Origin of the sequence: Pseudomonas sp. NPDC099000 (assembly GCF_044759925.1) — a bacterium.
Taxonomy (GTDB): domain Bacteria; phylum Pseudomonadota; class Gammaproteobacteria; order Pseudomonadales; family Pseudomonadaceae; genus Aquipseudomonas.
The window spans coordinates 1-57,288 of sequence record NZ_JBIWAF010000013.1; the positions used below are offsets into that span (position 1 = coordinate 1).

Annotated in this window: 41 protein-coding genes, 1 tRNA gene and 2 pseudogenes; 25 read left to right on the forward strand and 19 right to left on the reverse strand. The window is 60.2% G+C overall.

Going from position 1 to position 57,288, the window contains the following annotated elements:
- Positions 1-135: 135 nt before the first annotated feature.
- Positions 136-1,290, reverse strand: a complete 1,155-nt coding sequence (locus tag ACIQV9_RS16545; RefSeq protein ID WP_403103386.1) for a MalY/PatB family protein — start codon at positions 1,288-1,290, stop codon at positions 136-138.
- 309 nt (positions 1,291-1,599) lie between these two features.
- On the opposite strand from ACIQV9_RS16545, the gene fdnG reads away from it, so the two are divergent.
- The 7 genes from fdnG (at position 1,600) to ACIQV9_RS16580 (ending at position 10,660) form a co-directional block, all read left to right on the forward strand.
- On the forward strand, positions 1,600-4,665 hold the full coding sequence (gene fdnG, locus ACIQV9_RS16550; protein ID WP_403103388.1) for a formate dehydrogenase-N subunit alpha: 3,066 nt from the start codon (positions 1,600-1,602) through the stop codon (positions 4,663-4,665).
- Positions 4,666-5,601, forward strand: a complete 936-nt coding sequence (fdxH, locus tag ACIQV9_RS16555) for a formate dehydrogenase subunit beta (RefSeq protein ID WP_403103391.1) — start codon at positions 4,666-4,668, stop codon at positions 5,599-5,601.
- Positions 5,598-6,251, forward strand: coding sequence for a formate dehydrogenase subunit gamma (locus ACIQV9_RS16560; RefSeq protein ID WP_403103394.1), 654 nt, complete (start codon positions 5,598-5,600; stop codon positions 6,249-6,251). Before fdxH ends, ACIQV9_RS16560 begins: the two co-directional genes overlap by 4 nt.
- Before the next feature lie 4 nt (positions 6,252-6,255).
- Positions 6,256-7,182, forward strand: a complete 927-nt coding sequence (gene fdhE / locus ACIQV9_RS16565) for a formate dehydrogenase accessory protein FdhE (RefSeq protein WP_403103397.1) — start codon at positions 6,256-6,258, stop codon at positions 7,180-7,182.
- 50 nt (positions 7,183-7,232) lie between these two features.
- On the forward strand, positions 7,233-8,654 hold the full coding sequence (gene selA / locus ACIQV9_RS16570; RefSeq protein ID WP_403103400.1) for an L-seryl-tRNA(Sec) selenium transferase: 1,422 nt from the start codon (positions 7,233-7,235) through the stop codon (positions 8,652-8,654).
- Positions 8,651-10,558: a selenocysteine-specific translation elongation factor gene (selB, locus tag ACIQV9_RS16575; protein WP_403103402.1), complete on the forward strand. Its 1,908-nt coding sequence runs from the start codon at positions 8,651-8,653 to the stop codon at positions 10,556-10,558. The genes selA and selB overlap by 4 nt, the downstream gene beginning before the upstream one ends.
- A 6-nt stretch (positions 10,559-10,564) precedes the next feature.
- Positions 10,565-10,660 (forward strand) — tRNA-Sec (locus ACIQV9_RS16580).
- Between the two features lie 7 nt (positions 10,661-10,667).
- Here ACIQV9_RS16580 and ACIQV9_RS16585 read toward each other — a convergent pair.
- The 5 genes from ACIQV9_RS16585 to phbB all read right to left on the reverse strand — a co-directional run bounded on the left by ACIQV9_RS16585 (position 10,668) and on the right by phbB (position 16,638).
- Positions 10,668-11,990, reverse strand: coding sequence for an OprD family porin (locus tag ACIQV9_RS16585; protein WP_403103405.1), 1,323 nt, complete (start codon positions 11,988-11,990; stop codon positions 10,668-10,670).
- Between the two features lie 65 nt (positions 11,991-12,055).
- Entirely contained in the window at positions 12,056-12,709 is a 654-nt protein-coding gene (locus tag ACIQV9_RS16590) for a hydrolase (RefSeq protein WP_403103408.1), read from the reverse strand.
- Between the two features lie 145 nt (positions 12,710-12,854).
- Positions 12,855-14,558 carry a class I poly(R)-hydroxyalkanoic acid synthase gene (phaC, locus tag ACIQV9_RS16595; protein WP_403103410.1) on the reverse strand — a complete coding sequence of 568 codons (1,704 nt, stop codon included), beginning with the start codon at positions 14,556-14,558 and terminating at the stop codon, positions 12,855-12,857.
- A 97-nt stretch (positions 14,559-14,655) separates the two neighbouring features.
- The gene (locus tag ACIQV9_RS16600) at positions 14,656-15,834 is read right to left on the reverse strand and encodes an acetyl-CoA C-acetyltransferase (RefSeq protein WP_403103413.1); all 1,179 of its coding nucleotides are present in this window, start codon (positions 15,832-15,834) and stop codon (positions 14,656-14,658) included.
- A 57-nt stretch (positions 15,835-15,891) separates the two neighbouring features.
- Positions 15,892-16,638, reverse strand: coding sequence for an acetoacetyl-CoA reductase (gene phbB, locus ACIQV9_RS16605; RefSeq protein WP_403103416.1), 747 nt, complete (start codon positions 16,636-16,638; stop codon positions 15,892-15,894).
- 282 nt (positions 16,639-16,920) lie between these two features.
- On the opposite strand from phbB, the gene ACIQV9_RS16610 reads away from it, so the two are divergent.
- Positions 16,921-17,958, forward strand: coding sequence for an AraC family transcriptional regulator (locus ACIQV9_RS16610; protein ID WP_403103418.1), 1,038 nt, complete (start codon positions 16,921-16,923; stop codon positions 17,956-17,958).
- 244 nt (positions 17,959-18,202) lie between these two features.
- Here ACIQV9_RS16610 and ACIQV9_RS16615 read toward each other — a convergent pair whose 3' ends face one another.
- Positions 18,203-20,707: a DUF3141 domain-containing protein gene (locus ACIQV9_RS16615; protein WP_403103421.1), complete on the reverse strand. Its 2,505-nt coding sequence runs from the start codon at positions 20,705-20,707 to the stop codon at positions 18,203-18,205.
- A gap of 242 nt (positions 20,708-20,949) precedes the next feature.
- Between ACIQV9_RS16615 and phaP the strand changes: the two genes are divergently transcribed.
- Positions 20,950-21,519 carry a TIGR01841 family phasin gene (phaP, locus tag ACIQV9_RS16620; protein ID WP_403103423.1) on the forward strand — a complete coding sequence of 190 codons (570 nt, stop codon included), beginning with the start codon at positions 20,950-20,952 and terminating at the stop codon, positions 21,517-21,519.
- Between the two features lie 38 nt (positions 21,520-21,557).
- Here the strand turns inward: phaP and phaR are convergent, their stop codons facing one another.
- The gene (gene phaR, locus ACIQV9_RS16625) at positions 21,558-22,079 is read right to left on the reverse strand and encodes a polyhydroxyalkanoate synthesis repressor PhaR (RefSeq protein WP_403103426.1); all 522 of its coding nucleotides are present in this window, start codon (positions 22,077-22,079) and stop codon (positions 21,558-21,560) included.
- A 142-nt stretch (positions 22,080-22,221) separates the two neighbouring features.
- On the opposite strand from phaR, the pseudogene ACIQV9_RS16630 reads away from it, so the two are divergent.
- The 10 genes and pseudogenes from ACIQV9_RS16630 to nirD form a co-directional block, all read left to right on the forward strand.
- Positions 22,222-22,410, forward strand: a pseudogene (locus ACIQV9_RS16630) (LuxR C-terminal-related transcriptional regulator); the annotation flags it as partial.
- Between the two features lie 78 nt (positions 22,411-22,488).
- Positions 22,489-23,580 carry an AI-2E family transporter gene (locus ACIQV9_RS16635; RefSeq protein WP_403103429.1) on the forward strand — a complete coding sequence of 364 codons (1,092 nt, stop codon included), beginning with the start codon at positions 22,489-22,491 and terminating at the stop codon, positions 23,578-23,580.
- Positions 23,581-23,696: 116 nt separating this feature from the next.
- On the forward strand, positions 23,697-23,834 hold the full coding sequence (locus ACIQV9_RS16640; protein ID WP_403103431.1) for a hypothetical protein: 138 nt from the start codon (positions 23,697-23,699) through the stop codon (positions 23,832-23,834).
- A 21-nt stretch (positions 23,835-23,855) separates the two neighbouring features.
- Complete coding sequence (locus ACIQV9_RS16645) at positions 23,856-24,320, forward strand: MaoC family dehydratase (protein WP_403103434.1); 465 nt, start codon at positions 23,856-23,858, stop codon at positions 24,318-24,320.
- 102 nt (positions 24,321-24,422) lie between these two features.
- Positions 24,423-25,607: a patatin-like phospholipase family protein gene (locus ACIQV9_RS16650; protein ID WP_403103437.1), complete on the forward strand. Its 1,185-nt coding sequence runs from the start codon at positions 24,423-24,425 to the stop codon at positions 25,605-25,607.
- Positions 25,608-25,675: 68 nt separating this feature from the next.
- Positions 25,676-26,965 carry an NAD(P)/FAD-dependent oxidoreductase gene (locus ACIQV9_RS16655; RefSeq protein WP_403103439.1) on the forward strand — a complete coding sequence of 430 codons (1,290 nt, stop codon included), beginning with the start codon at positions 25,676-25,678 and terminating at the stop codon, positions 26,963-26,965.
- 25 nt (positions 26,966-26,990) lie between these two features.
- Positions 26,991-27,545 carry a helix-turn-helix domain-containing protein gene (locus ACIQV9_RS16660; protein WP_403103442.1) on the forward strand — a complete coding sequence of 185 codons (555 nt, stop codon included), beginning with the start codon at positions 26,991-26,993 and terminating at the stop codon, positions 27,543-27,545.
- A 20-nt stretch (positions 27,546-27,565) separates the two neighbouring features.
- Positions 27,566-28,906, forward strand: a complete 1,341-nt coding sequence (locus tag ACIQV9_RS16665; protein WP_403103445.1) for a glutamine synthetase family protein — start codon at positions 27,566-27,568, stop codon at positions 28,904-28,906.
- Positions 28,907-29,239: 333 nt separating this feature from the next.
- A complete protein-coding gene (gene nirB, locus ACIQV9_RS16670; RefSeq protein ID WP_403103448.1) occupies positions 29,240-31,801 on the forward strand; it encodes a nitrite reductase large subunit NirB in 2,562 nt (853 codons plus the stop codon).
- Complete coding sequence (gene nirD / locus ACIQV9_RS16675) at positions 31,801-32,178, forward strand: nitrite reductase small subunit NirD (RefSeq protein WP_403103451.1); 378 nt, start codon at positions 31,801-31,803, stop codon at positions 32,176-32,178. Before nirB ends, nirD begins: the two co-directional genes overlap by 1 nt.
- An 11-nt stretch (positions 32,179-32,189) precedes the next feature.
- On the opposite strand, the gene ACIQV9_RS16680 is transcribed toward nirD, so the two are convergent.
- The 4 genes from ACIQV9_RS16680 to ACIQV9_RS16695 all read right to left on the reverse strand — a co-directional run bounded on the left by ACIQV9_RS16680 (position 32,190) and on the right by ACIQV9_RS16695 (position 36,262).
- On the reverse strand, positions 32,190-32,834 hold the full coding sequence (locus tag ACIQV9_RS16680) for an MliC family protein (protein ID WP_403103454.1): 645 nt from the start codon (positions 32,832-32,834) through the stop codon (positions 32,190-32,192).
- Between the two features lie 142 nt (positions 32,835-32,976).
- On the reverse strand, positions 32,977-34,254 hold the full coding sequence (locus ACIQV9_RS16685) for an NAD(P)/FAD-dependent oxidoreductase (protein ID WP_403103457.1): 1,278 nt from the start codon (positions 34,252-34,254) through the stop codon (positions 32,977-32,979).
- 74 nt (positions 34,255-34,328) lie between these two features.
- Entirely contained in the window at positions 34,329-35,276 is a 948-nt protein-coding gene (locus ACIQV9_RS16690) for a dihydrodipicolinate synthase family protein (protein ID WP_403103460.1), read from the reverse strand.
- 59 nt (positions 35,277-35,335) lie between these two features.
- On the reverse strand, positions 35,336-36,262 hold the full coding sequence (locus ACIQV9_RS16695; protein ID WP_403103463.1) for a 4-hydroxyproline epimerase: 927 nt from the start codon (positions 36,260-36,262) through the stop codon (positions 35,336-35,338).
- A gap of 282 nt (positions 36,263-36,544) precedes the next feature.
- Here ACIQV9_RS16695 and ACIQV9_RS16700 point away from each other — a divergent pair, with 282 nt between their 5' ends.
- From ACIQV9_RS16700 to ACIQV9_RS16715, 4 genes and pseudogenes are all read left to right on the forward strand, one after another.
- Complete coding sequence (locus ACIQV9_RS16700; RefSeq protein WP_403103465.1) at positions 36,545-37,318, forward strand: helix-turn-helix domain-containing protein; 774 nt, start codon at positions 36,545-36,547, stop codon at positions 37,316-37,318.
- A gap of 227 nt (positions 37,319-37,545) precedes the next feature.
- On the forward strand, positions 37,546-39,267 hold the full coding sequence (locus ACIQV9_RS16705) for a type I secretion system permease/ATPase (RefSeq protein WP_403103468.1): 1,722 nt from the start codon (positions 37,546-37,548) through the stop codon (positions 39,265-39,267).
- On the forward strand, positions 39,260-40,630 hold the full coding sequence (locus ACIQV9_RS16710; protein WP_403103471.1) for an HlyD family type I secretion periplasmic adaptor subunit: 1,371 nt from the start codon (positions 39,260-39,262) through the stop codon (positions 40,628-40,630). The genes ACIQV9_RS16705 and ACIQV9_RS16710 overlap by 8 nt, the downstream gene beginning before the upstream one ends.
- 2 nt (positions 40,631-40,632) lie before the next feature.
- Positions 40,633-41,042, forward strand: a pseudogene (locus ACIQV9_RS16715) (TolC family protein); the annotation flags it as partial.
- 159 nt (positions 41,043-41,201) lie between these two features.
- Here ACIQV9_RS16715 and ACIQV9_RS16720 read toward each other — a convergent pair.
- Complete coding sequence (locus tag ACIQV9_RS16720; protein ID WP_403103474.1) at positions 41,202-46,820, reverse strand: putative Ig domain-containing protein; 5,619 nt, start codon at positions 46,818-46,820, stop codon at positions 41,202-41,204.
- 466 nt (positions 46,821-47,286) lie between these two features.
- Between ACIQV9_RS16720 and ACIQV9_RS16725 the strand changes: the two genes are divergently transcribed.
- Positions 47,287-47,895, forward strand: a complete 609-nt coding sequence (locus ACIQV9_RS16725) for a dTMP kinase (protein ID WP_403103477.1) — start codon at positions 47,287-47,289, stop codon at positions 47,893-47,895.
- A gap of 17 nt (positions 47,896-47,912) precedes the next feature.
- Here ACIQV9_RS16725 and ACIQV9_RS16730 read toward each other — a convergent pair whose 3' ends face one another.
- The 6 genes from ACIQV9_RS16730 to ACIQV9_RS16755 all read right to left on the reverse strand — a co-directional run bounded on the left by ACIQV9_RS16730 (position 47,913) and on the right by ACIQV9_RS16755 (position 54,750).
- Positions 47,913-48,905 carry a LacI family DNA-binding transcriptional regulator gene (locus ACIQV9_RS16730; RefSeq protein WP_403103480.1) on the reverse strand — a complete coding sequence of 331 codons (993 nt, stop codon included), beginning with the start codon at positions 48,903-48,905 and terminating at the stop codon, positions 47,913-47,915.
- Between the two features lie 75 nt (positions 48,906-48,980).
- On the reverse strand, positions 48,981-50,483 hold the full coding sequence (locus tag ACIQV9_RS16735; protein WP_403103482.1) for a glycoside hydrolase family 32 protein: 1,503 nt from the start codon (positions 50,481-50,483) through the stop codon (positions 48,981-48,983).
- Positions 50,480-51,625, reverse strand: a complete 1,146-nt coding sequence (locus ACIQV9_RS16740) for an ABC transporter ATP-binding protein (protein WP_403103485.1) — start codon at positions 51,623-51,625, stop codon at positions 50,480-50,482. Before ACIQV9_RS16740 ends, ACIQV9_RS16735 begins: the two co-directional genes overlap by 4 nt.
- Before the next feature lie 27 nt (positions 51,626-51,652).
- A complete protein-coding gene (locus ACIQV9_RS16745) occupies positions 51,653-52,495 on the reverse strand; it encodes a carbohydrate ABC transporter permease (RefSeq protein ID WP_403103488.1) in 843 nt (280 codons plus the stop codon).
- Positions 52,492-53,454: a carbohydrate ABC transporter permease gene (locus ACIQV9_RS16750; protein WP_403103490.1), complete on the reverse strand. Its 963-nt coding sequence runs from the start codon at positions 53,452-53,454 to the stop codon at positions 52,492-52,494. Before ACIQV9_RS16750 ends, ACIQV9_RS16745 begins: the two co-directional genes overlap by 4 nt.
- 21 nt (positions 53,455-53,475) lie before the next feature.
- Positions 53,476-54,750 carry an ABC transporter substrate-binding protein gene (locus ACIQV9_RS16755; protein WP_403103683.1) on the reverse strand — a complete coding sequence of 425 codons (1,275 nt, stop codon included), beginning with the start codon at positions 54,748-54,750 and terminating at the stop codon, positions 53,476-53,478.
- Positions 54,751-54,918: 168 nt separating this feature from the next.
- On the opposite strand from ACIQV9_RS16755, the gene ACIQV9_RS16760 reads away from it, so the two are divergent.
- Positions 54,919-56,484, forward strand: coding sequence for a carbohydrate porin (locus ACIQV9_RS16760; RefSeq protein ID WP_403103493.1), 1,566 nt, complete (start codon positions 54,919-54,921; stop codon positions 56,482-56,484).
- Positions 56,485-57,288: the final 804 nt, after the last annotated feature.

Consider the following 57,288-nt stretch of genomic DNA (forward strand, 5'->3'; position numbering starts at 1 on the left):
CAAGCTGAGGCTGAACGGAATGAGCCCTGTGGAATACAGGACTCAATCCGTTCAGGCCTAGAACCACAATCGTCCAACTTTTGGGGTGCACACCACTGCGTGGGAACGATCAGCCACAGGGGATTGGTTGTGTTGTCAGGTCTTGAGGGCGCGCAAGCTGCGCTCCATGCGCGCCAGGCCTTCTTCGAGCAATGCCCGTGGGCAGCCGAAGTTCAGGCGCACGAACTGGCGGGCGTTGTCGCCGAAATCGAGGCCGGGGCTGAGGCCAACCTTGGCCTTGTCGAGGAAGAACTGTTGCGGATTGTCCAGTCCCAGCGCCGAGCAATCGAGCCACGCCAGATACGTACCTTGCGGGATGTTCATCGTCACACCCGGCAAACGCGTGCGAACCGCTTCCACCAGATAATCACGATTGCCTTGCAGGTACGCCTTCAACCCGGCCAGCCACGGGCCGCCTTCGCTGTAGGCCACGCGCGTCGCTTCCATGCCCAGCGGGTTGACGCTGTCGACCATGCCGCAACGGGCATGATTGACCCGCGCTCGCACCGCCGAGTCCTGAATGATCATGAAGGAGGTTTTCAGCCCCGCGATGTTGTAAGCCTTGCTCGCCGACATCAGGGTGATGGTGCGCTTGGCGATCTGCGGGCTGAGCGATGCCGTGGGAATGTGCACACGGCCGTCGAAGCACAGCTCGGCATGAATCTCGTCAGAGATGATCCAGGCGTTGTGTTCCAGGCAAATGTCGGCCAGCGCTTGCAGTTCTTCCCGTGGGAAAACCTTGCCCAGCGGGTTATGCGGGTTGCTCAGCAGCAGTGCGCCGCCGCCTTTCAGTGCCTGACTCAAGGCCTCGATCTGCGTGCCATAGGTGCCGTCAGCCAACGCGTCGAATTCCAGTTCAACCTTGTTCAAGCCCCAATGACCCGGCGCATGACGCAACGGCGGGTAGTTCGGCACCTGAACCACTACGTTCTGTTGCGCCTCGACCAGCGCCTTCAGGGCCATGTTGAAACCCGATTCCACACCCGGCAGGAAGATCAGCTCCTCCGGCAATACGCGCCAGGCGTATTTGTTCCAGAGGTCGGCCACGATGGCGGCGCGCAGATCTTCCTGAGGCACGCTGTAGCCGACCATCGGGTGTTCCAGGCGTTTACGCAGGGCTTCCAGGATGACCGGCGGCGCGGCGAAGTCCATGTCGGCGACCCACATCGGCAACACGTCGGCCGGGTAGCGGCTCCACTTGGTACTGCCGGTGTGGTGGCGGTCGAACACCTGATCAAAATCGAAGGTCATGCTCAGTCTCATAAAGGCCGGTTGGATATGGCGCCCATGATAATCGCCAAGCCCTGTGGGAGCGAGACGGTAATAGTCCGAACGTCACAAAACCTGTGGAGCGGGCTTGCCCGCGATAGCGGAGGGTCAGCCCGCTCCCACAGGTTGGGTGTGATGACTGAAACCGGGTGGTGCCCGATGGTCGGTTTTCAGGCAGTCAGTTCTCCCATTGGCTAGAGTTTCAGGTGTCGGTAGCCACGCTGCCGCCACCGTGATCGTCCAGAAAAACCCGGCAAAAGTACCGGGTCTCCACCTGATCAGGAGTGCACGATGGACCTCAACCGTCGTCAGTTCTTCAAGGTCGCTGGTATCGGCCTTGCGGGCTCGAGCCTCGGCGCGCTGGGCATGCTCCCGGCGCCTGCCTTCGCCGAGCAGGTACGCCATTTCAAACTCGCCCACACCCATGAAACCCGCAACACCTGCCCGTATTGCTCGGTCGGCTGCGGATTGATCATGTACAGCCAGGGCGACACCGCCAAGAACGTTGCGCAAAGCATCATCCACATCGAAGGCGATGCCGACCACCCGGTCAACCGCGGCACCCTGTGCCCTAAAGGCGCGGGCCTGCTGGACTTCATTCACAGCCCCGGGCGCCTGCAATATCCGCAAGTGCGCAAGCCCGGCCGCACCGAGTGGACGCGCATCTCCTGGGATGAGGCGCTGGATCGCGTCGCCGACCTGATGAAGGCCGACCGCGACGCCAACTTCATCGAGCAGAATGACAAGGGCCAAACGGTGAACCGCTGGCTGACCACCGGTTTCCTCGCAGCCTCGGCGGCGTCCAACGAAGCGGGCTACATCACCCACAAGGTCATTCGCAGTCTCGGCATGCTGGGGTTTGATAACCAGGCGCGTGTCTGACACGGCCCGACGGTGGCAAGTCTTGCCCCGACGTACGGCCGTGGTGCCATGACCAATACCTGGACCGATATCGCCAACGCGAATCTGATCCTGGTGATGGGCGGCAACGCAGCAGAAGCGCACCCGTGCGGTTTCAAATGGGTGACCGAAGCCAAGGCGCACAACAAGGCGCGCTTGATCGTGGTCGATCCGCGTTTTACCCGGACTGCCTCGGTGGCCGACTATTACGCGCCGATTCGCACCGGCACCGACATCGCCTTCATGGGCGGGTTGATCAATTACCTGCTGACCGAGGACAAGATCCAGCACGAATACGTGCGCAACTACACCGACGTGTCGTTTATCGTCAAAGCGGGGTATGGCTTCGAGGACGGCATCTTCAGCGGTTACGACGCCGCCAAGCGCAGCTACACCGACAAATCCGGCTGGGGGTACGAGCTGGGCGAAGACGGCTTCGTCAAAACCGACCCGAGCCTGCAAGACCCGCATTGCGTGTACCAGCTGATGAAGCAGCATTACAGCCGCTACAACATTGAACTGGCGAGCCAGATTTGCGGCATGCCGGTCGACGCCATGCAGAAGATCTGGGAAGAAATCGCCACTTGCTCGCAACCGGGCAAGACCATGACGATTCTCTATGCACTGGGCTGGACCCAGCACTCGATCGGCTCGCAAATCATCCGCAGCGCGGCGATGGTGCAACTGCTGTTGGGCAACGTCGGCATGCCGGGCGGGGGCGTCAATGCCTTGCGCGGGCACTCCAACATTCAGGGCCTGACCGACCTCGGTTTGCTGTCCAACTCGCTGCCGGGCTACCTGACCCTGCCGGGCGACGCCGAGCAGGATTACACCGCCTACATCACCAAGCGCACGCAAATGCCGTTGCGTCCGGGGCAGCTGTCCTATTGGCAGAACTACAGCAAATTCCACGTCAGCCTGATGAAAGCCTGGTACCGCGACAACGCCACGCTGGAGAACAATTGGGCTTACGACTATTTGCCGAAACTGGACATTCCCAACTACGACATCCTCAAAGTGTTCGACCTGATGGGCCAGGGCAAGGTCAACGGTTACCTGTGCCAGGGCTTCAACCCCATCGCGGCGCTGCCCGACAAAAACCGCGTGATGGCGGCGCTGGCCAAGTTGAAATGGCTGGTGGTGATGGACCCGCTGTCCACTGAAACCTCGGAGTTCTGGCGCAATGTCGGGCCGTACAACGATGTGGAAATGGCGGGTATCCAGACCGAAGTCATTCGCCTGCCCACCACCTGTTTCGCCGAGGAGGATGGCTCGCTGGTCAACAGCAGCCGCTGGCTGCAGTGGCACTGGAAAGGCGCCGACGGCCCGGGCGAAGCGCGCACCGACGTGCGGATCATGAGCGAGCTGTTCCTGCGCCTGCGTCAGCGCTATCAAGCCAATGGCGGCGCTTATCCCGACCCGATCCTCAAACTGTCCTGGCCGTACAAGATCGCCGACGAACCCTCGCCGGAAGAACTGGCGCGAGAAATCAACGGCTATGCCACCACTGACTTCACCGACGCCACCGGCGCGACCATCAAGGGCAATGCGCAACTGGCCGGTTTCGGCCAGCTCAAGGATGACGGCAGCACCGCGGCCGGTTGCTGGATTTTCTGCGGCAGCTGGACCGAGACCGGCAACCAGATGGCCCGGCGCGACAACAACGACCCTTACGGCATGCACCAACATCAAGGCTGGGCCTGGGCCTGGCCGGCCAACCGGCGGATTCTCTACAACCGCGCTTCGGCCGACCCGCAAGGCAAACCGTGGGACGAGAAAAAGCGCCTGGTGTGGTGGAACGGCAAAGCCTGGGGCGGCACCGACGTGCCGGACTTCAAGTCCGACACGCCACCGGAAGCCGGGATGAACCCGTTCATCATGAACCCCGAAGGTGTGGCGCGGTTCTTCGCCGTCGACAAGATGAACGAGGGGCCATTTCCCGAGCATTACGAGCCGTTCGAGACCCCGATCGGCATCAACCCGCTGCACCCGCAAAACAAGAAAGCCACCAGCAACCCGGCGGCGCGAATCTTCGATTCGGTGTGGGATTCCCTCGGCGTAGCCAAGGACTATCCCTATGCGGCGACAAGCTACCGCTTGACCGAGCATTTCCACTTCTGGAGCAAGCATTGCAAGCTCAATGCGATTTCCCAACCCGAGCAATTCGTCGAGATCGGTGAAGTGCTGGCCAAGGAGAAAGGCATTGTGGCCGGCGACCGGGTTCGCGTCAGCTCCAAGCGCGGGCATATCGAAGCGGTGGCGGTGGTGACCAAGCGGATCCGTCCGCTGCAGGTCAACAATCAGGTGGTGCATCAGATCGGTATCCCGCTGCACTGGGGATTTACCGGCCTCACGCGCCACGGCTACCTGACCAACACGCTGGTGCCGTTCCTCGGCGATGGCAACACCCAGACCCCGGAATCCAAGTCATTCCTGGTCAATGTGGAGAAAGTCTAAATGGCCAGCCAAGACATCATCGCCCGTTCGGCCACCACCACGGTCTCGCCATCGGTGCGCAATCAGGAGGAAGTGGCCAAGCTGATCGACACCACCAAGTGCATCGGTTGCAAGGCCTGCCAGGTCGCTTGCTCGGAATGGAACGAGCTGCGCGACGAGGTCGGCCACAACCTCGGCACCTACGACAACCCGCAGGACCTCAGCGCAGAAACCTGGACCCTGATGCGCTTCACCGAGCATGAAACCGACGCCGGTAACCTGGAGTGGCTGATCCGCAAGGACGGCTGCATGCACTGCGCCGAGCCGGGTTGCCTGGCGGCGTGCCCGAGCCCGGGGGCGATCATCAAGCACGCCAATGGCATCGTCGATTTCGATCAGGACCATTGCATTGGCTGCGGCTATTGCATCACCGGTTGCCCGTTCAATATTCCGCGTATCTCGCAAAAGGATCACAAGGCCTACAAATGCACCTTGTGTTCGGACCGGGTGGAAGTGGGGCTGGAACCGGCCTGCGTGAAAACCTGCCCAACCGGGGCCATCGTGTTCGGCAGCAAGGAAGACATGAAAGAACACGCCGCCGAACGCATCGTCGATCTGAAAAGCCGCGGCTTCGATCACGCCGGGCTGTACGACCCCGAAGGCGTGGGCGGTACGCACGTCATGTACGTGCTGCATCACGCGGACACGCCGACGCTCTACGCCGGTTTGCCGAGCAGCCCGACAATCAGTCCTTTGGTGGAATTGTGGAAAGGTGTCAGCAAGCCCTTGGGGTTGTTGGCCATGGGCCTGGCGGTGCTGGCCGGGTTCTTCCATTACGTGCGCGTCGGGCCGCAAGTGGTTGAAGAGGATGAGTTGCCGCCACTCAACGACCCAGCGGTGCATGAAGTCGATCCGTCGGTGCACACCTTTGATCCGCGTGGGGAGAACAGACCATGATCCGCAGACAGATCCTGCGCTACACCGCGAACCAGCGCACCAATCACTGGCTGGTGGCGATCCTGTTTTTCATGGCCGCGCTGTCAGGCCTGGCGCTGTTTCATCCGGCGCTGTTCTGGCTCAGCAACCTGTTCGGCGGCGGGCCGTGGACGCGCATCCTGCACCCGTTCATGGGCGTGGTGATGTTTGTGCTGTTCCTCGGCCTGGTGATCCAGTTCTTTCGGGCGAATTTCTTTATCAGCAATGACCGGTTGTGGCTCCGGCGCGTCGGGCGGGTGATCCGCAACGAGGAGGAGGGCGTGCCACCGATTGGCAAGTACAACCCGGGGCAGAAGCTGCTGTTCTGGACCTTGCTGCTTTGCATGCTGGTGTTGCTGTTCAGCGGGCTGGTGATCTGGCGTGCGTATTTCAGCGAGTATTTCGGCATCACCTCGATTCGCTGGGCGATGCTGCTGCATGCCTTGGCCGGTTTTGTGCTGGTGTTGAGCATCATCATCCACATCTATGCCGGCCTCTGGATCAAGGGCTCGGTCAGCGCCATGGTGCATGGCTGGGTCAGCCGCGCCTGGGCGAAGAAACACCATGAACTCTGGTATCGGGAAGTGACCCGCGACGAGCATCCAGAGCGGCCGATCAGCAAAAAAGGATAACCCCTTGGCAACGATTCTTGAGCCTGGAGAGATCGAAGCGGCGGCGGGTTCACCGCCGTTCCTGCACCTGCCACCGAACAACCTGTTCGCGTTGCGCGCGTTGCGCCTGGAAAAACTGGCGGACGGGCACCCACTGGCCGATTACCTGCGACTGGTGGTCGAGCTCTGCCGCGTTCAGCAGAACCTGTTCGACGATCCGCCTGGAACGGCGCCGCTAGACCCCGAACGCCTGCGAATGTGCAAGCAACACGGTTTACCCCCGTTCGCCGCCGACAGCCTGGTGCGCGAGGACACCTGGTTGCCGTATCTCGATGCGTTCTTGCAGCGATACTCGCCACCGCCAAACTCAGCCGTCGAGAAAGCCGTCGTGTCCTTGCGCAACGCCAATAGCGGGCAACGCAAAGCCTGGGCAATCGCCTTGGTCAGCGGCCAGTATTCGCTGCTGCCGGCGGCGCTGGTGCCGTTTCTCGGCGCGGCGTTGCAGGCCGCCTTCAGTCATTGGCTGCTGAACACGCCAGACCTTGCACTGAAACCCGGCGACAGCCTCAGCCAATGCCCGGCCTGTGGTTCACCGGCCATGGCCGGCGTCATCCGCCATCGCGGCAAACACAACGGATTGCGTTATCTGGTGTGCTCGTTGTGCGCCTGCGAATGGCATGTGGTGCGGGTCAAGTGCGTGTATTGCGAACAAAGCAAAGGCTTGGAATATGTGAGCCTCGATGACGACCGCCACGCCGCCAATCAGGCGCCATTGCGCGCCGAAACCTGCCCCGGCTGCCGCAGCTACCTGAAACTGCTGTACCTGGAAAACGACGCCGAGGCCGAAGCGCTTTCAACTGACCTGACCAGCCTGATACTGGACATTCGTCTGGAACAGGAAGGTTACGTGCGCCCGGCACCGAATCTTCTGCTCGCTCCGGGAGGCGATTAAGCACAGCGGCTACACTCAGGCGCGACAGTCAACGTTTGCGGGAGCGCTTGATGCCTGCCAGATCCGCCAGCCCAGCCTTGCGGCTGCCTTCCATCGACAGTTTGCTGCGCCATCCGGCGTGCCAGCCATTGGCCGAACGCTATGGGCGTGAAGCGCTGCTGGCCAGCCTGCGGCAACTGCTGGATGACCTGCGCGAGCCGGTGCTTTCCAGCCAGCTCGACGCCCTTGAAATCACCCCCGAGGTCTTGGCCGGTAGAGCGGGCGAGCGCTTGGCCCTCCAGCATCGCAGCCAGGTACGCCGGGTGTTCAACCTGACCGGCACGGTGCTGCACACCAACCTCGGCCGCGCCTTATTGCCCGAGGAGGCCATCGAAGCGGTGCAAATGGCCGCTCGCTACCCGCTCAATCTGGAATTCGACCTGCAAAGCGGCAAGCGCGGCGACCGTGACGACCTGATCGAAGGCCTGATCCGCGAACTGACCGGCGCCGAAGCGGTAACCGTGGTCAACAACAATGCCGCCGCCGTGCTGCTGACGCTAAACAGCCTGGGTGCGCGCAAGGAAGGGATCATTTCCCGGGGTGAGCTGATCGAGATCGGCGGCGCCTTCCGCATTCCCGACATCATGGCCCGGGCCGGAGTCAGGCTGCATGAAGTCGGCACCACCAACCGCACCCATGCCCGGGATTACGACGCGGCGATCGGCCCGCGCAGTGGGCTGGTGATGCGGGTGCATGCGAGCAATTACGCCATTGAAGGCTTCACCGCCCGAGTGCCGACCGCCGAGTTGGCTGAACTGGCGCATAAACACGGGCTGCCGCTGCTCGAGGACCTCGGCAGCGGCAGTTTGCTGGACTTGACCCGCTGGGGTTTGCCTGCCGAACCCACGGTGCGCCAGGCGCTGATCGACGGCGCGGACATCGTTACCTTCAGCGGTGACAAGTTGCTCGGCGGTCCCCAGGCAGGGTTGATCGTCGGCCGCAAAGACCTGATCGCGAAGATCAAAAAGAACCCGCTCAAGCGTGCGTTGCGGGTCGACAAGTTGACCCTGGCGGCCCTCGAAGCAGTGTTGGGTCTGTACCGCGATCCTGATCGGCTGGCCGAACGGCTGCCGAGTCTGCGCCTGTTGACCCGACCGCAGGCCGACATCCTCGCCCAAGCGGAGCGCCTGCAACCGTCATTGGCGCAGGCCGTGGGCGATGACTGGAACGTCTGCGCGGTGCCAACGCTGGGCATGATCGGCAGTGGCAGCCAACCGGTGGCTCGTCTGCCGAGCGCGGCTTTATGCCTGCGGCCACTGGTCAGCAAGCGTCTGCGTGGCCGGCAATTGCTGGGGCTGGAGGCCGCGTTTCGTCAGCTGGCCATTCCGGTGCTGGGTCGAATTGACGACGACGCGTTGTGGCTGGATCTGCGCCAACTGGATGACGAAGCTGCGTGGCTGGCGCAACTCGATCAGTTGCAGGTGCCAGGGTGATTGTCGGTACTGCCGGGCACATCGACCACGGCAAGACGTTGTTGCTCCAGGCCTTGACCGGCCAGGCCGGCGACCGTCGGCGGGAAGAACGTGAACGTGGCATGACCATCGATCTCGGTTATCTCTACGCGGCGCTGGAACCGGGTGCCGCACTGATCGGGTTTATCGACGTGCCCGGCCATGAACGCTTCACCCACAATATGCTGGCCGGGGCCCAGGGTATCGATATGGTGTTGCTGGTGGTCGCCGCCGATGACGGCGTCATGCCTCAGACCCGCGAACATTTGACGATTGTCGAACTGCTGGGCATCCCTCGGGCCTTGGTGGCGATCAGCAAATGCGACCGGGTCGATCCGGGCCGGGTGCAGGTAGTGCGCGAACAAATCGAAAGCTTGCTCGCGCCCGGACCGTATGCCGGCGCGCCGCAGATTGCCCTGTCGAGCGTGACCGGGGAGGGTATCGAGACATTGCGTCAGGCCTTGCTGGATGCGCAGCGTGATGTGCTCCAACGCAGCACCCGTGGCGGTTTTCGTCTGGCGATTGATCGTGCGTTCAGCGTGGCTGGCGCCGGTATCGTGGTGACGGGCACGGCGCTGTCTGGGCAGGTTGCCGTGGGCGATACGCTGATGCTCGGTCCACTGGGCAAAACCGTGCGGGTGCGTGGCTTGCATGCGCAAAACCAGGCCGCAGAGATCGGAGTTGCGGGGCAGCGAGTCGCGCTGAACCTGAGTGCCGAGCGCTTGTCACTGGAGCAGATCCACCGTGGCCATTGGCTGGTGGCCGAGTGGCTGTATGCACCGACCCAGCGCCTGGATATCGACATGCAGCTGCTGGCCAGCGAACCCAAGGCGTTCGAGCATTTTCAACCGGTGCATGTTCACGTGGGGACTCAGGACGTCACGGGGCGAGTGGCGCTGCTGGAAGGTTCCAGCGTTGCGCCGGGTCAACGGATGTTCGCGCAGATCCTGCTGAACGCGCCAGTGCAGGCGGTGAAGGGCGACCCTTTGATTCTGCGTGACCAGAGCGCCCAACGGACCCTCGGCGGTGGTCGGGTGCTTGATCCGTTCGCGCCGACCCGACACCGTCGCAGTCCCGAGCGATTGGCACAGCTACAGGCACTCGCCCCCCGCAATGATCTGGAAGACGTGCTGCCTGCGTTATTGCTCAACAGCGAAACCGGGCTTGACCCGCAGCGCCTTGAGCGTCAGTTCAACCGCCCGCGTGACACCTGGGTTCTGCCCGTCGATGTACGCCTGATCGATACGCGCCAAGGTCCGTTGCTGTTCAGCGCTGACCGTTGGGAGTCCCTGAAAGCGCCGTTGCTCGAGCATCTGGCACGCTTTCATCTACTCGAGCAGGACCAGATGGGGCCAGACAGGGATCGCCTGCGTCGCTTCGCCGGTACAGCACTGGATCGGCCGACATTCATCAGCCTGGTCGACGAGTTACTCGCCAGCGGCGCCATGCTTGCCAGCGGGCCGTGGCTGCATTTGCCCGAGCATCAGGTGCGCTTGAGTGAAGAGGACGAAGCGTTGTGGCAACAGCTGCAGCCGTTGTTCGAACAGGCCGGATTCAATGCCCCGTGGGTGCGCGAGCTTGGCCATGACGAAGTGGCCGTGCGCCTGCTGCTGCGCAAGATGGCGAGGCTGGGGTTGGTGCATCAAGTCGTCCGCGACCTGTTCTACCCCGACGCAACCATCGGTCGATTGGCGGCTATGCTTGTGCAACTGGCCGCGCAAGACCCGGTGATTCAGGTCACGGCGTTTCGCGATGCCGTGGGATTGGGGCGCAAGCGCAGCATCCAGATTCTCGAATACTTCGACCGGCTGGGCCTGACCCGACGCTTTGGCGACAAGCGCCATCTGCGTCTCGACAATGCCCTGGCCCAATCATCAGAAAACTGACTTCAAGGAAGGCAATCGCGCCCGGTGGCGCGGCCGGGCTTCAAACCCGGTTGGGGACGGCATCCGTTCCCGGGCAGGTTCGACTCCGGCTGCCTTCCGCCATTTCCCTTCACAGATGCCCGAAGCTCAGCGGGTACTGGATGACCACGTAAACCCGATCAATATCATCGCCCGCCTGCGCCGCATTGGCCCGATGCGACACATGGGACAGTTGCAAGGACAATCCCTTGGTCGCGCCTGACTGCACGGTGTAGCGCAAGTCGATGTCGCGTTCCCAATGCCGGCCGCCATCGCCTTGTTGCGGCACGTAATCACCGACCGACTCATCAAAAGGGTTGTAGGCGCCGCCCTTGGGCGCATGGGTGCCGTCGATCTGGCTGCCCATGACGTAACGCGTCATGAAATTCAGGCCGGGAATCCCGAAGGTGCTCAAGTCGAGGTCGTAGCGTGCCTGCCATGAGCGTTCGTGGGCACCGTTGAAGTCGGCGTACTTGATCGAGTTGGCGAGGTAGATCGAGTCTCCGCCAACAAAATCGAACGGCGTATCGCCATTGATTTTTTGAAAGGCCACGGTGAAGGCATGGGCATCGAAGGTGTACTTGCCTGACAGGCTGAACGCGGTGTTGTCGATGGCGCCGGCCAGGGCTTTTCCGGTGTCCTGCGTGTGGTAGAGGTTAGCGTCGAGGAACACGCCAGGCTGTTTCAGGTGCAGGTTGGCGTAGTACTGATGCCAGGTGTTGCTGAGTTCTGAGGCATAAAGCGCGCCGCCGACGGGGCGTTGGGTGAACAGATCGGTGCCCAGAAACGTAATGCCGCCGGCCTCGGTATTGGCGCCGTAGCCGTAGAAGTTGCCCTTGCTCGAAGAACTGTCCTGGTTCTTGAACGCTGTGAAATGACCAGCCACCAGATTTACGTCATCGATTTCGCGGCTATTCAACAGAAAGCCTGTGGCGTACTCCGGTTGCAGGCGTTTGTCCGCGGTGTCGAACACCGGGGTTTCCACCATCATTTCACCGAACGCCAAGGTGGTTCGGGAGGCTCTGATTTTCAGCGCGCCGCCGCCACTGGAATAGTTGTCTTCGCTACGTCCGTCATCATTCACGGGCAGCAATCCGGTCCCGGAATGTCCCTTGCCGCCATCCAGTTTCAATCCCAGAAAAGCATGGGCATCCAGGCCAAAGCCGAGCGTGCCGGGTGTGAAACCGGATTCAAAATCGCTGATAAACCCTTGAGCCCACTCCGCTTTATAGCTCTTTCCTGTCGACGAAGGGGACCGGTAGTCGCTGTTGAGGTAGAAGTTGCGGCTGAGCACGTCAAGCGTCGCGCCGTCCATAAACCCTTGTGCGGGTTCATCCGCCAAGGCTGTCCCGGCGAATAGCAGCGTTAAGCAGAAGGGCAACCCTGCGCGAAGGTCTTGCTTGCGAAGCTTCATCGACAATCACCACGCAGCAGCGACTGCGCAAAGTGCGCAGTCGCTCGCTTTTAGAGGAAAGCTTCTTAATGGCCTTCCGACGCGCCGAACATGGTTTTGGCGTAGATCAGGCCAAGACCGTAGGAGCCGCCGTTGGCAATCGAGGTTTTCACGGTTTCTTCGTAGGTCTCGGTACGCGCCCAGTCGCGCTGCAGTTCGAGCAGGTATTGCAGCGAGGTCATTGGGCGGGCGCCGATCTGGATCATGCGCTGCATGGCCATTTCATGGGCTTCGGTGCTGACGTCGCCACACGCATCGGCAATCACGTACACCTCGAAACCCTGATCGATGGCCGACAGCGCCGGGCCGACGATGCACACCGAGGTCCACAGGCCGGCGAGGACGATTTTCTGTTTGCCGAATTTGTTGACTTCGACCGCGATGCGCTCGTCTTCCCAGGTGTTCATGCTGGTGCGGTCGATGACGTTGTGTTCCGGGAACACCGATTTGATTTCGTCGAAGATCGGCCCGGAAAAGCTCTTCTCGGCGACGGTGGTCAGGATGGTCGAGACCTTGAAGCCCCGCGCGGCCTTGGCCACGAGGGCGGCGTTGTTGCGCAGGGTGACGGCGTCGATCGACTTGGTCGCGAAGGACATCTGCGACTGGTGGTCGATCATGATCAGGGTGTGGTCGGTCGGGGTCAGCAGGGTTTTGCCGGGAACAGCTTTGGCGATGGCCATGGCGAGGTCCTTACGGGTGAGTGAGGAGGCCATGGTTGCGCAGATTCAGGCGGGGATATTGAGTCGATGTGCTGTGTTTGGGATTTTTGGGAGGACGCGTGAAGAACGGCCCCGCGCAATACCGGTCATTGCGCGGGGCCGTCGGTCATTGCATCACATAACGCCCGGGCGCCGATTCCAGCGCCGGGTATTGCGTGTTGCCGGTGTGCTGCACGGCAGGCTGGCGCTCGCCGGCCTGGTCTGCGAGCCAGATGAACCAGTCATTCCACCAGCTACCGGCATGTTCCTGGGCATTCATGAACCAGGTTTCAGGGTCCTTCGTGACCCGATTGTTGGTCCAGTAATGGCGTTTTTCCCTGGCCGGCGGGTTGATCACCCCGGCGATATGCCCGGAGGCACCCAGCACAAAGCGCTTGGTCCCGGAGAGCAATTGGGTGCTGGCATAAGCGCTGCGCCACGGCACGATGTGGTCATCATGCGTTGCAAGGATGTACGCGGGGGCATCGATGGCACGCAGGTCGAGTTTGACCCCGCAGCAGTCCAGCTCACCGGATTTCAGGTCGTTCTGCAGGTAGGTGTGGCGCAGATACCAGCAGTACATCGGGCCTGGAAGGTTGGTGCTGTCGTTGTTCCAGAACAACAGGTCGAGGGGAATCGGCTTCTGGCCCTTGAGGTATTTGTCGACGTTGTAGTTCCACCACAAATCGTTGGGGCGCAGCAGCGAGAAGGTGTTGCCCATGTCCTCGCCCTTGAACAGGCCGATGGGGCCCTCCAGGCCGCCGATGGTGCGCTCGCGGTAGGCCACCAGTTGCTCGTCGACGAAGATGTCGATAGGGCCGGTGTCGAGGTAATCGAGGAAGGTGGTCAACAGGCTCACGCTGCCGATTTCCTTGTCGCCGCGTGCTGCCAGCACGGCGAGCGCCGAACTCAACAGCGTGCCGCCGATGCAGAAACCCACGCAATTGGGGCGTTGCTCGCCGCTGATCTCGCGGGTCACTTGCAGGCCTTTGATGATGCCGGTTTCGATCAGGTCATCCCAGGTGGTGCCGGCGTGCGCCTGATCGAAGTTGCGCCACGACATCAGGAACACCGGGTGGCCTTGTTGCAAGAGATGGCGAACCATCGAGTTGTCCGGGCGCAGGTCGAGGATGTAGTACTTGTTGATCGACGGCGGGACGATGAACACCGGGCGCCGGTACTGGGTTTCGCTTTGCGGGTAGTACTGAATCAGCTGGAACAGTTCGTTCTCGAACACCACTTCGCCGGGGGTGTTGGCCAGATCGACGCCGACCTTGAAGGCGCCACTGTCGCACTGGCGCATCTTGCCTTCTTGCAGGTCGCTGGCCAGGTGCAGCAGGCCGGTGAACAGGCTGCCGCCCTGAGTGTCGACGACGCGCTGCAAGGCATCGGGGTTGCTGGCCAGAAAGTTGCTGGGCGCCCCGGCGGCAATCGCTTGTTCCACCAGATAAAGCAGACGTTGGCGGGGCTTCTTTTCTTTGATCGGCAGTTTATCGAGCAGCTTCAGCAAAAAACCGGCATTGAGCAGGTAAAACGCCGCGAGGGAGCCGAACAGCGGCGTGCTCCAGTTGCCACTGGAAAAACGTCGATCTTCGAAGGAGAACGGCTGGCCGGTCAGCAGGCGCTGGCCCAAATCCCCCCATTGGGTTTGATACTCGGCTTGCAGGCTTTCCAGGGTGGTGCGCGGCAGGTCGAACCACTCCTCGTATTTCTGGCCGGTGAACCACGGATTGCTGCTGACCCACAGGCGTAGTTGTTGCACTGCAAAGGAGGCAATGAACGGGACCTGGCCAGACCAGAAGGTGTTGAAAGTGTGCGCGTTATTGTCCATGGAACTCCTTGCCCACATCGCAAAACCGGGCAGAAAAAAACCGCGGTGCCGCAATTCGGCACCGCGTCAGCTCAAGCAAGCAGTTCTGTGTTTCTTATTATCGTTCGATGACCAGGCTGACGCCTTGGCCGCCACCGATGCACAACGTGGCCAAGCCTTTTTTGCCGTCACGGCGAATCAGTTCGTGCACCAGCGACACCAGAATCCGCGCGCCCGACGCGCCGATCGGATGACCCAGCGCAATCGCGCCACCGTTGACGTTGACCTTGGCGGTGTCCCAACCCAGTTCTTTGCCGACCGCCAGTGATTGCGCGGCGAACGCTTCGTTGGCTTCGATCAGGTCGAGGTCGTCCAGGCTCCAGCCGGCTTTCTCCAGCACCAGACGGGTGGCCGGGACCGGGCCGATGCCCATGATCGACGGATCCACACCGGCACTGGCGTAAGCCTTGATGCGCGCCAGCACTGGCAAGCCGAGGGCCTGGGCCTTGGCGGCGCTGGCCAGCAGCAACACGGCGGCGCCATCGTTGAGGGTCGACGAATTGCCAGCGGTCACGCTGCCGTCTTTCTGGAACGCCGGTTTGAGGTTACTCAGTGCTTGCAGCGTGCCGCCCGGGCGCGGTTGTTCATCCGTATCGAACACCAGCGGATCGCCCTTGCGCTGAGGGATCAGGATCGGGGTGATTTGACCTTTGAAGTAGCCTGCTTCGATGGCAGCGGCCGCTTTCTGTTGCGAGGCGGCGGCGAAGGCGTCCTGATCTTCGCGGCTGAGGCTGTACTTCGTCGCCAGGTTCTCAGCGGTGATGCCCATGTGGTAGTCGTTGAAGGCGTCCCACAAACCGTCCTGAATTACGCTGTCCTGCAATTGCGCGTGACCCAGACGCAGGCCGGTGCGCACCTTGGGCAGCACATACGGCGCCAGGCTCATGTTTTCCTGACCGCCGGCAATCACCAGCTCCGCGTCGCCGCAACGGATCGCTTGAACGGCAAGCTGCACAGCCTTGAGGCCCGAGCCGCAGACCTTGTTCAGGGTCAGGGCAGGGGTGGTGAAGGGCAGGCCGGCCTTGAGCGCCGTCTGGCGTGCCGGGTTTTGCCCCGAGCCTGCGGTAAGCACCTGGCCGAGGATCACTTCATCAATCTGCGCGCCGTCCAGGCCGGTTTCTTCCAGCAGACGGCGAATCACCGCTGCACCCAGTTCAGTGGCTGGAATCGCGGACAAGGCACCTTGAAAACTGCCGATGGCGGTACGAGTAGCGGCAACGATTACGACTTCGTTCATGCGTGACCTCATTAAGATTTTGTCGAGCGGGAGCAGGGCGTCCTTGCCCTGGTCGGTCTACTGCATGTTCATGCCGCCGTTCACCGAGAAGTCGGCGCCGGTGCTGTAGCCCGATTCATCGGAGGCCAGCCAGGCGACGATCGAGGCGATTTCTTCGGGTTGGCCGAGGCGCCCGACGGGGGTGGCCGCGATCATGGTGTCGAGGATGTCCGGGCGGATGGCCGCGGTCATGCTGGTCTGGATGTATCCCGGGGAGACGGTGTTGACGGTCACGCCCTTGCCGGACACTTCCCGCGCCAGGGCCATGGTGAAGCCATGGATGCCGGCCTTGGCCGCGCTGTAGTTGGTCTGACCGAACTGGCCGCGTTGACCGTTGATCGAGGAGATATTGATCACCCGTCCCCAGCCCTTGGCCAACATCCCTTCAATCACCTGCTTGGTGGTGTTGAACATGCCGCTCAGGTTGGTGCCGATGACCGCGTTCCAGTCTTCGTGCGTCAGCTTGCGAAAGGAGGCATCACGAGTGATGCCGGCGTTGTTGACCAGCACATCGATCGGGCCGAATTGTTCCCGCGCCATTTCGAAAGCCTTGCGCGTCGACTCCCAATCGGTGATGTCGCCGTAGATGCATTCGAACTGATAACCGGCCGCCAGCTGAGTGGCAACCCAGTCGTTCTTGCGGGCGGAATCAGCGCTGCAACCGACGATGACTTTGAATCCTTCCTTGTGCAGGCGCTGGCTGATCGCCGTGCCAATCCCACCCATACCACCCGTGACCAACGCAATACGACCAAGCGACTTCATAAGCTCCGTTCCTTTTTGGATTTTGCGCTGCAAGATGGGTTGATTGTTCGGTATTGGCGGGGGATGCGGAAGTGTTGGGAGGTGACGGGCTGGTGTCCAAAGGTGCCATGTCCGGTTTAGTTGCATCCGGGCGACGAATGGGGTGAAAAAGTGGCTAAAAATGAGGATTACCTATACTGGGATCAATATTGGCAACTGAACCACCCGTTAAAATTTTGATTCACCGCAGATCAGTAATGGCTCCGGACAGGATGTTCGGTTCCACAGGTCATTGAGGACCCCATGTATAGAATGAGTTCAGGCTATGCCAGCGTGCTGGTAAATACGCTCTCGGCTCAAGGACTGGATGTTGCCAGTCTGTGTCGGGAGGCTGGACTAGACATTGATCTCGCGGACCAACCAGGTGCGTTTTGCGAGCGAAAGGCCATCTATCGACTATGGGAACTGGCCGCCGAGGCCTCGGGCGATCCGGACATTGGCTTGAGGGCCTATGGCAGCTTCCACCCCGGCAGCTTTCAGATCATCGGCTACACCATGATGTCCAGCCTGAATCTGAAAAAGGCCCTTGAACGCCTGGTCCGTTTCAGCCCTTTGATTGGCACCGGGTTCAGCCTGTTCTTCACCTCGGAACAGCAGCATTACCGCCTGTCCGGGCTTGACCATCAGCAGCTTGGCTCGGTCAAACCGCGCCAGTACACCGACGCAGGGTTGGCGTCATTGTTGGGTTTCTGCCGCAAGCTGTCGGGGGGTAACTCACCACACCCCTTGAGCGTCGAATTTACCTATCCCGAGCCCGAAGACATCTCCGAGCATCGACGGCTGTTTGGCTGCAATCTGCATTTCGACGCGCCTTACGACAGCATTCTGTTTGACGGGCAGGACTTGATGCGGCCGTTGAGCATGGCCAACGAAACACTGGCGGTGCTGCATGACAGTTTTGCCGAGGCTCAAATGGACCTGATGTTTGGTTTTTGCATGGTCGGCAGGATTCGTGCGCTGATTACCGAGCGCTTGAGTCAGGGCCAGGGGCAGTGCGACATGGAGTCGATCGCGGCGGCGTTGAACACCAGCAAGCGCACGCTGCAACGCGCGCTGGAAAAGGAGGGGACGCAATTCAAGGACGTGCTGAACGCGGTGCGCCGGCAACTGGCCGATTTCTACCTGCGCCATTCTCACTTCAACATGAAGCATGTCGCCTATCTCCTTGGTTTTCATGACCACAGCAGTTTCAACAAAGCCTGTAGCCGCTGGTTTGGCATGACACCGGGGCAGTACCGCTCAGATGAATCGTTTGAGATCGAGGAAGCTGCGCCGGTGTGACGCGGTGCTCGTCAGAGCTTGAGCCTGCTCCACCATTTTGTGAGCGACGAATCCCCTGTGGGAGCGGGCTCTGTGGCGAGGGGGCTTGTCGGACCGCCGCATCGCCCCGTTCGGTTGCGAAGCAAGCCGCGAAACCTGCCCATGCGGTGTGACTGAATTATCGGGTCGCCAGGTCTGGGGGCGCTTCGCTCCCCAACGGGGGCAAGCCCCCTCGCCACAAAAGCCCGCGCCTACAGGCTGCTTATCAGGGAGCAGGAGGTTTCTTCGCGCCTTTTTTGCCCTTGGCTGGTTTGCGCGTTTTTGCCGGCGTTACCGGAGCAATCGGCTCAGCGACGACCGCCGAGACCTTTTGTTTAACCGGCTCTGTTACGACCACCGGGGCCTTTTGTTTAACAGGCTCTGGCACAACGACCGGAGTTTTCGACTTAATCGGCTCCGGGGTTGTCGCCGGGACTTTCTCCGCAACAACATCGGCTTCACCCGGAGGTTGAGTCAGGCTGAAACCCGGCAGCGGCACATCAAGCAGCGTGTGAAGCTCACACCAGAACGGGTTGTCTGCGCCGCTGGTCAGCAACTCCGGCAGCAAATTGGCGACGGCCGCCAGAACTTGCTGGCGTTCTTCGACCTCGGCCAGCATCAGGGGCAAGCTGTGCAGGCTTTCCTGCGGGTGGGTGGCGACCAGCAGTTTTTGCAGGCGCAGGGTTTCGCGCAGGTCCAGCGGCTCGGCACTGTAGTCCTGCAGCAGCACCTGTAATTGCAGGATCAGTTTCTCGACGCTTTGCTTGCCCGGTTCATCACTGTCGCGGCCCAGCAGGAACAGGATCCGGATCAAGGCTTCCATCAATCCGCCCAGGGGCAGGGCGTCCTGAAGGCTTTCGATCAGGACTTTATCGTGCTGCTCGGCATGCGCCTGGAGATCGCGCGTCGGTGCATTGCCGGTGAGGCTGTTGAGCACGCCATACACGCCGTAAAAACTCATTTCCTGAGCGGCATCACGCAGGTCCCGATAGCCGTTCAACGCATCCTGTATCTGGTTGGAAAACAGTTCCTGCCAGGCCAGCAACGGATTGGACGGACTGGCGGGATGTCGATCCTTGCTCACTTGGGCGGCACTGCCTGGCAGCCACCAGAGTGCCGGGTTAAAACTGTTCCACATCACCTGTTGCTGATGGAACGGGTGGGCCTTGCGCATCAGTTCGGCGGTTGGCTCGTTGATCAACTGGCGCAACCACGGCCTTACAAATCCATCGTAAAGCGTGTTGTTGAAATCAGAGGCACGCTCGACCAGCGCGAATTCGCGATCGTCGTCACGGGGCGGCTGCACGTCATCGTGGATGTCAGCGATACGCCGTGGCTCGAAACGCACGGCGTAGGGCGTTTGCGAATTTTCCGGCAGATCTTCGATGAGCATTTCATAGAGCCCGCCCGGCAGTTCATTGATCGCGTCGACGGCGCCCAGCAACTCACGGTGTTCACGCCGCGCAACTTCACCGGACACAAAAATGCCCAGATGACCGATGCTCGCGTGCCGCAGGTAAACGATGGTGCGACCGGCATTTTGCAGGGCAAGATCGCTGGGATAGACATCGGTGATCCAGTCCAGTGCCTGCTGCGGCGAAGTGATGTTGTCGCCATAGGAACAGAACACCACCACCGGCACTTCGATGCGTTTGAGGTCAAGCCCGCTGCTCTTGCGCCCGAGGCCGCCGGACAGCTGATTGCCGATGAACAGGTCATCGACAATCATCTCGATCTCTTCGCCATTGAGCAGGGTCGGGCTGCCCCACCAGCGTTCGAAATCCAGGAAGCGTGGGGCCTCGCTGTCGACTTCGCTGAACAGGTGGTAGTACTTGCCCCACCAGGTGTTGGCCGGGTCGAGGCTTTCGAAATTGCTCACCAGCCAGGTGCCGTCGAAACGGTCATTGCCCAGGTCGCTGCCCAGGCGCGCCATCCAGCCGCCGCCCAGCAGGCCGCCGGTGTAGCGCATCGGATTGCGCCCATTGACGCCCGCCCAGTACGACAAAGGCGCGCCGTTGACGATGATCAGCCCCGGCAGTTCCGGGCGGGTCGCCGCCAGGCCCATCAATGCCCAGCCCGCCTGGCAGTTGCCGATCACCACGGGTTTGGTGCTGGCGGGATGTCGCGTGCTGACCTCTTTGATAAACCGCGCCTGGGCTTCAACGATGTCCGCCAGGGTTTGCCCCGGACGTGGTGAATGGCTGAACGAGATGAAATAGGTCGGGTGACCGGCGCGCAGGCTTTCGCCGATCAGCGAATCCTGTTTGAAACCGCCGATCCCCGAACCGTGGCCGCCGCGTGGGTCAATGATGATCACCGGCTGCTTTTTGCTGTCGAGCTGTTGCCCGGGGCCCGCGAGGATTTGCAGCAGCGAGTAGTTGACCGGGCGGGGCAGGTCTTCACCGGCGACCAGGGTTTCATGATTGAACTTGAGCAGCAGCGGATACCCGGCGCGTTCGTGGGCCAGGGTGTTATCGCCGCGCTGACGCAAGGTGTCCCAGAACAGCACGCTGCGTTGGCTAAGGTCGGTGAAGTATTCCTGCCAGTCAGCGGGGGTCGGCTGTCTGAGCTGTCCAAGGTTTGAAGGTGCGTAGGTTTTGGCCTGGCGCTGTTGCACGGCGTCAAGAACGTTGCGGGTGTTGAGGCGCTGCAGATGGTTCAGGTGCTCGAACAAACCGGACGGCGTCGAAAGCCCTTCATCCTGCATCGCAATATTTTCTTCCTGACTCATCGTGAACTCCTGACGCCATGCGTGGGAACGTTGCCCTGACTAATAGAAGCCAAGCCGGCCATTCGATTTTCACGAGTGTATGGGAATAACGTTCAAGGAAGCGAACTTTATTGTGCGCCGCACAAAATAGCCGTTGCCAAATACTTTTGTGCACTGCAATATCAAGGCTAACGCGATGTCTGGCAGGATCGCTGTCGCGTCCTCTGGTCCATCCGGGCCTTCCAGTACCAGGAGATTCAAGCATGTCTTTTTTCAATTCGGAAAAACTGCAAACCGCTCAGAAAGCCAACCTCGATCTTTTGCAGCAGATCAGCGGCAAAGTCTTCGCCAGCGTTGAACAGCTGAGCCAGTTGCAGTTCAAGGCACTGCGCGACTCCACCGAAGAGCACTTCGAAGGCGTGCGCAAGCTGCTGGCCGTCCGTGATCCACAAGGTTTCGCTGAGTTGCAGGCTTCGTTCACCCAGCCGAGCGCGCAGACCGAACGTCTGGCCGAGTTCAATCGTCAGGTTCAAGCGCTGATCGTGGGCACGCAGTCGGACATCGCCAAACTGACGTCGAGTCAGGTCGAGGCGGGCGCCCAGCAGGTCAATGAGTTTGTTGAAGCAATCAGCAAGAATGCACCGGCCGGCTCCGAGCCTGTCGTGGCTGCGTTCAAGTCGGGCCTGGCGAATGCCGGTGCGGTGTTTGAAAGCGCACAGAAAGCCGTGAAACAGGCTTCCGATGTGGCTCAGAGCAATTTTGACGCTGCCACTGCCACTGCCGCCAAAGCAGCGCCAGAAGCGGGCGCCAAGGCTACTAACAGCAACAAGTAAGTCATTTCAGGCCAGCGGCACAAAAAATGGCGATGGGTTTATTCCCCATCGCCATTTTTTTTCGGCCCGTTATCGGTGCCGGGCTTGGCGCCAAACATGCCGAACAGGTTCTGGGTATTGAGGTACAAAGCCTTGGACTGGTCGACATACTGACGCATCAGGTCCTGCATGACCGGGGCCTGTTGATGCATGAAATCGCTCCACGCTTCGGACGACTGCGCGCCGGTCTGCGACTGGATGTCGATGACGGTCTGGATGCTTTTGTCCAGGTAGCTGCCGAGCACACCCTGGTACGGACCGTAGAACTGGATAATGCCCATCAGCATCTCGCTGGTGAAGATCGGCTCACCGCCGCTTTCGGCTTCCAGGATCACTTGCAGCAGGATGCTGCGCGTCAGGTCTTCGCCGCTCTTGGCATCGACCACCTGAAACGCAACTTTGTCGACGACCAATTGGCGCACGTCCGCCAGCGTCAAATGACTGCTGGTGTGGGTGTCGTAGAGTCGGCGATTGGGGTATTTCTTGATCAGGCGGGGCGTGTTCCGACTGTTATCTGGCATGCGGGGCGTCTCGTGGCGAGCCTGGTTTGCAGGCATCTTAACCTACTCTCATCTTTGGCGCCTTTGAGGCCGCCTTCGCGAGCGGGCTCGCTCCTACAGTTGACCGCGTTTCCCCTGTGGGAGCGATGTGCCAATCGTCGTGCGCGATGTCTTGCTGCCGCTGGTGCAGGGTTACACCACCCGCGAAATCGCCGAGCAGTTGGGCGTCAGCGCAAAAACCGTCGACCTGTATCGCTCGCGCGTGATGAAACGCATGCAGGCCAATACCTTGCCGGACCTGGTGGGCATGGCCATCGCCGCTGAACTGGTCGATCCGCTGAAGCTGCGGTGATTTCTCACGTTTTCCATTGAGCGTCTATGCTGGGCTAACCGATCTCTTACCTTTGCAGCGATCTGCAAGGAGGCAGCAATGGTGCCCACATCCAGCTCCGAGAAAGCGTTCACTCGCAGTCTGCTCGATGTTTTGATCCGCGCCGGGTTGATTGCCGTACTGGTGCTGTTCTGCTTTGAGATCTTCAGCCCGTTCCGCGACCTCATGCTGTGGTCGCTGATCCTGGCGATCACCCTTTACCCGCTGCAACAGCGGCTCAGGGGGCCGCTGGGTCAGAAAGACGGCCGTATTGCGACGCTGATTGTGCTGATCGCTATCGTTGTTCTCATGGTGCCGATCTACCTGTTGGTCACCTCGATTGCCGATTCGGTCGAGCATGCCATGACCACCGTCAAGGACGGCAGTTTTCATATTCCGCCACCCGCCGATTCAGTCGCTGACTGGCCGTTAGTGGGCAAGCGTATCTCTGCTATATGGCTGCAGGCCTCAACCGATCTTCCCGACCTGACAACGAAGTACCTGCCGCAGATAAAACATTTCAGCGTGAGTTTCCTGGCCAAACTGGCCGGCGTCGGCATGGGATTCCTCACCTTTATCTTTGCATTGATCATCGCCGGCATTTTCATGGCCTACGGCGAGAGTGGCAGGCGCAGTGCGGTACAGATCGCCTCTCGCGTCAGCGATCCGGGCAAGGGGCCGAAAATCGCCGAACTGTGTACCGCAACGATTCGTGCGGTCGCGCTGGGGGTGGTCGGCATCGCCTTCATCCAGATGCTGCTGGTGGGCATCGGATTCGTGCTCAAGGGTGTCCCCGGTGCCGGGCTGCTTGCCTTGGCGGTGCTGCTGCTTGGCATCATGCAATTGCCGGCGACGCTGATTACGCTGCCCGTGATTGCCTTTGTGTTTGCCACCGAAGGGGCCAGCACGGCGACCATCGTCTTCGCCATCTATGTGTTCATTGCCGGCCTGGTGGACAACGTCCTCAAACCCTTGTTGCTGGGCCGCGGTGTCGATGTACCGATGCCGGTGGTGCTGATCGGTGCCTTGGGCGGCATGGTCACCAGCGGCATCATCGGCCTGTTCATCGGCCCGGTGGTGCTTGCCGTCGGCTATCAATTATTCTGGCAATGGGTGCAGGATCGACCGGAAGGAGAAGTACCGCCACTATGACTGCGCAGGAACATGAACTGCTGGATCAAGTCCTGATTGCCCATGGTGGGGAACGCTGGTGACCGGAGGTTCACTCTGGGGCGCGAAAGGGCTGACCCAGGAAAACGCCCCGTCAGATGATGTCTGATTACATCGAAGCTGACGGGCTGCGCATGCCCGGCAAGCGTCGTGCCTACCGACGCGGGAAGGATGGCCCGGCTGACATGGATGCCCTGCAAGTGGCCATCGATCTCAGCGAAATCGGCTATCTCTAATGCGCTGCGGAGGGATGAATCATGACCGTACATTCCTGGGAAAAACTCTACCTCGATGACCTGAGCCTGGGTCAGCAGTTCGAAAGCGACAGCCTGCGCGTCCATCGAGCGTCGATGCTGGCCTTCGCCCAGGAGTATGACCCGCAACCGTTTCACCTCGATCCTGAAGCCGCCGAGCTGAGCCTGTTCCGCGGCCTGGCCGCCAGTGGCTGGAACACTGCCGCCCTGACCATGAAACTGCTGGTGGACAGCGTGCCGCTGGCGGACGGCATCATCGGGTTGGGCATCGAGCTGAGCTGGCCGACGCCGACTTACCCCGATGACCTGCTGCGCCTGCAATGCACCGTGCAGGCTATCGACCCGTCTGGCTCAAAGCCTGACCGGGGCGTGGTGACGATGTTCATGGAAACCCTCAATCAGAATGACAAGGTGGTACAGCGAGCCACTGGCAAACTGTTGGTGTTCAGGAGACCGCCGCCTGACTGAAAAGTAGTCATGGGTTTTAGGGCGCGCGCATGATGGCGGAGGCCAGTTTTCACCGAGTCAGTTGAGCACGCTCTGTCGATGGCAGGGACCGGAGGAGGCGTCGTGAAACCATTTCTGCCCAGGCCCAGCGCCTCAACGATGAACATGTTGCGTGAAGGGTGCCTGCAACGCCGTGACGCGGTGCCGCAAGACCTGACGGAACAAGCAGTCATCCCGGGCATCCCGAATGCGCGGTACTGGCTGGACCGGGACCTGACATCGTTCATCCGGGATGCGGGCCAGGCCAACGATCGCGAGGTCGAGGCACTCGCCGACACAGAGTTGCCGGCCGACGCGCTGCCACTGGCCTACTACCTGGCCATTTCGGGGGGCGGCGACGCCGGCACCTTCGCGGCGGGCATCATCGCCGGGTGGAGCTTGCATGGGAGCCGACCGGCTTTCAAAGTCGTCACCGGCATCAGCGCGGGCGCCCTGGTCGCACCGTTCGCTTATCTGGGGCCCGAGTATGATCCGGTCATCCTGGGGATCTGCAGCGCAATCGGGCCGAAAGATGTTTTCCATGCTCGAAGTGTGCTGACCCGCCTGGCCAGCGACGGCATCGCGGACAGCAAGCCGCTGGCGCGCCTCATTGCCAAGTACATTACTGCCGACGTGCTGGCGGCTATCGCCGCGCAATACGCCAAAGGACGGCTGCTGATGATTGGCACCACCGACCTCGATGCCGGGCGGCCCGTCACCTGGAACATGGGCGCGATTGCTTCCAGCGGAGCACCGGGCGCGCTGCACCTGTTTCGCAACATCATGATCGCGTCGATGAGCATTCCCGGCGCCGTTTCTCCGGTCATGATCGATGTGGAGGTAGACGGCAAAGAGTTTCAGGAAATGCACGTGGATGGAGGCGTCCTCACGCAGGTGTTCCTTTACCCGCCGGGCACTGTGATGGCGCTGAACAGCGTGGCCGGCGCGCGCATCCGTAGGGCCCGGCATTTCTATGTCATCCGCAACGGCAAACTGGAACCGCAGTGGGCCGGCACCAAGCGCCGCACCTTGAGCATCGGTGGCCGAGCCATCAGCACCTTGATCCAGACGCAGGGGATAAGCGACCTGAATCACATTTACCGGATCGCCCAGCAGGACGGCGCAGACTTCAATCTGGCGTACATCGGCGCGGATTTTATCTGTCCGCGCAATCAGAAATTCGATGGCGAGTACATGAAGCGTCTGTTCGATTACGCCTTTCAACTCAGCGCGAAAGGCTATCCGTGGCATAAATCGCCGCACACCTGAGTTGTCCGAATGAAATTTATACTGTAGTTTTTCATGAAATTATAAAAAGATAATTTCATGAGGCTTGTATGTTTCAGCAGTCCACGCAGCATGTCGCCAGCTATTACGCCCACAGTTGCGCCGATCGCCTGACCACCCGGCCAGCGCTTGCCGGTGAACAGACTACCGAGGTGGTGATCATCGGCGCCGGCTTCAGCGGCCTGCATACCGCGCTGCGCCTGGCCCTGGCCGGCAAACGGGTGACGCTGCTCGAAGCCAGCCGCGTGGCGTGGGCAGCCTCGGGACGCAATGGTGGTCAGGCCATTCTCGGTTGGTCGTGCGACATGCCACCTCTGGAAGCGGCGCTGGGCTATGAACGTGCGCGACGGCTGTGGGACGGCATGCGCTGGGCCGCGCAAGAGCTGCGTGAGTTGCCGGCTCGCCATGGTTTCGACTGTGACTACCGTGTCGGTCATTTGTGGACATCGGTGATGCCCCGTCGGGTCGGTCTGCTGACCGAGTGGCAGCGCGAAGCCAGTCACAAGTGGGGTCACGAAGGCTTGCAGTTCATCGGCCGTGAGCAGTTGCCGGAATGGGTGGCCAGCGACCGCTATCAAGCAGGGCTTTATGACCCCGAGGGCGGGCATCTGAATCCACTGAAACTGGCCCTCGGCCTCGCCGCCGCCATCGAACGTGCAGGCGGCCGAATCCATGAACAAAGCAAGGCGCTGAGTTATCGAGAGGAGGGCGGTCAGTTCCTGGTGAACACCGAACGCGGGTCAATTCGTGCGGATGTGCTGGTGCTGGCCTGCAATGCCTACCTCGACCGGCTCGACCCGCAGTTGGCCAGTTGCGTGTTGCCGGTGGGGACTTACCAGGTCGCCACCGCACCGCTGACAGCCGAACAGGCCACGGCGCTGTTGCCGAGTAATGTCTGCGTCACCGACAACCAGTTCGTCCTCGACTATTTCCGTCGCACGCCGGACAACCGCTTGCTGTTCGGCGGTGGATGCACGTACTTGGGCGGCATGCCCAAGGACATTGCCGGCGCAACCCGGCCGTTTCTGGAACGGGTATTCCCACAGCTCAAAGGCGTGGAGCTGGAATTCGCCTGGGGCGGGCATATCGATCTGACGCTCAAACGCACGCCGGACATTGGCCGGTGGGGTGATCGCTACTGGCTTCAGGGTTACTCCGGGCATGGCGTGCTGCCGACGCTGGCCGCCGCCCGCGCCGTTTCCGATGCGATTCTCGGCCAGAGCGATGAACTGACGTTGTATCAGGCCTTGAGTAACCCCAGCTTCCCCGGCGGTAAATACCTGGCGGCGCCGCTGGAAGCCATCGGCAAGGCGTGGTATCGACTGCGCGACAGCATTTGATGAATTACTTGGCGGAATCCCGGGCATGAACAAGCAAGAAGAAATCGCTGCGCTGGCGATCCTTATTCACGACCTGCGCAAGCACAAGAAATACACGTTGAAGGACCTGGCCGACCAGATCGGTCGTTCCGTCGGGTTTCTCTCGCAGGTCGAACGCGGCCTGTCACGGCCCACCGTGGCCGACCTGACGGCGATCAGCGAAACCCTGGGCGTGCCGACCACCTACTTCTACAGCTTGCCGAAACCCAAGGAACTGCCGTGGGTCACCCGGCCGGACGAACGCCGAACGCTGTATTACGCCAATGGCATCACCGACATTCTGGTGTCGCCGAAAATGCGGGCTTCGTTTTCCATGCTCGAAAGTCACCTCGAAGCCGGCGCCAGCAGTGGCGAGCGGCACCTGAGTGACAGCTCGGAGCAGGGCGGGTACGTGCTCGAAGGCGAATTGACGCTGTGGTTGGGCGATGACGACGCCGTCACCTTGCAGGCCGGCGACAGCTTTCAGTTCGACAGCCATACCCGTTGCCGTTACGGCAATCTCACCGAGCAGCTCACGCGAGTGCTCTGGGTCTACACCTGATCACCACAATAGGACCAACCATGATGGACGCTGATCTGCTGGCCGAGGTGCGCGCCTTCCGCCAACGCTACCCCGATGTACGTTACGTCGACCTGATTTCCCTGGACATTCCCGGGCACTTCTACGGCAAGCGCTATCCCGTGGAAATGCTGGAAAAGGTCGCGGCCGGCAGCGCGCTGAAGCTGCCGCAAAACTGTGTGTTGCTGGGTGTGCAAGGCGGGTTGTTCAAGATTGGCGACTACTGCTTTAACGATGGAGACCCGGATGCACTGCGTCGTTTGGTGCCCGGTACACTCAAACCGGTGAGCTGGGAAGCGCAACCGCTGGGGCAAATGCTGATCACCTCGGACGGCACCGAAAAGCCGATCGTGTTCGAACCGCGACAGGTCCTGGCGCAGGTGTTGGACAGGCTCGCACGCAAAGGCATTCATCCGGTGGTAGCGTTCGAGCTGGAGTTCTATCTGTTTGATAAAAAGCTGCGCGACGGGCTGCCGCAATTTCCCCGGGATGACCTGACCGACGATGCCGATGATCAACCGAACATGCACATCGAGCGCCTGTCGCGCTTTGCGCCGGTGCTTGATGAGATGGTCGAGGTGTCGCGGGCCCAAGGCATCGATACCACGGTGATCACCGCCGAGCTCGGCCCGGGTCAGTTCGAAATCAATTTCGGCCATCTCGATGATGGGTTGCGCGCGGCAGACTGGGCGGCCTTGTTTTGCCGCAGCACCCGTGGCGTTGCCCTGAAACACGGTTACCGCGCCAGCTTCATGGCCAAACCCTATTTGCAGCACCCGGGCAGCGGCATGCATGTGCACGTCAGCCTTTACGACGCCGCCGGCAATAACATCCTTGCCGCGAAACAGCAGCAATCACTGCGCCATGCCGTGGCGGGCTGTCTGGAGTTGCTGCCGCATTGCATGCCGATTTTCGCACCGAACCAGAACGCCTATCGCCGCTTGGGCGGCACCACGAACATCGCCACGCGGGCGAGCTGGGGCTTCGAGGATCGTGATGCGTGCCTGCGCATTCCCGAATCCGATGCGAAAAACCTGCGCATTGAACATCGCCTGTCGGGTGCCGATGCCAACCCGTACCTGGTGCTGGCGGCGATTCTGGTGGGGCTCGAACATGGCCTGGAAGCCGGCAACGAACCGATCCCGCCACTCAACGAAGACCGCAACAGCGGGGTCGACTTCCCGCTGGAAATGCTCGAAGCGGTGCGCGCCCTGCAGCATCAACCGCAGCTGCGCGAAGGGCTGGGCGCGGAGTTCGTCGATGTCTATTGCGAAAACAAGCGCCAGGATCATCTGGCGTTCATGCAGGAGATCAGTGCCAGGGAGTATCGCTGGTACCTGTAATGCACTTTTATAAAGCTTTCGTGCTGCGCAATGCACTACGCCAAGGCAGAAACGGCAGGGTTCATACCCGAAATGCCCCGGCGGGAGCCTTGAAACACTGATATTCAGCGCTTGGCACAATCGCTGCATTACATCGATCAGGCCCACCGTGAACGCAGTCGAGTGGGCAGCCCCCTCGGTCAACGACGATCGATTCGTGGGCAACATCGGTGGGTCAGGCATAGACGTCTGGTTTCAACACCGCAAAAGAACAGGCAAAGACGCCTGGAACCGCAAGGTTTCAGGCGTTTTTTTTTGCTTTTGAACCGTGATGGGCTTAGCCGGGTGCTTCTTATGAATTCCAATGTGGCCGCGTTGAACAAGCTGCAAACGCTGATCGTGATCGGTAACGGCATGGTCGGACACCATTGTGTCGAACAGCTGATCGAGCGCGGGGCGCTTGATCATTATCGGCTGCACGTCTTCAGCGAGGAGCCGATGCGTGCCTACGACCGCGTGCACCTTTCCGAATACTTCACCGGCCGTGACGCCGAGTCGCTCGCCTTGGGTGACGCCTCGCTGTACCAGACCCCGGGCGTCACCTTGCACTTGGGTGTGCCGGTCCTGGAAATCGACCGCGCCCGGCGCCAGGTGATCACCGCGCAAGGCTGCGTCGCCTACGACCAATTGGTGCTGGCCACCGGGTCCTTTCCGTTTGTGCCGCCGATCGAAGGCGCCGAGGGCGATTCGCGCCTGGTGTATCGCACCCTTGAAGACCTTGATGCGATCCGTGCCGCCGCGTCCAATGCCCGACGCGGCGTGGTGGTCGGCGGTGGCTTGCTCGGGCTGGAAGCCGCCAACGCCCTGAAAAGCCTGGGCCTGGAAGCCCATGTGGTGGAATTCGCCCCGCGCCTGATGCCGGTTCAGCTGGACGAGCAGGGCGGGCGGGCGCTGAAGGCTCAAATCGAACGCCTCGGCGTCGGCGTGCACCTGTCGCGTGGCACTCAATCGATCAGCCCAGGCGAGGAATATCGCTACCGGATGAACTTCGCCAATGACGAATTCCTTGAAACCGACCTGATCGTCTTTTCCGCCGGGATCCGCGCGCAAGATGCCTTGGCCCGCCAGTGCTCGCTGGAAGTCGGCCCGCGTGGCGGCGTGGTGGTTGACGATCAATGCCTGAGCAGCGATCCGCATATCTACGCCATCGGTGAGTGTGCGGCGTGGAATGGCAGCATTTTTGGCCTGGTCGCCCCGGGCTACCAGATGGCGCGCGGTGTTGCCGCACGGCTGTGCAACGAAGCCGCCGAGCCGTTCATGGGCGCGGACATGTCGACCAAGCTCAAGCTGCTGGGCGTCGACGTCGGCTCCATCGGTGATGCGCACGGCAGCACGCCGGGCTCGCGCAGTTATCAGTTCATCGACGAAACCACCGCCAGCTACCGCCGATTGGTGGTGGATGCGACCGGCAAACACGTGCTCGGCGCAGTGCTCGTCGGTGACAACAGCTATTACGACACGCTGCTGCAATTCATGCAGAACGCGATTGCCTTGCCGGCGGAACCCGCCAGCCTGATTCTGCCGTCGTCCGAAGGTGCGCCGACTCTGGGCCCGGGCGCGTTACCCGAATCGGCCACGGTGTGCTCGTGCCACAACGTCACCAAGGGTTCCATTTGCTCGGCCATCGACGGCGGCTGCACCGACCTCGGCCTGCTCAAGTCGCAAACCAAGGCCTGCACGGGCTGCGGCGGTTGTGCCGGGCTGCTCAAGCAGGTCTTTGAGCACGAACTGATTGCCCGTGGCGTCAGCGTCGATAAGAGCCTGTGCGAACACTTCGCCTACACCCGTCAGGAGCTTTACGCGCTGGTACGGGTTGAAGGCGTCATCACCTTCGAAGAACTGCTGGCCAAGCATGGCCGTAGCCATACCGGTTGCGATGTGTGCAAACCGGCGGTGGGCTCGATCCTCGCGTCGTGCTGGAACCAACCGATCATGGACGCCTCTCTGGTGCCGCTGCAGGACACCAACGACACCTTCATGGCCAACATGCAGAAAAACGGCACCTATTCGGTGGTGCCGCGCATCCCGGGTGGCGAGATCACCGCCGACAAACTGATCGCCATCGGTGTGGTAGCGAAGAAATACGACCTCTACACCAAAATCACCGGCGGCCAGCGCATCGACCTGTTTGGCGCGCAGTTGCACGAATTGCCAGACATCTGGGCCGAGCTGATCGCAGCGGGTTTTGAAACCGGGCATGCCTACGGTAAATCGACCCGCACGGTGAAGTCCTGCGTCGGCAGCACCTGGTGCCGTTACGGCGTGCAGGACAGCGTGCAAATGGCGCTGACCATCGAGGATCGCTACAAGGGCCTGCGCTCGCCGCACAAGCTCAAGTTCGCGGTGTCCGGTTGCACCCGTGAATGCGCCGAGGCCCAGAGTAAAGACGTCGGCGTGATCGCCACCGAGAAAGGCTGGAACCTCTACATCGCCGGTAACGGTGGCATGCGCCCGCGTCACGCTGAGCTGTTTGCCACCGACCTCGACGATGAAACCCTGATCCGCTACATCGACCGTTTCCTGATGTTCTACATCCGCACCGCCGACAAATTGCAGCGCACCTCGGTCTGGCGTGAAAGCCTGGAAGGCGGCCTCGATTTCCTCAAGGACGTGATCATCCACGACAGCCTTGGCCTGGGTGCAGAGCTCGAATCGCAGATGCAGTTGGTGGTCGACCGCTACGAATGCGAGTGGGCCAATGCCCTCAAGGACCCGGAAAAACTCAAGCGCTTCCGTACCTTCGTCAACGATAAACGCCCGGACCCGGACATCCACTTTGTCCAGGAGCGCGGCCAGCGGCGCCCGATCATGGCCGCCGAACTCAACCTTATCCCTGTCACCGAGGAGATTGCCTGATGAGCCAGCCCACTACCCGACGCATCGCTTCTGTGGAAACCGCCGACGCCTGGCAAACCGTGTGCGAGCAACAGGACCTGGTCAGCAACTCCGGCGTGGTCGTGTGGCTCGACGGCGCGCAAGTGGCGCTGTTCTACATCCCGGGTGCCGAGGGGCAGACCCTCTACGCCATCGACAACCACGACCCGCAATCCGGGGCGAATGTCATCGGTCGCGGGTTGATTGGCAGTATCAAGGGTGATCTGGTGGTGGCGTCGCCCATCTACAAACAGCATTTCCGGCTGGCGGACGGCAGTTGCCTGGAGTCGCCTCAACAGCGTTTGCGGGTGTGGCCGGTGCGGTTGAATGGCGGGGTGGTGGAGGTCGGGAGAGGGTGAGGGCGGGGCAATCAGCTGACCGGCTCGACCGTACAACTCATTTCCTTGGAGCCGGGTTTCTGGAAAAGCACCCCATTGCCGTCTTGCCAGAAGCTGTAGTTACCCTGGTAATCCTTGCCGGTGTATCGAATACCCGCATCGCTCGGCACCTGGCTCAGGGTGATCGCGGTGTTCGCCCATTTCAGGTACACAACACCCGGCTGCGCATTGAAGAAGGTGGCGGTAATCAGCGAGTTAAAGCCTGCGCAACGCAATGCCAGCGGGCCTTCGGTGAGTCGGTCTGGATCCTTGGTTCTCACGATGGCCGAGCCTTGGCGTAGCTGGTGCGCGCGTTCGGCATAACTTCGGATGATGCACCCCTTGAGTTCCGGCCCGGTGGTACATCCGTTGCGGGCGTCGATCCAGAACTGTTGGTCGATGATGACTTTGTCCGGCGGCGGAACTGAACGTTGATCGGTGAGCGCCAGGCGATAAAGACGCGTCAGTTCGATATCCATCTGCGTCAGTTGCGGATCGCGACAGATGAGCTTTTCGACGGAGGCCCTGGTCTTGGCGCAGTCGATGCCGGGAGGGGACGCAGCGTGCGCACAGGTGCTCGCCGCCACGCACACGCTGGCAGCGAGCAGACAGGTGAAATGGGTCGTGACCGTTTTCATGTTGGCTTCACCCAGATCATTACGGGATGCTCGGATTGCCTTGCACCTGGCGATCCCTTGAACAGTCATTGGTTTGCATGGGGTGTACGCAGTGTAAGTCAGTGCTCAAAACTTGCCACACCCACCTGGCGGCGGGTGTTCTTCAGAATCGACCCAGCCTATAGGGTTCAATGGCCGGTAATCCATGGGTATGAGGCGCAGGCGACGCCATTTTCGCGATGAGTTCGGCAGTGACCGCGGCCTGCGTCAGGCCCAGGTGCTGGTGACCAAAGGCGAGCAGCACCTTGCCGTCGCACACCCGGTCGAGGATTGGCAGGGAGTCCGGCAAGGACGGGCGAAACCCCATCCAGGGCGTCGCCGCATCGGCGTTCAAGTCGTGCTTGAACAGGCCTTCACTCAGCCGGTGCAACTGCCAGGCGCGCTCCATCGCCGCAGGGCGCTCGAGGCCGGCGAACTCGACGGTGCCGGCCAATCGCAGACCATCGGCCATCGGGGTCATGATGAACTTGCGCTCCAGCGAGGTGACGGCGAACGGCAGCCGCCCGTGTTCATGGGGCAACATCAAGTGATAGCCGCGCTCGGTATCCAGCGGTACCTTTTTGCCGGTCAGCGCTGCCGTCAACTTCGCGGAGTGGGCGCCGCAGGCGATCAGGGTCTGGCGGGCGGTGAAACGGCCCTGGTCAGTGATGAGCGAGACGCCGTTCTCTTGCAGGTGTGCGCCCAAAACCTTTTGCTTGAGGAAGTGCACGCCGCAGGCTTTGGCGGCATGGACCAGTTCGCAGACCACCCTATAAGGGTCGAGAAAATGCCCGGTGCGCGGGAAGAACAGACCGCCCAGAATTCGCTCGCTGAGGTGTGGCGCCGCCTCGCGCACCGCGTTGGCCTGCCAGTAATCGACCGGTACGTGTTGATGGCGCATCCGTGCCTGTAGCGCTTCGATTGCTTTATGCGAGTCGGCGCGTTCGAACACCAGCAACGAGCCGTCCTCGCGCAGCAGATCGGGGCGGGCAATGTCTTTTAGCAGCCGGTGCCATGCGCCCAGGCTGCTTTCGTTGAGTGCGCGCAGGCCGGCGACGGTCCGTTGTAAGGGTGCCGGGCGCAGATTCAGCAGCAGGCGAATGAACCAGGGCAGGGCGCGCGGCAGGTATTTCCAGTCCAGGCGCAACGGGCCCATCGGGTCCATGAGCATGGCTGGCAGGCGTTTGAGGATGGACAGGTCGGCGATAGGAAACACCTGTTCGGTCGCCAGATGCCCGGCATTGCCAAACGAGGCGCCCCGGCCGGGGTCTTGTTGGTCGATGACCACGACTCGCAGCCCTTGGCGTGCCAGCCGCAGAGCGCAAGCGACGCCGATGATGCCGGCGCCGACCACGGCAATGTCCGCGTTGTCGTGCGGGTTATGTGCAGCAGGCAGAGTCATGGCGCTTTCCTGGAAAAAGAGTGGCCCAGACTGCGAAACCGGGCGGCTTCACAGCGGGCGCAGTCAGGGTGAGATCAAGCGACGTTCTGTTCGGCCGACCAGATTTTGTACCACTGGCGGAACAACGTGTACTGGGTCTCGGCATAGCGCCGTTGGGCATCGCTGAGCGCATCGGTCTCGTTGAAGTGCAGGGTGTATTCCTTGTCGCCATTGAGCACCATCAGGTGCTTGTAATAGAGGACCAGGTCGCAGCCCTCATCGAAGGACGACAGCACATGCAGCGCAGATTCCAGCTCTCTGGCCAGGCGGCGGGCCTTGGCGTCTCCCTTGGCCGCCTGCTTGCTCAGGGCCACCAATTGCAGCACCTCGCGGGGCAGCGCGTTGCCGATGCCGGTGATGGCGCCGGTGGCGTTGCAGTTGACGAAGCCATGCACCACTTGGGTATCGACACCGACCATCAGGGTGACGTCATCGTCCTTGGACGTGATGTTTTCGGCGGCGTAGCGCAGGTCGGCAGCACCGCCGAACTCCTTGAAGCCGATCAGGTTCGGGTGTTCGCGGCGCAGTTCGAAAAACAGATCCGCGCGGGTGGCGAAGCCATAGTACGGGCTGTTGTAGATCACCGACGGCAGATTTGGAGCCGCCTTCAAGATCGCCGCGAAGTGAGCTTTTTGCGCGGCGGGCGACGCTCCCCGGGAGAGGACGCGAGGGATCACCATCAGGCCCTGGGCACCGACCTTGGCCGCATGGGCCGCGTGGGAAATAGCTTCACGGCTGTTGACGGCGCCGGTACCGACGATGGTCGGCACACCGGCGGCGACCAGACGCGCCACGCCTTCCTGGCGCTCGGCTTCGGTGAGCAGGGGCCAGTCACCCATGGAACCGCAATACACGACAGCACTCATGCCGATATCAATCAGTTCGCGACCTTTGGCCACCAGCGCGTCGAAGTCGGGTTTGCGCTCCGCGGTGCAGGGGGTCATCAGTGCTGGAATGCAGCCAGTGAAGATGTTCGCGCTCATTGTTGTCACTCCTTGAAGCGTTCATTCAACTTGATTGAGGGGACGTGCCGCGTGATCGCTCAAATGCCCCACGCGAAGGGATCCTGTTCGTCGATCAGCAGCGTGCTGTCGGCGGTCATGAAGGCCTGGCCGGTAATGAACGGGCGAACACGTTCGCCTTCCCATTCGAAGCTGCCGACGAACTGACTGCCAGTGATGCTCGCTTGTACCCAGGGTTCACCGGCGGCCAGTTTTCCATCGGCCGCCAGGCACGCCAGTTTGGCGCTGGTGCCGGTGCCGCAGGGCGAGCGGTCGTAGGCCTTGCCCGGGCACATGACGAAGTTGCGACTGTCGGCCTGGTTGTCGTCGGCAAACAGCTCGACATGGTCGATGACGGCGCCGTTTTCGCCATGGATGCCTTGGGCTTCCAGAGCCTTGAGCATCGCCCAGGTGTAATCGGTGAGGGCTTCGACGTTGTCGAGTTGCAGCACCTGCCCGTGGTCGCAGACCAGGAAAAACCAGTTGCCACCCCAGGCGACATCGCCATAAACGCGGCCGTGCCCGGGGACTTCCACCGGCACCTTTAGGCGATAGCGGTAGGCTGGCACATTACGCAGGGTCACCGTGCCGTCTTCATGCAGCGTCGCGCTGACCGGTCCGACGGGCGTGTCGATCTTGTGTACACCGGGGGTGATATGCCCCAAGTAATGCAATGAGTTGACCAGGCCGATGGTGCCGTGACCGCACATGCCGAGGTAGCCGGCGTTGTTGAAGAAGATCACGCCGCAGGTGGCATCCGGCGAGACCGGCTCGCAGTACAGGGCGCCGACCAGTACATCGTTGCCACGGGGCTCCAGCAGGCAGGCCCTGCGCCAGTGGTCATGCTGATCGCGCAGGGCATTACGCTTCTCGATCATGGTCTGGCCGGGCAGTTGTGGGAAACCATTCATCACCAGGCGAGTCGGCTCGCCGCCGGTGTGGGAGTCGATGACATGTACTCGTTTCATCTACCTATCCTTCAGAGGTGTGCCGGTTGCCACCACCAGGCCACCGAAGCTGCCGATAGAGTGAACGCGTCAGGGGCGATTGCGATTGATGTTTTGCATGGCTGCAAATGACGAAATCGGCACAATGCGGATGGCCTCGACACGGCGTAAACCTTGGGGCAATCTGCTTGCGCGCGCCTTAACACAGGCTCTGAAGTGACTGGTCAGCGATGGCCAACGTGCTGAGCGCAGAGGGCGCGAGGATGGATTTTTGTCTGGCCGCAGCGTGGGAGAACAAGCTTCATGACGCAGAACGCATTGGCGATCCTGTGCCAAGGGAACGACCTGAATCGACCCGACACCCTCGAAGAAATACTGGCGGGCGTGGCGCTTCTGTTGCCGATGCTGGATGTGATCCCCAATGCCGCGATCTTTATCAAAGACATGAAGGCGCGCTATGTCATGGCCAATAGCACGCTGGTTCAGCGCTGTGGATTAAAACAGCTGCAACCGCTGCTTGGAAAAACCAGCGCCGAAGTCTTTCCAGAACAATTGGGGCCTGGCTACACCGAACAGGATCGCCGTGTACTGGAGCAAGGCTTTGTCCTGGAAGACCAACTGGAGTTGCACTTGTACGGGAGTCGAGAGCCCGGTTGGTGCCTGACGCATAAACGCCCGTTGTATAACCGCAACGGCGAAATCATTGGCCTGGCAGGGATTTCGGTCGACCTGCAATCGGCCAGTGATACGCATCCGGCGTATCAGCGCCTGGCTGCGGTGGATGAATATATTCGCGCGCATTTCAATCGCCGCATCACCTTGGGCGAACTCACTCGAATCGCCGGTATTTCAGTGGCGCAGCTGGAAAGGTATTGCAAGCGAGTGTTCCACCTGACGCCGCGGCAGATGATTCAAAAGGTTCGACTGGAACACGCGCACCGACTGCTGCACACCGAGATTCCCATCACCGAAGTCGCATTGCAGTGCGGCTACACCGACCACAGTGCGTTCACTCGACAGTTCAAGGCATCGACCGGCTTCACACCGCGCCAGTATCGGCAGGCGACAGTGTTTTGAATGTTTGTGGTGCGATGCAACATTCCCGCCCGTCACTCACCTTAAAACCCCGTCCCTGGAACCGGCACTAACCCGTGGTCGCGTTGTCAGTAATTGGCGCCTGTAGCGACGAGGACCGTCTCTGATTGCGGCACGTCAGACTACATTTAGTGTTTTCGCCCCTTGGGGCAAAACGCTCGCGATGGATTGCGTCCTGAACCGACTAATCCTTTTGCGAGCGACTTTCCATGGGTTTGCTTCTTGATCCGCGTCATGACATTGATGCCGCTTTACTCAGTTATCGCCGGGTTTTCTGGTCGTTGGCCCTGTTCAGTGGCGCGATCAACCTGCTGGTGCTGGTGCCGTCCCTCTACATGATGCAGGTGTACGACCGGGTCCTTACCAGCCGCAACGAAACCACCTTGTTCATGCTCACCTTGATCGCCCTGGGACTGTTCATGTTCAGCGCCCTGACCGAGTGGGTACGCGGCGAGGTGATGATTCGCATGAGTGCCGGGCTGGACGATGCCTTGGGCGAGCGGATTTTCGACGCAGCCTTCGCCCGCAGCCTGCGCGAACACAACGCCAACCCGGCGCAGGTGCTCACCGATCTGGCAACGCTGCGGCAGTTGATCACCGGCCAGGGGCTGATTGCGTTGCTCGATGCGCCGTGGTTACCGATCTTTCTGCTGGTGGCTTTCATCTTTCATCCCTGGTTCGGCGTGCTGACACTGGTACTGGCCCTGGTGCTGATCGGTCTGGCACTGTGGGGCGAGCTGGCGACTCGAGCTCGCTTGGGCGAAGCCAATCGCCTAAGCGTGCAATCGTCGATCTATGTCAACAGCACCTTCCACAATGCCGAAGTCATCCAGGCCCTTGGCATGCTCGGGCCGTTGCGCCAGCGTTGGAGCCTGATACAGCAACGCATTGTTGCCGCCCAGGCCCATGCCAGCGATCGCAGCGCGCGTATCACGTCGATGACCCGATTCGTGCGCATCTCCGGGCAGTCGCTGGCCTTGGGCCTGGGTGCGTTGCTGGTGCTCGAAGGCCAACTCTCGGCGGGCATGATGATCGCCATGTCGTTGCTGTTGGGGCGCGCCCTGGCCCCCGTGGAAATCGCCATTGGCTCGTGGAAACAATTCAACTCCGGGCGCCAGAGTTACCAGCGCCTGAATCAACTCCTTGCCCAGCACCCACGCGAGCGACTGCGCATGCCTTTGCCGCCGCCTACTGGCGCGGTACGTCTGGAGCAGTTGTATGTTGGCCCGCCCGGTGCCTCGCAACCGATTCTGCGGGGCATCAATTTCCACCTGGCCAAAGGTGATGTGCTCGCCGTCGTTGGCCCCAGCGCCAGTGGCAAGTCAACGCTGGCCAGGGCGTTGGTCGGGGTCTGGCCGGCCATGGGCGGGTCGGTGCGTCTGGACAACGCCGAGATCAGCCAATGGTCGCCCGACGCCTTGGGCCCGTACCTCGGATACCTGCCGCAGGACATCGAACTGTTCGACGGCAGTGTGGCCGACAATATTGCCCGCTTCGGTGAACAGGACGCCGACAAGATCATCGCCGCGGGGCGACACGCGGGCATTCACGAGATGATCCTGAGATTCCCCAAGGGTTACGACACGCCGTTGGGCCCCGGCGGGCTGGGGTTGTCCGGTGGACAAAAGCAGCGCCTTGGCCTGGCTCGTTCGCTCTATGGGCTGCCGTCGCTGATCGTGCTCGATGAGCCGAACTCCAATCTCGATGAAGCCGGAGAGCTGGCACTGGTTCAGGCAATCAGTGCGCTCAAGGCCGCCGGCAGCACTGTGGTGCTCATTACCCATCGGCCTAATGTACTCGCGGTGGTCGATCACATCCTGGTGCTCAAGGACGGTATTCAACAAGCGTTCGGTCCACGGGACCGGATGCTCAAGGCATTGATGCCGGCGCCAAGTCCAGCCGCGGTCAGGGAGGCAGGCGAAGATGCATGATCTGACCCCTGGAACACGAACATACAGCGAGCAGAGCCCAAGCGTTCGGGGCGCCACAACACCGCCCGGCGCCAATACCGACGCCGGGGCGGCTGCACGTTATGGTGTGGGTTTCCTGGTTCTGGCGCTGGGTGGTTTCCTGCTTTGGGCTTGCCTGGCGCCGCTCGACCAGGGTGTCGTGGGCAGCGGCACCGTGGTGGTGGCGGGCGAACGCAAGGCAGTGCAGTCGCTGGTCGGTGGAGTGGTGGAGAAGCTGCTGGTCAGCGATGGCGACCGCGTCACCCAAGGGCAGTTGCTGGTGCAACTCAACACTGTGCAGGCGCAGTCGCAACTGGACGTGACCCGGGGCAAGTTGCTCAACGATCGCAGCGTCGAGGCGAGGTTGATTGCCGAGCGCTTGGGCTCAGCCGAGATTCAATGGCCCGCTGAACTGCTGGAACACGCCGACGAGCCGCGGGTCAAGGCCGCCATGGCCTTGCAGAGCCAGTTGTTTGTGACCCGCCGCGCAGAACTGGGCAGCCGCTTGCAGATCATCGAACACGAAGCAGCGGCATTGCAGCAGCAATTGCTCGGCTACGAAGGCGTCAAGCGCAACTATGACGCGCAGATGCACTTCCAGCAGCAAGAGCTGGTTGGCCTGCGTGACCTGGCCCGTGAAGGCTACGTTCCGCGCAACAAACTTTTCGAGGCCGAGCGCAATGCCGCCCAATTGGCCGGGCAGATTGCTTCCGGGGTGGGCGATGTCGGCAGGACTCGCCAGTCGATCAATGAAAGCCGGCTAAAGGCCTTGCAGGCACAGCAGGAATTTCGCCGCGATGCCGAAACTCAGCTCAGTGAAGTCTCTGCCGAGGCGTCAGGGTATGCCGACCAGATCAATGCTTTTCAGTTTGAAGTCGATAACGGTGCGATCCGTGCACCGGCCTCCGGGCAGGTCATGGATGTGAGCATTCACACGGTCGGCGGCGTTGCGCAGGCCGGTCAAACCCTGATGCAGGTGGTGCCGTTGGATGCGCCGATGGCGATCACCGCGCGCTTCGAGCCGTTGATGGCCAACAAGTTGCGCCCGGGGCTGCCCGTACATGTGCATTTCACGGCGCTGCAACGGGTGGATACGCCGACGGTCATTGGCACGGTGGCGACGGTGTCGGCGGACCAATTGATCAATGAGCAGACGCACCAGCCCTATTTTTCCGCCAAGGTCGAAATTCCTGCAGACACCGTCGCCTCGCTGCAGGCGGCCGGCCTGCTGGTGCGCCCCGGCATGCTTGCCGATGTCACGGTGGTAACCGGTGAACGCACCTTGATGAATTACCTGATGAAACCATTACGCGAACGCTTGCTCGCAGCCTTCAAAGAGGAATGAGCATGACCCTACGGTTCCGTTATAGCACCCGCCTGTTGCTGACTCTGTGTACCGGTTGGGGGGCGATCAGTTCTGTCTGGGCGACCCCCAGGAAGCGCTGAGCCTCAGCGGCGCGTACGATGCCTCACGCCTCAACGACCCGACTGTGCAATCGGCCGCCCATGCCTTTGATGCTTCGACGCATGAAGAAGCCATTGGCCGTGGCGGCCTCTATCCGCAAGTGTCGCTGACATCACGCTACGGCTACGGCGGGCGTATCGATGGCGGCGATGACACCAGCTACGTCAACAGCAATGATTACCAGGCGAACAACGTTACCCTGGCGGCGCAACAACCGCTCTACGACAAAGGGCGTTGGGCGGCGTATCAGGAGGGCAAGGCGCGAGGGCAGCTGGGTAGCCAGTTGTTTGAGAAATGAAGCAAGGGACGGATTGACGCCCACCGCTGACCCATGCCCAAAATCCTTGTGGGAGCCAGCCTGCTCGCGAACGCGGTGGGTCAGCTTGCATCCGTGTTGGATGTGCCGCCGTCATCGCAAGCAGGCTCGCTCTTACAGGTTGTGGATTTTGGCTCAGGCTGTGAAATCGCTTGTGTGCAGCTCCTTGACCCCCACCAGTTGGATTTCGAAATCGGGGGTGGCGTCGGCGTTGACACTGCCGTAGAGAATGCCGTCGGCAAAGCGCAGTTGGCCGGTGGCGTTGGCAGGGTCGAAGGCGTTGTTGCCGATGAAGGTGAAGGGGTCAACAGCGGCGGTCAACGAGTTGGCGTCCAGGCCGGTGAAATCCAGATGATCGCTCTCAGTGCTCTTGAAGCCGTTGATCACATCGCGCAGAGACCCGACGCCCATGTCTGACAGTGCACCAAACGCATAGGTATCCGCGCCCGTGCCACCGGTGAGAGTGTCGGTGCCTGCGCCGCCGATCAACCGGTCATCGCCCGAACCGGCCACCAGCGTATCGTTGCCCGCACCACCGTTCAGGACGTTCGCGGCGCTGTTGCCCGACAGACTGTCGGCGTAGGCGCTTCCTGTCAGGTTTTCGAAAAATTTCAAGGTGTCGAGCCCGGAACCCCCGGTGTTTTGTTGCGCAGACGTCGAGAGGTTGGCGGTAACGCCGGACAGGGCACTTTCAAAAGACACGGTGTCATTACCCTCGCGCCCGTCCAGCACGTTGTTGCCGGCGCCGGCGAACAGCGTGTTGTCCAACGCGTTGCCCGTACCATTGGCGGCAACGGTGCTATCGATATACAGATGCTCGACATTGGCGCCGAGGGTGTAGGCCGCCGAACTGCTGTGCACGCTGTCGAACCCTCCTGGCACTGCGTTGCTCTGGGTCTCGATCACGCTGTCGTCGGCGTTGTCGACATAGTAAGTATCGCTGCCATCGCCACCGCTCATGCTGTCGGCCCCTGCGGCGCCATTGAGCACGTTGGCGGCGGCATTGCCGGTGATGAAGTTGCGCAGCTCATTACCGGTGCCGTCGATGTCCGACACGCCACTGAGCACCAGATTTTCCAGATTGGCACCCAATGTCCAGCTGACCGAGGCCTGCACCGTATCAATCTGCGAAGGTGAAGTATTGGTTTCCGTGACACTGTCGGACGCGTTATCGACCACATAAATGTCGTTGCCGTCGCCACCGGTCATAGAGTCTGCGCCCAGGTCGCCATCCAGTGTGTCGTTGCCCGAGCTGCCCACCAGGGTATCGGCCTGGTCAGTACCGGAGATCATCCCGCCCTGATTTTGAGCGTTGTCGAAAATCTCCTGTGCGCTGTTGTTGTCACCGGGGTTGCCTTGGAAGCCAAGGTCATCGGCGATGTAATCGGCCAAGCGCTGCCCGACGATTTCCGCCGATTCCTCGTGCAAGTGCCAGACGTCGTCGGGGTACACCAGCGGATCGACTTCGTAGCGCAAGGGCAGGTCGGTGTAGTCCACCGCCAGCTTGACGTCGGCACGCTCTGCGGCGATGCCTTCCTGGACGGCGCGAACATAACCGACCCCTTCTACGATCGAGGCAATTTTCTCTTCCGAATAACCACGGGCACGCGCCGCATCCTCCTGGTAGTGGCCGGTTTCCATCATGTACACGCTGAAGCTGCCGAATTGGGTATGCAGGTAATCAAACACGTTCAGGGTCGCAGCCTTGTAGGCTGCAGCTGCCGCAGCTTTGTCCGTGGCGCGGCCGATCTCCTGGGCGGCTTCTTCGCCCTGGCCCCAAATGATGCCCATGGTGACGCTATCGATCGATTGCAGTTCGGTGAGCTGGTCCCCCAGCAATGCGACGGCACGCAGCAGCGCAGGGCCGGGTTGGTTGGTGTCGGTCAACCACCAGCACAACTTGAGCTCCTCGGCGCCCATGGTCGACAGGCCATTGACCGTGCTGCCACCCACCGCGATGTCGATGCCATTGCCATCGGCATCGGTGAACTGGCTGCGCACGTCGTAGGTGGTGTAGCGGTCCAGGTCGTTGACCAGCATTGAGGTGCCGGACTGATTGTCGTCCTCCGTCATGCGCAGCAGGCGCGCATTGGATTGACCGAGGGTTGGCAGGTAGAGGATGTCCTGTTGGGCACGCTCGCCGAACACGAAGTCGCTGGCGCTCAGCGTGTCTAGGTAGTTGCCATTGAGGGCGATCTCAAAACGGTTGCCATCGGCATCCGCTTCGGCGGACTTGACGTAGGTCTTGTCGCCAGCCGCGTTGAGGGTCATGTACAGCGTGTGGTTGCTGCCATCGCCGAGACCGAGAAAGCCCAGGCCCGACACATCGATCTTGTCGACGCCCGCAGTGAAGTCATAAATCGTGTCGGTGGCTGTGACGCCGCCGGTATCGTAGTCGCGGTAGCTGTCGAGCGCGTTGCTGTAGCGGAAGGTATCGGCCCCGTCGCCGCCGTACAGCGAGTCGCGTCCGGCGCCACCGTCGACGATGTCCGCACCGGTGCCGGCCTTGATCGTGTCATTGCCACCGAGGCCGAGGATAAGGTCCGCACCGGCCGTACCGTTGAGGGCTTCGGCATTGTTGGTGCCGGCGATGGTATTGGCGGGCGCATCGGCCACCGCCAGGGCGAAGCTGTCACTGACCGACTCCCCGGAAGGATCGGTGGCCTTGACCAATACGCTGTAATTACCCGATGCCGTGCTGATCGGCGTACCGGTGAACGTCAGGCTCGTGGCGTTGAAACTCAGCCAGGTGGGCAGGGCGCTGCCGTCGGCGAGCGTTGCGGTGTAGACCAACACATCCTGATCGGCATCGGTGAAGCTGTCATGGGTCACCGTGTAATTGAACGGGGTGTTTTCGGTGGCGTTCTGATCGAGGAGGGGAATGGCCACCACCGGCGCGACATTGCTGGGCATGTTTTGGTGGGTGTCGAAGACAAAATGACTCGCCGTCAGGCTGCTCACCAGGTTGCCCGCCATCGACACTTCGAAGCGGTTGCCATTGGCGTCGACGGTGAGGTCCTTGAGGTAGGTGCGGTTGCTCGATGCGCTGTAAGACACTTGCAGCGTACCGTTCAGGCCATTGCCCAGGGCCGTGTAGCCAAGCGCCGAGACGTCGATCTTGTCCGCTGTCACGTCGAAGTCGAGGATCTGGTCACTGACGCTGGTGGAGCTGGTGCGGTAACTGTCGAGTGTTGAGGTGTAGCGGAACACATCGGCACCCGCGCCGCCAGTGAGTTTGTCCGCCCCGGCGCCACCGACCAGGATATCGTTGCCCGCGCCGCCATTGAGCGTGTCGTTGCCGCCACCACCGAACATTTGCTCGTCGGCGGCTGTGCCGGTCAGCGTGTCGTTGTTCGGCGTGCCATTGATCGGGCTGGGTGAGGCGGGCACGTCCTGCACGGCGAGGGTAAAGCTGTCGTTGACGGTGGCGTTGCTGCCGTCAGTCGCGGTGACCTGTATGGAGTAAGTGCCTGATGCGGTATCGCTGGGCGTACCGCTGAACGTACGAGTCGCGGCATCGAATGTCAGCCAGCCGGGCAGGGCGCTGCCATCGGCCAGTTTGGCGGTGTAGCTGAGGCTGTCGTTATCCGGATCGGTGAAGCTGGTGGCCGGTACAACGTAGCTGAACGGTGTGCTTTCGGTCGCGTTCTGATCCAGCAACGGGGTGGCCAGCACTGGCGCCTGGTTGGTCGGTGACGACGTGGCGAAGACGAAGTTGGCGCTGGTCAGTTTGTCGAGGTAATTGCCGTCCAGCGCCACTTCAAAGCGGTTGCCATCGGCATCGGCGGTCAGGGACTTGATGTAAGTCTTGGTGCCGGCACTGTTGAGCACCAGGTAAACGGTGTTGTTCTTGCCATCTCCCAGACCGGTAAAACCAATGGCCGAGAGGTCAATTTTGTCGGCGCTGATATCGAAATCGGTGATCACGTCGCTGAGGTTGGCACCGCCGGTGTTGTAGTTGCGGTAACTGTCCATGCGATTGGAGAACACAAAGACGTCCGCTCCGGTGCCGCCGGTGAGGGTGTCCATGCCGGCGCCGCCGTCGAGCTTGTCGTCGCCCGCACCGCCACTGAGGTTGTCGTTACCCGCCAGGCCGAGCAGGGTGTCGGCCGAATCGCTGCCTAGCAACGAGTCGCTGGCGCTGGTGCCGGTGACCACGTGATTGAAGAGGAAATTGCTGGCGGTCAGGGTGCTGGCGAGGTTGCCCGAGAGAATCAACTCGAAGCGATTGCCGCTGCCGTCGGCATCGTAGTCCTTGATGTAAGTGCGGTCGTTGCTGGCGCTGTAGCTGACCTGCAAGGTGCCGCCACGGCCATTGCCCAGGCCCGTGAAGCCGAGGCCGGCGAGGTCGATCTTGTCTTGGGTGACGTCGAAGTCGGTGATGGTGTCATCGAAGCTTGAAGTTGCGTTGCGGTAACTGTCCGATTGAACAGCGAAACGGAACGTATCGGCACCGGTACCGCCAGTGAGTTTGTCGATGCCTGCACCGCCCACCAGAATGTCACTAGCGGCCCCGCCATTGATGGTGTCGTTACCGGCACCGCCGTAGAAAATCTCGCTTTCGGCGCTGCCCAGCAGGGTGTCGTTGCCGGCCGTACCTTGCACGGTGGTCATCGGCACCGTGGCGCTGACGTAGCTGCCGTCGCCATAGACCAGCGTGGCACCCTTGCTGGTGTGGCTGATGGTGTTGCCAATAATGGCGTTGCGATCGGTGCCGTCTTCATTGCGCTCTGCAACACCATAGGTCGACAGGTTGCTGCCGCTGATGATGTTGCCCTGGATGGTGTTATCGCTGCCGTTGAAGTACTTGCCGGACACACCCAGGGTGTCGTCGTAGGACTGGATAATGATTTCCGGTACGGGATTGCCTAGCGAATTATTGTTAAGCGTGTTGTCGATGATCTCGACGTGGTTACTGCCGTAGACGCGAACCCCGGCGCTTGCGTTGTCGTGAATATCGACGCCGCTGACAGTCACTTCGCTGGACAGCTTGATCAGCACCCCTTCAGCGCCGTTGCCGTACACCTCGCCACCAGTGATGGTGATGTTGCTGGGGGAGGGGATGTCCTCGCTGCCACGCTGCACCACGATGCCATTGCCGCCGTTGTTGTAGGCAACGTTATTGGTCAGGGTGAAGTCGTGGGTACTGGTGACGACGTTGAAACCGTGGCGGTCATTGTCGTAGGCGACGTTGTTTTCGAAGGTGCTGTCGCTGAGGAAGTCAGCAACGAAGCCGTCCAGGCCATTGCCGTGGGACACGCTGTTCTTGATGACCATGTTGACGGTCTGCTCGTGGGGGTCGAAACCGTACCCGGAGCAATCCTTGATCTCGACGCTGTCGAGGGTGACGTTGGAGTCGTAACCTTCTTGGCCGGGAATGTAACCGTTGAACCAACCATCGACCTTGCCGGTTGTGTTGTCGCGGTTACCATCAATGGTGAGGTTGCTGACACCAAAGTCGTGGGTTTCTTCGCCATAGGCGGAGCGGATAACCCCGGTGATCTTGGTATCGGAGCCGTCAGCCACCTTGACGTTGGTAGCGCCCATGCCGTCGCCGTACAAATAGACGTTGCTCTTGAGCATCAGGCAGCCGTCGGAGGGTTCCTCACCGCCCGAAACGATGTAAGTTCCAGTCGGCATGTACACCTGCCCACCGCCTGCGGCAGCGGCCGCATCAATTGCACTTTGTATCGCTGCCGTGTCGTCGGTGAGGCCATCTCCTTTGGCGCCAAAATTTTGAACGTTAAAAATCATGAAGTTATCTCCGTATCAGGCTAAAACTGCGGAAAAAGCCAATATTCCATCGACGATCACCGTGTTATGACCTGCAGGAGCGCGAAAGTTGTGACCGAATATCGGAGACGCGTCAAAAAAACCGATATTACTGATCAGTGGTTGTCAGGTGGCAGGCCGGAGATAACGTTAATTTGACACTTGCTCGCGCACTGAGCGCTGTGACTTTGGGAGCGGTGTCTGGAAGACTATGGCGTTATTGATCAGATCGGCAGGGTTTTGCGGTTTGAGCTCGACAGCTCCTGCAGGGGGACCGATGTTCAGAAGCGACTGTGCCCCTGATTTGAGTACGCCAGCGAGAAACCGGGTTAGAGTGTCCGACAATGTCTGTTCATCAGGGCCCTCCAGTCGACTCGTGTAGTCGCGCCAAGCGGTTCAAACAAACGAACAGGGCAAAAAAAACCGTATATCAATCGTTATGTGAAGAATGAATAGACCGCTGTTTGTTTCTCTGGATGGGCCCAAGGGAACCGGCAAAACCACACTGTTGGAAGCCGTTACGAAAGTACTGAGGGCAGACAACAAAAAGGTGATCCGACTTTCCGAGAGTAAAAGCGATCCCTATAGGGGTGAAATAATGGCCCTCGTTAACAAGCTCGTCAGAAATCCCAACCGGGATCTGGAGTTCGAAGTTTGTGAGCGCCTTGCAGATAGCCGTACCTGGATTTCCCGGCACGTGCTGGCTAAACAGCCAACAGACAGCATCATCCTGATCGATCGCTGGTATCCCTCAGACGCTGCGTTTCGCCGGATAGTCCCGTTTGCAGAGATTCTACAGTTGAACATTGATCGAAACGTGCGAGTGCCAGACCTGCATGTCGGCGTTGTCACCGACCCTGATATTTCATGGGCGAGGGCTGCGGCACGATCGCGTGGGCTGAGCAGTACTGTGATCCATAAGCTGGAAGAACATGTCGCTTGTACCCGGGCGTTCGAGCAAGCGATTTCAGATAACGGCTGGGTTTTATGCCGTAATGAAGGAACGATCGAAGACGCAACGATGCAGGTGATTTCGGAGATCTATAGAGTCCTTTGAAGCCCCGTAGGCGAATTTTATAGTGATGCCCTGACCACCAATGGGCAATCAACCGGCTGGGCTCCCGATTCCTCGAGGGTCTCGATCAAGTGCCGGGCAGCCTTGCGACCGATCTCGTAGTACGGCAGTTGCACCGTGGTCAGCGGCGGGATGAACAGTTCGGCAATACCGATCATGTTGTCGTAACCGAGCACGGCGACATCGTTGGGAATTTTCAGGCCGCGGCCCAACAACAGCTGATAGGCGCAAAACGCGATGCGGTCGTTGCCACAGATCAGAATATCGAATTGGGGGCGACCATCAATGATATGCCGGTCGAGGATGGCGGCGGTTTCACCATAGGCGTCATGATCGGAAAGGTCGTATTGCAGGATCACGTCAGGCGCCAGTCCGAATGCCTTGCAGGCACGCTGCATGCCTTTTTGTCGGAGCCCCCAGGCCAGGCTCTGTTTTGGCAGATTGATACAAAGAGGGCGCCGATAGCCTTGGCTCAACGCATGATGTACCGCTCGATACTGCCCCGTTTCGTCGTCTGGCACATAACTCACCAGGCGACTGTCATCGGCCATGCAATTGGCGAGTACCAGGGGTTTGCTCTTCAAGCGCTCGGGAATACTCACGTGGCGAAACCCCATAGCGCTGAAGATCAACCCGTCGGGACGGTGCGATAGCATCAGGTCAATATTCTGGTCGGTGGGCGGGTTGCTTAGCAGGTTGAGGATAAAGACATTCCAGCCGGCTTGTTGCGCAGTCTGTTCGATGGACAGCAGCAACTCGACCGCGAACGGTGTGGTCGCGGTGTCCAGCGCGAACACACCGATGGTGCGCGACTGGAGGTTGTCGCCGCGCATCTTGCGCGCCGACAGGCTCGGTACGAATTGCAGTTCATCAATGGCGAGACGTACCCGCTGAAGGGTTTCGGGGCTCAGTTTTTCCGGATTGTTGAGCGCTCGAGAAACCGTCATCAGGGACACGCCGGCCAGCTGTGCAACGTCTTTCACTGAAGTCATGCGTGGCGAAACCGGTCAGGTTGACGCAGGATCATGACACATGACCCGCGCTTCTCGCGACTCGAATGAGGCTGCTCATAGCCATCCCGAGGCGAGAGACCATGCCCTGGAAATCGAGACACGCCCGCCAGTCCCGCTTGCAAGAAGCTTTACACCCAGACTCTCGCGTTGTGGGTAGATGCGACTGCTGAGGCTGAAGCGCCCGTTTTCGTCGAACACCTCAATGGACGAGCGATCGAGGAACACACGCAATGACAGTAACGCTTGTGTCGGATCTATCGCCACGCTGCGCTGACCGGTGACTTGCGCACCCGAGCGGCTGCGGTCAAGCACCAGGCGCTGCAGCGCCGCATCGTAGTAGAGCAGGGTTTGTTCATCGCCATCGTCGCTGCAGCGCAACGCGATTCCCAAGTGGCCGTCGGTGCAACCGAGTAAATCCAGGTTCACATGGATTTCGAGCATATCGCCGTTCACTCCCGGCACCCACTGGGCTCCCGACGCCTCCCACCACGGCGAGCTCGGCAATAGCGTCTTGCGCAGAGCGGTGAGCTCCCGTGCCGGAAACACGCAAAGGCGATCTGCGCACAGTTCAAGTTCGCGTGGCAATCCGAGCATGCCGCACCAGTGATGGGCCTGGCTCGGCATCGGGCTTTCCCACATGTCGAGCCATGCCCACACAAGGCGCCGACCATCGGCGGCCAATAGCGTTTGCGCTGCATAGAAATCGTGGCCGTTATCCAGTTCGATAAAAGGTCCACCCATGAAGCGCCAGTCGCTGTCGAGTCGACCCACTCGGTAACCGGTCTGGTACTTGTTGAGCCGTTCGTAACCTTGCGAAGACATGCCTTGGGGGGAGTACAGCAGCACATCGCTTCCGTTCAGTCGGAACAGATCCGGGCACTCCCACATATAGCCATCGCCCTCGCTGCCACCGGACACATAGTCAAGGAACTCCCAGACGTGCAGATCCTTGGAGCGGTACAGCGGGAGCACCGGCCTATCGCCCAGACGTGCGCCGGCAATGAGGTACCAATAGTCATCCTCCTTCCATACCTTGGGGTCACGAAAGTGCATGATTGCGTCTTGTGGCGCGGTCCCGATGACGGCGCCATGCTTGACGAACCGGACGCCGTCGATGCTGGTGGCCAGGCACTGGACCTGACGGATTAAGCGCTCGTCACCCACTTCCCCCAGCCAGGTGTGCCCCGTGTAGATCAGCGCCAGGGTATCTCCGCACACCACCGCACTACCGGAAAAGCAGCCGTCACGGTCGAATTCATTGTCGGGTGCCAGCGCAATGGGCAGGTGCTGCCAATGAACCAGATCGGCACTCTTGGCGTGCCCCCAATACATCGGACCCCATTTCGCTTCGAAGGGGTAATGTTGATAGAAAACGTGATATTCGCCACGAAAGAACACGACCCCGTTAGGGTCGTTCATCCAGCCTGTCGGGGGGGCGAGATGATAACCGGGGCGATAATCCTCGATGACGCGAGACAGGCCGTCACTCAGAGCACGCTGCGCAAGGTCAAGGGAAGAAGGCATTGGATCGCTCATGTGATTCGAAGACAAGGTCATAGGGCACGTGCTCGGACTGAGCGCAGAGAGACATCATTCGGCAGGTTTTCCATGGCGTGTGGGTGGCGCTCCAATGCCGTGCCGTCGTCGTCGAACAGGTGCAGGTTGTCGATGTCCAGCTGCAGTTCGACCCGATCGCCCACCTGCCATCCGGCGCTGACCTCACAACGACAGATCAGTGGCTCGTCCTGCCCTGTTTCGAGGTGCACATACGTTTCGCTGCCCAGGTATTCGACCCCGCTCACGACGATCCCGACGGCTCCATCAGCTTTTTTGAGCGAAATGTGCTCCGGGCGAATCCCTAGGCTCAACAACGTCCCCGCTGTCAGGTTCGAGCTGTCGAAGGGCAGGGTGGCCATACCCAAAACGGTGGTGTCGACCTCGCTTGTTTCGCCCGGAGCATGCAGGCGCGCCGCCATAAAGTTCATTTTGGGTGAACCGAGAAAACCAGCCACAAAGCGGCTCGCCGGGCGCTCATAGAGATCGCGCGGTGAGCCGACCTGCTCTACGCGACCGCCATTGAGCACAACAATTTTGTCGGCCAGGGTCATCGCTTCCACTTGATCGTGGGTGACGTAGATCATGGTCGAGCCCAGTCGATCATGCAGCCGGGCGATTTCGTTGCGCATCTGCACCCGCAAGGAGGCATCCAGATTGGAAAGCGGCTCATCGAACAACAAGATGTCCGGTTCGCGCGCCATGGCTCTGCCCATTGCCACACGCTGACGCTGCCCTCCAGAGAGTTCTTTTGGCTTGCGTTGCAGCAGTTTGTCCAACTGAAGGATTTGCGCTGTTTTCAGCACGCGCTCGCGCAAGCTGCTCTTTTCAGTCTTGGCCAGTTTGAGACCAAAGCTGATGTTGTCGTAGACGCTCATGTGCGGGTACAGCGCATAAGACTGAAACACCATGCCGACGCCACGCTCGCGCGGTTCCAGGTCGTTGACCCGTCGCCCGTCGATCAGCAGGTCGCCGCCGCAGATCGAATCCAGTCCGGCGATCAGTCGCAGCAGGGTCGACTTTCCGCAGCCCGAAGGGCCAACGAACACTACGAATTCACCCACCGCAACTTCCAGGCTGACGTCGCGCAGAATCCGCATACCGCCCAATTGTTTGTTTACATTGTCTAGCTTCAATTTGATCACGATGCTGTTCCTTGTAATTGTCGGGCATCAACCCTTTAACGCGCCGGCAGTGAGACCGGAAACGATACGGCGCTGGAAGATCAGCACCAGAATCACCAACGGGACGGTGACCACCACCGAGGCGGCCATTAACAACCCCCAAGGCAACTCATGAGGGCTGCCGCCGGAAATCAAGGCGATGGCGACCGGCACCGTGCGTTGTGTGTCGGTGAGGGTGAAGGTCAGGGCAAACAGGAACTCGTTCCACGCTGCGATAAAGGCCAATAAGCCAGTGGTGACCAGTGCAGGCCAGAGCAGCGGCAACAACACGCGGGTCAGCGTGACCCAGGGCGAAGCGCCATCCATGATTGCCGCTTCTTCCAGTTCATGGGGCAGTTGGCCCATGAACGTGGTCAGCACCCAGACGGTGAAGGGCAGGGTGAAAATCGTGTAGCTCAGGATCAACGCCCAGGACGTGTTGTACAGGCCCAGGGCGCGGATCACTTCGAACAGCCCCGACAGCACCGCGACCTGGGGAAACATCGACACGCCGAGAACCATCATCAATACCGTGCCACGCCCACGGAACTTCACCCGTCCCAAGGCATAGGCGGCGGTCACACTGAGGAACAGCGCCAGCGTCACCACGCTAAGTGCAACCACCAGCGAGTTACCGATAGCTCGCAGGAATGAGGCTTGGTGAAGTACCGCTGCGTAATTGGAGAAGTCAGGGTTTTCGATCCAGTAGCTCACTTGGAACAAGGCACTGGACGGCTTTAGCGAGGTCACGATGGCGTAATAGAAAGGGAAGACCGCATACAGCAGCAAAACCCCGATCAGACACCAGAATCCGAGGCGCAACAGCGCTTTTTTCAGTAGACGCAGGCTCATGATCGAACCTCCATTTGACGGCGCCCGAGGTAGAGGTAAAGCATGGCGATCACTGCAACGACCAGAAACAGCAGCGTCGAGGCCGCGCTGCCATAACCAACGTCCTGGAACTCCACCAGGTGCTGGCGGGCATAGACCGACATGCTCATGGTGCTCGAAGAGTTCGAGGTCAGCACATAGATGACGTCGAATACCCGCAGGGAATCGAGGATGCGGAAGATAGCCGCCACCAACAATGCAGGCATCAACAGTGGAAGTGTGACGCGCCAGAACACTCTCAGTGGATGAATGCCATCGACCCTGGCGGCTTCGTAACAATCGCTCGGCAACATCTGCAAGGCCGCCAGCATCAGTAGCGTGACAAAAGGTACGGTCTTCCAGACGTCGACGATGATGACCGCCCACATCGACAGATCCGCATCGGCTGTCCAGGCCAAGGGGGCATCAATCAGACCGACGCTCAGCATCATGTGATTGATGATGCCGAACTGGTCGTTGAGCATCCATGACCAGATCTTCGCCGAGACAATGGTAGGAATCGCCCAAGGAATCAGAATCAGCGCTCGCACCAAAGAACGGCCGGTGAACTTGATGTTCAACAGCAACGCCACCAGTAGCCCCAGGACGACTTCCAGTCCCACCGACACTACGGTGAAATGCAAGGTGTTGCGCACAGCGTTCCACCATTGAGGATCAACCAGGATGCCCGACCAGTTGGAGCCGTTGTGGAACAGATAATTGCTCAGGCCTATGAAGGATCCACCACGGGTGTCCGCCAGGTTGGCATCGGTCAGGCTGAACCAGAATGTTCGCAGTAACGGCCAGGCGGCCACCAGGGCCAGACACAACAACATCGGTGTCAGAAACAGCCAGGCGGCGCGTACTCGGCGACGCTGTACAGGCGTTTCCCTGGTGAGCAGGCGCTCGTCACAGGGGGCATGGATAGTAGAGACAGACATGGTGATTTCCTTCCTTGTGGCTTACCAGTTCCGGCGTTTGATGCGCGTGAGTTCGCTTTCCAGTTCAGCCAGCGCCTGATCGACAGGCAACTCGCCCGCCAGCACGCCATGCACTCGATCGAAGAACGCATTGGAGACCCGTGGATAGCGATCGGCGGTTATTGAGGCGGGGCGCATGACCCCTTGGTTAAGAATGCTGAGGAGTTGACTGTAATAAGGCATGGCCGCGAGCAACTCGGGATCTTGATAAAGCGACTCGATAACCGGGTTATAGCCGCCGACCAAAGCTCGCTGTTTTTGCTGCTGGGCACTGGTCAGGAAGGTCACCAGTTCTGCGGCAAGTTTTGGATGGGCGCTGTAACGCGATACCGCCAGACCCCAGCCACCGAGGGTGGAGGCATGGGTGCCGGACATGCCGCCTCGGGGCAGGGGAGCGACGCCGACCTTATCTTTTACGGCACTGTCCTGGCTTTGTACCAGGGCCCAGACATAAGGCCAGTTACGCATGAACAACGCATTTCCCGACTGGAATACGCCGCGCCCTTCTTCCTCGGTGTAGTTGAGTACGCCACGCGGGGAGATGTCTCCTACCCAGCTTTTCGCCAGGGCCAAAGCAGTTCTTGAGGCCTGACTGTTGACCACGATATCTCCTCGAGAGTTGACCAGTCCGCCTTCCGGTTGGCTGCTAATCCACTCCAGCGCATTACATGTCAGCCCCTCGTAAGCGCGCCCCTGAAAGATGTAACCCCATGCATTGGGGTTCCCGGCAGTGCGCTCTGCCTGTTGAACATCCCTGGCGGTAGCGGTCATTTCCTCCCAGGTCTGGGGAACCTGCTTGGCGTACTTCTCAAGCAAATCCTTGCGGTAATACAGCAGGCCCGAGTCGGTGAACCACGGCTTCGTCACCAGCCGTCCATTCACTGTGGCGTTATCCACCTGTGCCTGGAAGTAACCGTGAGTGGCGTTGGCGGGCAGCACCTCGCGCAGATCCATCAGGTGTTTGGCCAGCATCCCCGGCCACACCATATCGATTTGAATGATGTCGATGTCAGTGGACTGAGCACTGAGGATCTGTTGGTAGAACGACAACCTCTCGGTCGCCGAGTTGGGCGTGGAAACCACCTCAACGTTGTTGCCCGTCTGTTTCGACCATGCCTCGACAGCCTCCTTGCACAGTTGTAATTCCGCACCCACTGCACCGCAAGAGATCGTCAAATCGGCCGCGCTCGAGACGGATGAAAGTCCGGCACAGAGGGTGATTAATGCTGCTGGCAGGAGAGATTTCAGATGTTTCATTGAGCACCCTTTATTTTTGTTTTTAGAGAAGTTAACGTTAACATCGCCAAATGTAGCAGCGTATTTGCGATGAGGCATCCTTTTTTTCGTTAATTACGGCAATTCGCAACGTACGTAAAAAGGGCCGGTCGCGGGAACTAAACAATAAAAACAAACAGGGAATCCACAATGCAGAAAGCATCAAGCTGGCTACTCGCAGGTGTGCTCGGCACCTCGGCGGCGACTTCTCAGGCCGCGACTCTGGAAGAACGCATGGCCGCGTTTGAAGCCCGTGCCGCCGCAGCGGAAAAGCGCGCAACCGCAGCCGAACAGGTAACCCAGGCACTCGCCAGGGAATTGCAGCAGATCAAGCTCGCCACTCCCGCCTCGCAACCCGTTGCGTCCACTGCGACAACCATTGCGGCGCCCAATTTGGACACCCGGCTGGCAAAACTCGAAGCCCGTCAGCAAAGCATGGAGAAAGAAAGCAGTACCGCACCCCTCACTGACGGGTTCAGCTTCAAGGGCTATGCCCGTTCCGGATTGCTGATCAACGATGGGCTGGGTGGTGGTCGTGGAGGACCTTATACAACCCCGGCCGGTTCAGTCGGTGGCGCCGTCGGGCGACTCGGCAATGAAGACGACACCTACATGCGCATCGACCTGTCGAAAGAGGCCTATGCGCAGAACGGCACCCATTCCAAATTCACGGTTTCCATCGCCGATGGTGTGGAAAGCTCCAATGACTGGACGGCCGACGAGAGCAACCTGAACGTGCGTCAGGTCTTTACCGAACTCGATCATCTCGCTGCATTCAAGGGTAATTCAGTGTTCGAGAACTCCACCTTGTGGGCAGGTAAGCGCTTTGATCGAGATAACTTCGATATCCACTGGCTGGACTCGGACGTTATCTATCTGGCTGGTACCGGGGGTGGAATCTACGATGTGCAGATGAACAAGAATTGGCGCTCGAATTACTCTTTGATCGGGCGTAACTACGGGGATTTCAGTGAAGGCGGCATCAATGCCGATGTGGAAAGCTACATCCTGACCTCCAACCAGTTCTTCGACAGTGGTCAGTGGCAGTGGATGTTCAATGCCATTGGCTCAAAGAAAAATGACATTGGCACTCGCAGCAATGAAGCAGGTGTGGCGCCTGCGGATTCTGGCTTGCACAGCATGCTGGCCAATCACCAGAAAACCTTTTTCGGCAGAGAAGGCTTCTTCAAAACCGCGCTGCTCTATGGGCAAGGGCTGGGGGCAGAGGTCAAGAACGTCGGCTCGGATGGTGAGCTGATTGACGATGCCCGCGCTCTACGTCTGGCACTTTACGGCGAGACTCCCATTGCGCCTGGTTGGCGCATCGGTCCCAGCGTGTTGGCCGAACAAAGCAAGGATAGATACGTCAAGGGTGACAATTACCGCTGGATGACCCTGAACATGCGTTTGGCCAATGAAATCAACAGCAATTTCGAGATGGCCTACGAAATGAGCTGGCAAACCATGAACCTCGACCCGAAGGGTTATCTACAACGTAATGCGGTCGACGGTAACTTCTGGAAATTCACGATCGCCCCGACATTCAAACCTGACGTTGGAGACCTGCTCACACGTCCTGAACTGCGTGTGTTCGCAAGCTTCATGAATTGGTCTTCGGATCTGGACAGATACAGTGCCTCAGACTCCTTCGGCAAGACGGACTTCAACGCCGGAGGTGTATGGCAATACGGTATACAAATGGAAACCTGGTTTTAATGTTTGAACGCGTCGTCCAACACGCCTTCAGCTCATCGATCCCACCGTCAGCCGGGCATCGAAGTATCGTGGCTGATCATTGGTGCGTGTTCGATTAGCAACCTGAGCCGGCCCTGTGAACGTTTTGCGCACAAAAGAGGAGGAGGGTGAAGCGTGTTCTTGATCTGCTGATTTGTTCACCGCGAACCTCCATTACTGTCGAGTCGGCTCCAGGCTGCCCGGGAACGGATTCTCCTTAGCGCCCGGGCGAATCATTGTGCGAACGATCTGGAGTTGCGTATCTGTCAGGCTGCGGAAAATGTGCCGTTTCAGCTTTGCCGATTCGGGCGACCAAATTATCGGCTTGACGGCCGCTTTGGAGCCAGATGGCGTAACCGTCCAGTAGAGCCAGAATCGACTCGAAGTGGCAGCGGCAGCCCAGGATTGCGTCATCAATATTGAAGTTACTCGCGTGTAGATGTGCCGCTGTAGTGTTGTAAGCGCGGTAACTAAGCTGGAGTTGAACATAGATGAACGGGATAGCATGGGCACCGGCGCCGCATCTCCAGTCTGCATGAGCAGCGATACGCGCTGACCTGAAGAGAAACGGCATTAGTGACTCGCCATGAACACGAAGCACATGGCCCGTTAAGGGAGTGGACGTCAAGAGTCAGTGGCTTAGACAGATCATGAACATATCTACCATGACACATGATTTAACATAATATACATTATGCGTACCCTTGGATGCGAAGCCTGGGAGCTACTGTTGATCATTTGCGCCCAGGCTGGTCGACCAATACCGGCGTCAGAAAAAGAACGAGC

What these genes read in the sequence shown, in the direction of transcription:
- ACIQV9_RS16735 (WP_403103482.1), bottom strand. Translation starts at nt 50,483, where the DNA reads ATGACCTTGTCTTCGAATCACATGAGCGATCCAATGCCTTCTTCCCTT.
- ACIQV9_RS16685 (WP_403103457.1), bottom strand. Translation starts at nt 34,254, where the DNA reads ATGACTCTGCCTGCTGCACATAACCCGCACGACAACGCGGACATTGCC.
- ACIQV9_RS16700 (WP_403103465.1), top strand. Translation starts at nt 36,545, where the DNA reads ATGACGCAGAACGCATTGGCGATCCTGTGCCAAGGGAACGACCTGAAT.
- ACIQV9_RS16640 (WP_403103431.1), top strand. Translation starts at nt 23,697, where the DNA reads ATGATGTCTGATTACATCGAAGCTGACGGGCTGCGCATGCCCGGCAAG.
- ACIQV9_RS16635 (WP_403103429.1), top strand. Translation starts at nt 22,489, where the DNA reads ATGGTGCCCACATCCAGCTCCGAGAAAGCGTTCACTCGCAGTCTGCTC.
- ACIQV9_RS16720 (WP_403103474.1), bottom strand. Translation starts at nt 46,820, where the DNA reads ATGATTTTTAACGTTCAAAATTTTGGCGCCAAAGGAGATGGCCTCACC.
- ACIQV9_RS16655 (WP_403103439.1), top strand. Translation starts at nt 25,676, where the DNA reads ATGTTTCAGCAGTCCACGCAGCATGTCGCCAGCTATTACGCCCACAGT.
- ACIQV9_RS16745 (WP_403103488.1), bottom strand. Translation starts at nt 52,495, where the DNA reads ATGAGCCTGCGTCTACTGAAAAAAGCGCTGTTGCGCCTCGGATTCTGG.
- selA (WP_403103400.1), top strand. Translation starts at nt 7,233, where the DNA reads ATGCCTGCCAGATCCGCCAGCCCAGCCTTGCGGCTGCCTTCCATCGAC.
- phaC (WP_403103410.1), bottom strand. Translation starts at nt 14,558, where the DNA reads ATGGACAATAACGCGCACACTTTCAACACCTTCTGGTCTGGCCAGGTC.
- ACIQV9_RS16665 (WP_403103445.1), top strand. Translation starts at nt 27,566, where the DNA reads ATGATGGACGCTGATCTGCTGGCCGAGGTGCGCGCCTTCCGCCAACGC.
- ACIQV9_RS16725 (WP_403103477.1), top strand. Translation starts at nt 47,287, where the DNA reads ATGAATAGACCGCTGTTTGTTTCTCTGGATGGGCCCAAGGGAACCGGC.
- fdxH (WP_403103391.1), top strand. Translation starts at nt 4,666, where the DNA reads ATGGCCAGCCAAGACATCATCGCCCGTTCGGCCACCACCACGGTCTCG.
- phaP (WP_403103423.1), top strand. Translation starts at nt 20,950, where the DNA reads ATGTCTTTTTTCAATTCGGAAAAACTGCAAACCGCTCAGAAAGCCAAC.
- ACIQV9_RS16750 (WP_403103490.1), bottom strand. Translation starts at nt 53,454, where the DNA reads ATGTCTGTCTCTACTATCCATGCCCCCTGTGACGAGCGCCTGCTCACC.
- ACIQV9_RS16615 (WP_403103421.1), bottom strand. Translation starts at nt 20,707, where the DNA reads ATGAGTCAGGAAGAAAATATTGCGATGCAGGATGAAGGGCTTTCGACG.
- ACIQV9_RS16560 (WP_403103394.1), top strand. Translation starts at nt 5,598, where the DNA reads ATGATCCGCAGACAGATCCTGCGCTACACCGCGAACCAGCGCACCAAT.
- phaR (WP_403103426.1), bottom strand. Translation starts at nt 22,079, where the DNA reads ATGCCAGATAACAGTCGGAACACGCCCCGCCTGATCAAGAAATACCCC.
- ACIQV9_RS16600 (WP_403103413.1), bottom strand. Translation starts at nt 15,834, where the DNA reads ATGAACGAAGTCGTAATCGTTGCCGCTACTCGTACCGCCATCGGCAGT.
- ACIQV9_RS16660 (WP_403103442.1), top strand. Translation starts at nt 26,991, where the DNA reads ATGAACAAGCAAGAAGAAATCGCTGCGCTGGCGATCCTTATTCACGAC.
- ACIQV9_RS16585 (WP_403103405.1), bottom strand. Translation starts at nt 11,990, where the DNA reads ATGAAGCTTCGCAAGCAAGACCTTCGCGCAGGGTTGCCCTTCTGCTTA.
- ACIQV9_RS16610 (WP_403103418.1), top strand. Translation starts at nt 16,921, where the DNA reads ATGTATAGAATGAGTTCAGGCTATGCCAGCGTGCTGGTAAATACGCTC.
- ACIQV9_RS16545 (WP_403103386.1), bottom strand. Translation starts at nt 1,290, where the DNA reads ATGACCTTCGATTTTGATCAGGTGTTCGACCGCCACCACACCGGCAGT.
- ACIQV9_RS16705 (WP_403103468.1), top strand. Translation starts at nt 37,546, where the DNA reads ATGGGTTTGCTTCTTGATCCGCGTCATGACATTGATGCCGCTTTACTC.
- ACIQV9_RS16695 (WP_403103463.1), bottom strand. Translation starts at nt 36,262, where the DNA reads ATGAAACGAGTACATGTCATCGACTCCCACACCGGCGGCGAGCCGACT.
- ACIQV9_RS16755 (WP_403103683.1), bottom strand. Translation starts at nt 54,750, where the DNA reads ATGAAACATCTGAAATCTCTCCTGCCAGCAGCATTAATCACCCTCTGT.
- ACIQV9_RS16590 (WP_403103408.1), bottom strand. Translation starts at nt 12,709, where the DNA reads ATGGCCATCGCCAAAGCTGTTCCCGGCAAAACCCTGCTGACCCCGACC.
- nirB (WP_403103448.1), top strand. Translation starts at nt 29,240, where the DNA reads ATGAATTCCAATGTGGCCGCGTTGAACAAGCTGCAAACGCTGATCGTG.
- ACIQV9_RS16680 (WP_403103454.1), bottom strand. Translation starts at nt 32,834, where the DNA reads ATGAAAACGGTCACGACCCATTTCACCTGTCTGCTCGCTGCCAGCGTG.
- ACIQV9_RS16730 (WP_403103480.1), bottom strand. Translation starts at nt 48,905, where the DNA reads ATGACTTCAGTGAAAGACGTTGCACAGCTGGCCGGCGTGTCCCTGATG.
- phbB (WP_403103416.1), bottom strand. Translation starts at nt 16,638, where the DNA reads ATGAAGTCGCTTGGTCGTATTGCGTTGGTCACGGGTGGTATGGGTGGG.
- ACIQV9_RS16690 (WP_403103460.1), bottom strand. Translation starts at nt 35,276, where the DNA reads ATGAGCGCGAACATCTTCACTGGCTGCATTCCAGCACTGATGACCCCC.
- ACIQV9_RS16645 (WP_403103434.1), top strand. Translation starts at nt 23,856, where the DNA reads ATGACCGTACATTCCTGGGAAAAACTCTACCTCGATGACCTGAGCCTG.
- ACIQV9_RS16710 (WP_403103471.1), top strand. Translation starts at nt 39,260, where the DNA reads ATGCATGATCTGACCCCTGGAACACGAACATACAGCGAGCAGAGCCCA.
- ACIQV9_RS16760 (WP_403103493.1), top strand. Translation starts at nt 54,919, where the DNA reads ATGCAGAAAGCATCAAGCTGGCTACTCGCAGGTGTGCTCGGCACCTCG.
- nirD (WP_403103451.1), top strand. Translation starts at nt 31,801, where the DNA reads ATGAGCCAGCCCACTACCCGACGCATCGCTTCTGTGGAAACCGCCGAC.